The sequence below is a fragment of the Renibacterium salmoninarum ATCC 33209 genome (assembly GCF_000018885.1).
Classification (GTDB): Bacteria; Actinomycetota; Actinomycetes; order Actinomycetales; family Micrococcaceae; genus Renibacterium; species Renibacterium salmoninarum.
In genome coordinates, this window is sequence record NC_010168.1 from 2,789,310 (window position 1) to 2,846,564 (window position 57,255).

Below are 57,255 nucleotides of genomic sequence, written 5' to 3' on the forward strand. Positions count from 1 at the left end.
TGAGCAAACCGAACGCCATGTGGAACCGCGCCGGCTGGTCGCCGTCGGCCAGCGCTGGTATTTAGTGGCTTATGATCTAACCCGCCATGATTGGCTAAGCTTCCGCCTGGACCGGCTACGCGAGCCGAAAAATACTGCCGAACGGTTCCGCAGTAGAAAGATACCCGCGCTTAACGCCGCAGAATTCGTGCAAAACAGCCTAAGCGGCACGATCTCTGGCCCGAATAATTACCACATTTTGCTTCACGCCTCTGGTCGTGAAATTCGCGATCGATTAGGTGCATGGGCGCAACTCACCGAGGTGGCTCACGAGAGTTGCGAGCTCACCATCTCAAGCTATTCAGCTACCTGGGCTGTCTTTGCTGCACTGAGTGCCGAAGTTAAATTTGAGCTGATTGAGGGCATTGGCTTTGCTGAAATCCTCGAATCTTGGCGGCAACAAATTGAACAAAACCTGAAAGTTTCTGCAAAACCTTGACAATAAACTGCAAATAAAGTGAAACTGTCTTGCATAAGACCGCAAGCAGGGGGCGCGGCACGCAATACTCGCAGAAAAGTTTTATCTCTTCTCGAATTAGGAGCCCCAGTGCCAAATCTACGTACTCGAACGGTCGCCGTTGCAGTCGGCGGCCTCCTGATCGCCTCCGGCGCGATAGCTGGAACAGCAGCACAAGCCAACGCAGTATCCTCTTTAGCCCCAGCAATCACGGCAGTTTCGGCCGCAAGCACGGGCGACCTGTCCGCTCCGGCCAAAAAGGAAATCGCGATGCAACTTGTGTGCAGCGCAGAAAACTCCTCCCTAGATTGGAAAGCCCAGTACGGCTACATCGAAGACATCGATGACGACCGCGGCTACACCGGAGGCATAATCGGCTTCACCTCGGGCACCGGAGACATGCTCGAGCTGGTGCAAAACTATGCAAATACCAAGCCAGACAACAACGTCCTCAAGCCTTTCCTGCCGGTACTCCGCAAAGTCAACGGCACAAAATCTCACGAAGGACTGGGCCAGAAATACGTTGACGCTTGGCATCAGGCAGCTAAAGACTCCGTGTTCCTCAAGGAACAAGACAAATTGCGAGACAGTATGTATTTCAACCCCGCGGTCAGCCAAGGTAAGTCGGACGGATTGAGCAATCTGGGTCAATTCATGTATTACGACGCAATTTTCATGCACGGCCCCGGCGACTCATCCGACTCCTTCGGTGGCATCAGGAAATCGGCCATGAAGAACGCGAAGACACCGGCGCAGGGTGGCGACGAGAAGACCTATCTGCAAGCCTTCGCCACTGCGCGGAAGAAAATCATGAAGCAAGAAAATGCACATTCAGATACTTCACGCGTGGACGACGCGCAGCTAAAGTTCCTCAACGAAGGCAACTACGATCTGCACACACCATTGAAGTGGAAGGTCTACGGAGACCCGTACGAGATCAAGTAATTCCTCAGCGTGAGGGGCGTAGCCAATATTGGCTACGCCCCTCTATTGCGTTATGGCCTTATTGACTTTCAAAGATAAACACAGATAACGTCATTTAAACCAACATTGATGTGACTCGCATCACCGAGGATTCAGAGGACTAGCGTGTTTGCCCACGAAAGGCACGAACGGATCGCCGGATTGGCCGCAAGCGACGGTCGCGTCAGCGTTCAGGAACTTGCCGAGCTCTTCGACGTCACCCAGGAAACAGTTCGACGCGATCTTGACTTGCTAGAGTCCGCCGGGAAACTCCGTCGAGTTCATGGCGGCGCAATCGCCTTGGACCGGCTGAGTATGGTGGAGCCCAGCCTGAATGAGCGGCAAAGTCAAAACCAAGATGAAAAACGCCGAATTGCCAATGCTGCTTTGGATTTTCTGCCCGCCTCTAGCACTGCGTCAATTATTCTCGATGCGGGAACCGCCACCGAGATGTTTGCTGAGGGCCTAGCCAGTTGGGCGCCATCGGCCGCCGCACGAGAACTCCTTGTCATCACTAATGCAATCCCCATTGCGCATCGGCTAGTTAGTAACTCAGCACTCAATGTGGAAATCTTAGGCGGCCGGGTTCGCGGGCTGACTAGCTCAGCTGTAGGCGGATCGGTAACAAACCAGCTTGATGGATTGCGACCAGATATCGCCTTCATTGGCGCAAACGGCGTTGATAGTGAATTCGGCTTAAGCACGCCGGACTCATTAGAAGCAGCAGTCAAAGCAGCCATGGTCCACTCTGCGCACCTGGTGGTTGCGTTAGTGGACTCTTCGAAACTCGATCAACAAAGCCTGGTTAGATTTGCCGCGCTAGATGCGATAGATGTGCTGATCACCGATGCCGCACCCGAGCCAGAATTAGCAACTGCTCTAGCTCATGCCAGCGTGGATGTGCTGATCGCATGATCGTAACCCTCACACCGAATCCCAGTTTGGACCGGACTATTGAGCTCGGTATGCCCTTAGCTCGCGGCGAAGTGCAGCGCGCAGCGGCCGCGCAACAACAGCCAGGCGGCAAAGGAGTCAATATCGCTCGCGCCCTGACCGCGTCCGACGTCGATTGCTTGGCTCTTTTGCCCGGCTCAGCGGAGGATGCGGTACTTGTCGCATTGCGCAGTCAAGGCATTGCACATCTCGGATTGCCGATTAGCGCAGCGCTTCGTTCAAACGTCACGATTACTGAGCCCGACGGTACAACCACCAAGGTTAATGAGCCCGGGCCAACGCTCAATTTGCAGCAGCAAGCCGACTTGATTTCACTTACCGTGCAGCATGCCCGGGAAGCAGATTGGCTGGTTTTAGCTGGGTCGCTACCGCCCGGGGTGGCGAACGATTTTTACGCACAGCTGATACGCGTCGTGCGGCAGGAATTGGGCGCACAAGCGCCATTAATCGCCGTGGACTCTTCCGGCGCCCCTTTTGCTGAAGCGGTCAAGGCCCAGCCCGATTTGATCAAGCCGAACTCCGAAGAACTAGCCGAGCTGACGGGAGCCGATGCTTCACAGTTAGAAGCCAATCCAGAGTTGGCAGCCCAAATCGCCCAGGATTTAGTCGCTGCCGGAGTGGGTGCGGTGTTAGTAACCCTCGGCGCCAAAGGTGCGGTTTTAGCCTCGCCGCAGGGTGCCTGGTTTGCGCAAAGCCCGAAAGTTGTCGCCCGAAGCACCGTTGGTGCGGGTGATTCTGCGTTAGCTGGCTATTTGCTCGCCCAAGTTCAAAATGAGCCGGAACAACGTTGCGTACAACAAGCCGTGGCGCACGGCGCAGCGGCAGCCGCACTTCCAGGCTCCTCCGTTCCGGCGCTGGTCCAGACCCAACCGGACAGCATTACCGTCATCGCACTCACATCGAAAGAAAATTCATGAGCGAACTCATCAGCACCGCGTTGGTCAGCCTTGATACAGCTATTGGCAGTACACCGGAACAGGTGATTCGCTCCCTGGCAGAACGGATCTTTGCTGCCGGCCGGGCAAGCGATGGCGAGGGATTGTTTGCCGACGCTTGGACTCGCGAGCAAAAGACCAGCACCGGAGTGCCTGGCGGAATTGCCATCCCACATTGCCGCTCGGTAGCGGTTTTGGCACCCACATTAGCTATGGCTCGGCTTACTTAGGGCGTGGACTTTGGGGCGAAAGACGGTGCTGCAGATTTGATCTTCTTAATCGCGGCACCGTCCGGCGCAAATCAGACACATTTGAAACTACTCTCTGCCCTCGCTAGAGCGCTGGTGCGCAAGGATTTCACCGCGGCATTGCGCTCCGCCAGCACACCAGAAGAGATCGTGGCGCTTGTAAATCAAGCTATTTCGCCGGGCGCAGGTGAACCCGCTGCCAATACATCACAGCACCACGAAACGAATACGCCCAAGCTGGTAGCCGTCACAGCCTGCCCCACCGGCATCGCTCACACCTATATGGCCGCTGGTTCATTGCTCGCTGCGGCTAAAGAGGCCGGGGTCGATTTACAGGTTGAAACGCAGGGGTCCTCTGGAGCTAAGCCACTGGACCCGGCGGTCATCAAGGCCGCAGATACGGTGATCTTTGCGGTTGATGTAGATGTTCGGGACAAAGCTCGTTTCGCTGGCAAACCAGTGATCAACGTGCCGGTAAAACGCGGTATAGACGAGCCACAAGAACTTATTCAAGAAGCACGCAAAGCCGCCAAAAACCCAGGCGCAGCAAGAGTCACGGCAGGTAATAGCTCGGTTGAGAGCACCGACCAAAACGAGCACTTCGGCCAAAAGATTAAACGGGTCCTGCTGACCGGGGTGAGCTATATGATCCCGTTCGTTGCGGCAGGCGGGTTGCTGATTGCCCTGGGCTTTTTGCTTGGCGGTTACGAAATTGCTGGCGTGGCCAACAAAATCGCGCTGAACAACAGTCTTTGGAACCTTCCCGACGGCGGCTTAGGCACCTACCTTGGCGCGGTCGCCTTCGCCATTGGCGGCGCATCCATGAGCTTCTTAGTGCCCGCATTAGCCGGTTACATCGCTTATGGAATTGCCGACCGGCCCGGAATTGCGCCAGGCTTCGCCGCTGGCGCGGTGGCGGTGCTGATGGGCGCAGGCTTTATCGGCGGGCTAGCTGGCGGACTTTTAGCCGGCGTCATCGCGTGGTGGCTAGGCAGCTTCAATGCTCCCCGTTGGTTACGGGGCCTGATGCCGGTAGTCATCATTCCGCTCATCGCCTCAATTGGCGCCTCCGGCTTGATGTTCCTGGTACTTGGTTGGCCCATTGCCGCACTCACCAAAGCACTCAACGACTGGCTTTCCGGCATGACTGGCGTCTCTGCCGTGCTTCTCGGGATCATTTTGGGCTTGATGATGTGCTTCGACTTGGGCGGCCCTGTCAACAAAGTTGCCTACTCATTTGCCGTCGCTGGCCTGGGCGCTGGTTCAGCTGTGAACCAGGGTCCGTGGCTGATCATGGCCGCAGTAATGGCGGCCGGGATGGTACCGCCGCTTGCGATGGCTTTGGCTACCTTCATCGATCGGAAACGTTTCTCCGCAGTTGAGCGCGAAAACGGTAAGACCGCAGTCTTACCGGGGTTCTCCTTTATCTCTGAAGGAGCTATCCCGTTTGCAGCTGCTGATCCGCTCCGAGTCATTCCGGCGTCGATGCTGGGCGGAGCGCTCACTGGCGCATTAACCATGGCCTGGGGCGTTACATCGCAAGCTCCGCACGGCGGAATCTTCGTCTTCTTTGCCATCAATCCAGCGCTGCTATTCCTAGTTGCCGTTTTGATTGGCGCGGTAGTCAGCGCATTCGCAGTCTTGGCGCTGAAGCGCTTCGTGGCCAAAAAACCCGCAGCTGCTACCGTGGCTGCTTGAGGGGGTTTCAATGAGTACATTTACTGGCGTGGGCGTTAGTCCCGGTCGAATCGTTGGTCCGGTGAGGCAAATGCCGCCCGCAATTAGCGCACCTTCGGCCGGCGAAATTTTGGCTGAAGACGGCGGCAGCTGCGGTTCAGGCAGCTCTTCGCGAACGCGCCACAGCGGCAAGTGGAGATGGCAAGGCCGTTTTAGAGGCCACCGCTTTGATGGCTGCGGATCCAATGCTGATCAAGGCCGCAGCTAAAAAGATCGATGCGGGGCTGTCCGCTGAGCGTGCAGTTTGGGAAGCGGCTGAAGGCGTCGCGGCCATGCTGTTGCAACTGGGTGGCTACATGGCTGAGCGCGCGCACGACGTCTACGATGTGCGCGCTCGAATTGTCGCCGAGCTTCGCGGCATCACCGCGCCAGGAATTCCAGAGTCCGAAACCCCGTTCATCCTGGTTGCTGAGGACCTCGCGCCAGCTGACACGGCAACCCTCGATCCAGCAAAAGTATGGGCGCTGGTCACTGCCAACGGCGGGCCACAATCGCATACCGCAATCATCGCCCGAGCTTTGGGCTTACCCGCCGTCGTCGCCGCCTCAGGCGTGACTAGCGTGCTAGATGGCACCGAAGTGTATGTGGACGGCGCAGCCGGCGTACTCAGCACAGAAATTACCGAGGCGCAGAAGAAGGCAGCGGAAAACTGGGTATTGCAGGCATCACAAATAGCCACTTTCAGTGGCACTGGCACTTTAGCGGACGGAACAGCCGTACCGTTATTGGCCAATGTTGGCAATGCCGCGGATGCTGTTGCGGCTGCCGCAGCAGCGGCTGAAGGCATCGGACTTTTCCGCACTGAGTTCTTGTTCTTGGAACGAGACTCAGAACCTTCAGTCCAAGAACAAGCTGAAGCCTATAAAAACGTCTTTGCCGCCTTTCCTGGCAAAAAGGCAGTAGTCCGGACCCTAGACGCTGGCGCAGATAAACCGCTCCCCTTCCTGACGAACTCGGAAGAGCCTAATCCAGCGCTCGGCGTCCGCGGTTATCGGACCGAACACTATCCCGGCAAAGCCGCGCTCCCGGGCGTGCTGGAGCGCCAACTCTCTGCCATCGCGAGCGCTGCAGAGCAATCGACCGCCGAGGTCTGGGTGATGGCCCCAATGATCTCAGTGCCTTCAGAAGCGGCTCGTTTCGCCGAACTTTGCCTGGCTGCCGGCCTGAAAACTGCCGGTGTCATGATCGAGGTGCCCGCCGCTGCGCTCAATACCCGGCACATTATGGAATACGTAGATTTTGCCAGCCTAGGCACCAACGACCTCACCCAATACACCATGGCCGCCGACCGTCAGCTGGGCCCGCTCGCCGAACTAAACGATCCATGGTAGCCCGCCGTGCTATCACTGATCGCGACGACCACAAATGCCACCAGCAAAGCAGTGGGAGTTTGTGGCGAAGCAGCGGCGGATCCAGCACTCGCTGTGGTCCTCGTTGGGCTGGGCGTAGGCACCTTGTCGATGACGGCGCGCGCGATCCCTGCTGTTGCCGCGGTACTGAAAAATGTCAGCCAGGCGCTAGCGGCCGAAATTGCCGCTGACGCACTCAAACAAGAAAGCGCAGCGGCGGCAAAATCGGCTGCCCGTGCCCATTTGGCCATCCTTGAAGAACTTGGACTGTAGGAGAGATCATGACTGAACGTACCGCCACCATGGCCAGCCGAGTTGGCCTGCATGCCCGCCCCGCCGCGATTTTCGCGGAGGCCGCCGCCGATTTTCCGGTTGAAGTGACCATTGCCGCCGAGGGCACGCCCGCCGAGGATGCGCTGGATGCGGCCAGCATCTTGTCCTTGATGGGGCTCGGCGCTTCGCACGGCGATCGAGTGGTACTGCGGGCCGAGGGCGACGGCGCGGAGCAGGCCTTGGATGCCCTAGTCAGAATCCTAGAGACGGATCACGACGCCTAAAAGCCCGCCGGGATATCCCCCGCAGACGCTCGGCTCGGTGGGAAGAACTAGTTTTTCCCACCGAGCAGGGCCGCTCTGTGGGAAATACTCTTCGCTGCGATGCCTAGAAAAATGTCAAAGCGCGACGGCCTGAATCACTAGCTCTTTGCCGTCGCGATGCCGCGCTTTCTTCTCAAACGGTAAGCCAGCCTTGGCGGCTACTCGTTGCGATGGAATATTTTTGGCGTCGATATTGGCGGTCAATCGTCCATAACCCAAGCTGCGCGCTAGGTCCACACAGGCGATGGCCGCTTCAGTGGCGTAGCCGTTACCCTGCAGCTCGGCTCGAACCTGATAACCGACCTCCAAATCTCGGACGTCTTCAACGATCTGCCAAGTTAGCCCGCAGTCGCCCACAAATTCGCCGTCGAGTGTTTCTATGACCCAGAGCCCAAATCCATACTCAGCGTAATTTCGCTTGTTCCAATCGATCCAGCTTTGCGCTTCCGCGCGCGTTTTGGGTGCCGGGTAATAGGTCATCACCGCTGGGTCTCCAAGCAATGCTGCCATCGCGTCCAGGTCGCTGTCGGACATCTCTCGGAATCGAAGTCTTTCGGTATTTTTAGGTCGCATTTTGTCTAGTCTATGTGCCTCCTGTGCTGCCGAAAATACCCCAAACTGGACGTGAAAAGTAACGATACGGTAACGACCAATCTGAGTAGGCCAGCACTGCGATGCAGCGTGATCAATGTTGCCTCAGCGAGCCAAATTCCGCCTATTTCCAGGCAAGAAACGGCAAAAGGACTAAAATTGAAGGCCTGCCCGGGGGCAACCTGGTGCAGTACGGCAAAAAGTCGCAAGCAAATGACCTCCCCAGGAGACGCCCAAATGCCCACAGACAGCAGCACGATGACACCGCCCGAAGAGGCGAACCCTCGGGGAGGTGGCACCGGAGCGAACGCAGGAAAAAACGTCAAACAACGTCGCGTTCCGCGGCTCAAAAAGCGCCGCCTTGCCGTCGACGACGTCAATGTCGTCAATAAGCCGATGCTCAAAAGAGCCCTGGGTGGCACCGTGGTTGGAAACACCATGGAGTGGTACGACGTGGGTGTCTACGGATACCTAATCACTACTATGGGTCCGGCATTTTTGCCCGAAGCTGATACCTCAGTTCAAAGCTTGTTCCTCCTAGGAACCTTCGCTGCAACCTTCATCGCGCGACCTTATAGGTGGAATCTTCTTTGGTTGGCTCGGGGACAAAATTGGTAGGCAAAAAGTTCTCGCGGCGACTTTGATCATCATGGCCGCCTCCACCTTCGCCTTGGGCCTAGTTCCGGGTTACGCGACAGTTGGAATTTGGGGCTGCGTGATGTTGGTCTTTGTGAAGTTAGTCCAGGGATTCTCTACGGGTGGAGAATACGCAGGTGCCACAACTTTTGTGAGCGAATATGCCTCCGATAAACGTCGCGGATTCTTTGCAAGCTTCCTTGATATGGGTAGCTACTTTGGCTTCGCAATTGGAGCAATTCTGGTTTCGGTTTTGCAATTGACCTTGGGCCAGTCCGTTATGGAGGAGTGGGGTTGGAGGCTGCCGTTCTTGATCGCCGGCCCGCTCGGCTTGATTGCCATCTACTTCCGGCTCAAGATCGAAGAGTCTCCGCAATTCCAGGCAACTCTCGATGCTGCGGAAAACCAATCAAGACGCGCAAGCGCAAGATGCTGCAGCCAAAAGTCCTCTGAGCCTAGTGAAGGCCTATTGGCGCCAGATCATTCTGGCCATGATCTTGGTTGCCGCCGCTAATACGGTTGGCTATGCACTGACTACCTATATGCCAACGTATTTGACGCAGTCGAAGGGCTACGACGAATTACATGGAACAATTCTAACCATTCCGATCCTGCTCATTATGAGCGTCTGCAGTCCGCTCACTGGACGGCTATCTGACAAAATAGGACGCCGACCGGTTCTCTGGATTGGAGCTGGCTCGACTATCGTACTTTCGCTGCCAGCATTCATGTTGATCGGCGTTGGCTAGATCTGGTCGACCCTGCTGGGCCTAGCAATGATTGCTTTCCCAGTAACGTTTTACGTAGCGAACCTAGCCTCTTCATTACCCACGTTGTTCCCCACTTCAAGTCGCTATGGCGGAATGGGGATCGCTTACAATTTTTCGGTAGCTATCTTCGGCGGCACTGCCCCGTTTATTATTACGGGATTACTCAAGCTGACGAATAACGACTTGATGCCGGCGTTCTATCTCATGGCAACTTCGGCCCTTGGTGCAGTGGCGATCTTCTTCCTGCGCGAATCTGCCGGGCTTCCATTACCCGGCTCGATGCCCAGCGTAGACACCGCACAGGAAGCTCGCGAGCTGGTTGCCGGGCAAGATGAAAACCCGGATCTGGATCTTAACCAGATGCCCTTCGATGAAACCTTCGAACCGCCCACCCCAGCCGAAGGCGTACCCACGGTCAAGGCACCGAGCGTCTAACAGCCGATTCCATTCAACGCGAGACGATCAAGGGAGAACAATGTCAGTTCGATTCCGATCAACGAAGACCTCGAAGTTTCTTGGGGCTTGCTTGGCTAGCTTGCTCATTCTAGGGACAACCCTGGGGATAGCTGCACCCGCGCAGGCCGTGACAGAAAACCAGCAAGCAGTAGCGGCTGCACAGTGCGGATACCATCTCGAGGGACTGATCGCTTACTACAATAATTGCAGCGACAATGGCACTAATACCTGGGTTTCAATCACTTCAATTATCGACCCCGGATCACCTCCCGGCCTGGGCGGCGGCAAGACGCTCGTTTGCCTCTCCCCAGGCGACCATTACATAGGAAAGTTCGTTTGGGGAATCATTACCTACGCCGCTTCAGACGGCAAGCCGTGCGAAAACCCCAACGAGTAGATTAACCAAATACGATGACGGCGAGGTTCCAGAATGTGGGCGATCTCGCCGTCGTCGTCTGCTCCGACTAGCATCGGAACCATGCCTTCTGCGAAACAGACCTTGACCTTTGCTGACGGAAAACTCTTCCGAAATGGATCCGAACACCGACTCTTAGGCGGCGCGATCCATTATTTTCGGGTGCATCCTTCGCAGTGGGGTAACCGGCTAGACCGCTTGAAGGCGCTGGGTGCTAACACTCTGGACACCTATGTTGCCTGGAACTTTCATCAGCGTCGCGCAACTGACCAGGCCGATTTCAGTGATTGGCGCGATCTGGTGCGATTTATCGAAATGGCTGGTGAGCACGGTCTAGATGTGATGGTGCGCCCCGGCCCGTATATTTGCGCGGAATGGGATAACGGTGGTTTCCCGGCATGGCTCACCGGAAAGACCGGCCTTACATTGCGCAGTACCGATCCGGCCTATCAAGCTGCCGTGTCGCAATGGTTCGACACGTTACTACCTTTGTTAACACCGTTGCAGGCCAGCAACGGTGGACCAATCGTCGCTTTCCAAGCGGAAAACGAATATGGCAGCTACGGCGATGATCTCGAATACGTCGCTTGGACCAGGCAAGCATTAGCGGAGCGCGGTGTTACCGAGCTTATTTTTAGCGCTGACGGTGGCAACGATTTTTATTTGGACGGCGGCGCGCTGCCCACCGATGCCGCAGAACCGATGCTCGCCACCGGCACCCTGGGTAGTCGAGGTGCTGAGGCGATTGAAACTTGGCAGCACCGCAGACCGGGCGAGCATTTCATTGCCGCCGAATTCTGGAATGGCTGGTTTGACCATTGGGGCGAAGAGCACCATCGCCGCGATCCTGCCGAGGCTGCACTAGAGGTCAAACAAATCCTCGACGGCTGCGGATCAATCTGCTTATACATGGCGCACGGCTGCAGTAATTTCGGCCTCACTTCTGGCGCCAATTACGACGGCGTACTTCAACCCACCGTAACCAGCTACGACTCGGACGCGCCGATCGGCGAAGACGGTCGATTGACGCCGAAATTTCACGCTATTCGCGAGCTCTTTGGCCAATATGCCGAGCTACCCGAATTGGGCTCGCTGACGGAGCCAAACCGTGTGTTGCCCGCGCAGAATCTCTCTCTGACTCCGGGACTAGGACTCCTTGAAGCATTGCGCGAATTCTCAGCTAAACCCAGCAAGACGCCACTGAGCTTTGAAGAACTCGATTGCCCAGAGGGCCTTGTGCTGTACCGGGCGCAACCAATCCTGCCGCGCGGAGAGTTCAAGCTTCGTATCGCCGAGTTACATGACCGAGCCATCGTCTTTATTGACGGCGAGCGCGTCGGCGTCTTCGAGGCAACGGTTCACGAGCCGTTGGTTTTGACTGGAACCGGTGAGCGCGCCGTCGTCGAGATTCTGGTCGAAAACCAAGGTCGAATTAACTACGGCCACCTTTTGGGCCAAGGTAAAGGTATTTTGGGCGGTCTGCTGATCAATCAGCGGCTGACCTTTGGCTGGCAAAATACGCCGGTGCCACTTGTGGACGTCGAACTGCCAGACTTGCAGCGCTTCGCCAATCCAACGGATCGCCAGCCGGCAGGTCCTGGCTTCTTCTCCGCCACGCTCAATCTCGCGGAGCCGCTGGATACCCACCTCGCCTTACCGGGATTTGCAAAGGGCTTTGTCTGGGTAAATGGCTTTTTGCTTGGCCGCTACTGGGAACGCGGGCCGCAAAGCACGCTCTATGTACCAGCTGCGCTGCTTAGCGCCGGCAGCAATCAGATCACGGTGCTGGAATTGGACTGCGCCGGGACCCTCGTCGAGCTCCACGAAGCCACAAATCTCGGTTGAGTGTGTTGGCTTGTGCCCGTTGGCTCGTCCGGGTGCACCGGATTGGCCAGCTAGCGCTTGTTTCCTAGCCAACGATGCTTTGGCGGCATCGCTTAGTTTGGATTCAACCGACGCGGCAAAGCGAATTTCGGGTTGAGTCTGGTTAACCGGATTTTGGTCAGTTTTATGGTCTTCATAGGGGGCATTATTGTTCCTTCGCGAAAATTTGGAGGCTCGTTGAGGGGACGCCAAAAGCGTCTATTCAGTGAAGGTGCAGAACCGCATCGCTTGGAGGCAGAGCCTCAACAAGCCTGATCGGATCTGATTGGCAAGTGGGCCAGAATCAGCCGTAAATTAATGTTCCCATCAACCCAGAATACACAATTTCGCGCATATTTCTAGGCTAAATCCGCCGACTAGCGGCCGCGTTTACCGGCCAAAAGATTGAGCCTATCCGGCAAGATTTTGGTGAGAAAAACTACGACCTTGTATTTGACCGAAGTAATGCTCACCGATTTCCGCGCTAATGAATCGGCCAAACCTTCGCGGACCACTTGGTCTGCATTGAGCCACATGGACGTGGGGATTCCGCTTGTGGATGCGTTCATTCGTTGGTGAAATTCGGTATGCACAAACCCTGGACATACGGCGGTCACTGAGACTCCTCGGTCGCCGTAGTTCACGTTCGCCCAGCGGCTAAAACTAATCAGCCAAGCCTTGCACGCTCCGTAGGTAGCACGCGGCACAAAGCCCGCCACACTGGCAATATTGATGATCCTGCCGTGCTTTCGCGCCAACATACCCGGAAGCGCTGCATGCATCAGCGTCATCGGAGTTTTTACGTGCAGCTGAAGATGCGCAGATTCTTCTTCAATGGTGTTTTGATCAAAAGGCTTGGTTAGGCCAAAGCCGGCATTGTTGATCAGCAAACTCACTGGCTGCTCAGCATCTTCTAAACGTTCGACGACGGCGGCAATGCCCGGCTCGGTCAGCAGATCGGCCGAGATGGTCTCTACCTCAATGCCAAATTCCTGGCGCAGCCGAACGGCTTTGACCTCAAGTTGGGCGGCATCTCTGGCCACCAACACCAAGTTGACCTGGCTTTGTGCCAATTGTTGCGCAAATTCCGCACCAAGACCTGCTGTGGCGCCCGTAATCAATGCTCGTTCCGTCATAGGGCCATGCTACGCATCTATGCTGGGCTCAGGCGACGCTGCCAAGGAGGAATGCATGCCCCAGTCACACGACGACGTCGAAATTCACGAAGTAGATGCGTACGGCCAGATCACGGGCCGCAGCGTCGATCCAGCAACTGAGCCCGCAGACGCTCCGCGATACTCGTACAATCCTTGGCTCATAGTTGCCTGGATTCTCAGCGGACTCGCCATTGCGCTAGCAGTTCTCGGCGTAGTCGCCAATACGCTTGGTTCCGGATTTTCCTATCCGTCGACCCCTTATGGCTCGGCGCCTGAAGTGCCTTGGTTCATCATCTTTGGCCAATTCGGTTACACCTTTCTGACCGTCGCGCCGATCTTGCTCTTCGGCACCATAGCTTTGCACGCATTAGTTTGGGAACAACGACGAAGGGCCGCAAATAGTGTCTGAAAAAATTCATATTTCGGAAATCGATGACAGCGGAGTCGCCGTCGACTTTGAAGAACTGGCTGCGGAACTGCCGGCAGCCCGCCGCATCAATCCATGGCTAATTTCGCTCTGGGTGCTCTCTGGCATCTCCGCGATCTTCACCCTGCTTGGATTCATGGGCTCTGGCTACAGTTACATCGGCGCTTACAACGTTGTCCCGCCAGCAACCATCGATCAACGGCCTTGGTTCGCGGTGCTTTCGCCTTATATAGCGCTTTTCATGATCATGGCTTTTCTGGGCGCGCTCGGGACATTGGTACTACACGCAGTCTTTTGGGAACGCCGAGCTCGCTGATTGTGAGTTGCGGCATAAGACCCTGGTTGGAGGGCTTATCCGCCCGGGGCTGGATGTAAAAGCGGTGCCGCAAAAATAACGTTGAAGTATGAAAAAGACCATTACGTTCCTAGCCCTCGCCAGCGTAACTGCCGTCTCTCTGTCCGCCTGCACTATCGGCGCGAACGGCAACGAAAATGACAAACGTGAAACGAAGTCCTTCAGTACCTGCGCTGACGGGAAGAAGCAAAAGGTCCTTCCGAGCTGGATTCCTGACTCCGCAACCGATATCAAAGAAGTCATTCGAACCACCGGTTCTGAGCGAATTATCACCATGAAAAACGGAACCCCGCCGAGCAGCTGCACCACGATTCCAGCCGGAAAAACTGCACTGTGTGGGGACGATGCCGAAAGCTCACAGAAGGCCGAGGATTTTTCCGCGGACGCTCCGAGCCTGACCGCCGATTGGTGGCCAGTAGAGATCGAGAAGAACGCAACGGTCCTGTGCGGCAAATGGCTAGTCACTGTGGAGGGCAACAACACCTATGCTTTTTCACCCGAGATCAAAGCCGTCAAGAGTCTAATATCGGGCAACGCTAAGAAGTAGTCGAAGCTCAGCATAGATGTCCGATTTCCGCTAGCAGCTAGGGCGTTGTCCTGGCAGACTGAACAGATGGAAACCCAAACGTCGGATTGCCTCAGGGCACCAAAACGACACGCAGTTGTTGCCACCTCGCTTGGCGAGATCACGATTGTCGCTGAGGGGAGCGCCGTCGTCGGCCTTTACTTTCCAGGGCATTGGACCCTGCCCCGTAAGCCAGATTTCGGTCCGAGAATTGCCGCCGAAGACGACGATTTATTACACAGCGCACAATCTCAGCTGAACGAATATTTGCGCGGTGAACGCGTCGCTTTCGATGTACCAACCGCAACTGAGGGCAGCGAATTGGAGGAGCAAGTTTGGTCGCTATTGCGCGCTCTACTTTTCGGCAGCACCACAACGTACGGCGAGCTGGCGGAAAAGCTGGGCAATAAAAAGCTCGCCCAAGCGGTGGGCCGAGCAGTAGGCCATAATCCACTCTCGATCCTGGTGGGTTGCCATCGCGTACTCGGCAGCGATGGCAGCCTTACTGGCTTCGCCGGCGGCCTAGAGCGAAAGCGGGCGCTGCTTGAGTTGGAGAACCCGAACATCGCGGCGGCGAGGCTTTTCTAACCGAGATTCACTAAGAGATCCAAGTACTAATTTCCGTCAAACTCTTGCAAGTTCAAAAACAGCAGAGGTAGCATGAAACAATCTTTGCTATCTTGTATCATTACTGGCCGGTAACCCCGACCTTGACGATGTCGTCACGCCGTAAGGAGTACTTCATGAGCAGCACTGGAATCGAATCGAACGTACGCGAAGACATTGCGCGGAAGTTGCTGGAATCTTCCGCGCAATGTCTTATGACCCAGCCCAAGAGGTCGATTGGGATACCCTGTTAGATACGAATTATCACGGCGCTAGCCCCGAGTGGAGCACGCTTTATCGAACTGCCTACTGGGATGAGATGAGCGCGGATCAGCAGCGCGAACTTACCCGGCAGGAAGCGGCGTCAGTAGCAAGTACCGGCATCTGGTTCGAAATGATTCTGCAGCAGATGATTTTGCGAGACTTCTATGCCAAAGATCCAACTGATGCCGCCTTTCAATGGGCCCTGACTGAGATCGCAGATGAATGTCGGCATTCGATCATGTTTGCGCGCGGTGCCGAAAAGCTGAAGGCACCTGCCTACCGACCCCGCCGACTGATCGTGGAATTGGGTCGCGTTTTCCAGACAGTGGCTTTCGGCGAAGCTGCCTACGCCGCAATACTCGTGGCCGAAGAAGTCTTGGACGTCATGCAGCGCGACTGGATGCGTGATGACCGAGTGGTGCCCTTTATGCGCACTATCAACAACATTCACGTGGTCGAAGACTCGAGGCACATGAAGTTTGCTCGGGAGGAGACCTTAGAGCGCCTCGAAGGCTCCAGCTGGCTGAGGCGGCAAATCAATGCCGTGGTGATTTCAATAGCGTCCTACGCAATTGTGACCAGCATGGTGAATCATGGCGTGTACGCCAACGCCGGGCTAGATAAGAAGCGTGCCGTCCGCGAGGCAACTGCCAACGAGCATTACAAGTCGATGATGCGCTCAAGATGCTCTGGACTCATGGAGTTCCTCAGCTCCGCGGGGCTACTCACCAAAGCCTAAACCTTCGTTTACAAACGCGCAAATTTGATCTGAGCGCCCACGCCATTCGCGATCACGCAAAACTGCTGTAACGATGCCTCCTGCATCTCCGCTTGCCCAGTCAACTGCATTCATCCAACCCCGGACGAGCCAGACTTTGGCAGCACTGACATGCTCTACATTGACCCGAAGAGCTGCATTGACTTCGGCGCTTGCGTAGATGCTTGCCCAGTGGATGCGATCTTTCCAATAGAAAGCTTGCTCGCTGGGCCCAAAAAGGCCTACCCGAAGATCAATGCCGACTACTTCGATGCCAAGGCGGACCCGGCAGAGAACGTGGACCCGGCGCCAAATTTCCATACCTGGAATCCACCAGTGTTCAACCGGAGTATTCCAAGCGACTTTCCGGAACTGAATATTGCGGTGGTCGGGACCGGACCAGCTGGCATGTATGCGGTTGAAGATTTGCTCTTGCACACAAAAGCCAAAGTCACCTTGATTGATCGGCTACCCGCAGCAGGCGGTCTAATCCGCTACGGGGTGGCCCCCGATCATCCGGCGACGAAAAAGATTGCCGAATCTTTCGCACGCTTCTATACCCATCCTCGGTTGAAGATGCGTCTTGGGCTGCAGATTGGCAAAGACCTTACGGTGCAAGAACTCTCGGCTCAGCATCATGCCGTGATTTACGCCGTCGGAGCATCATCGGCGCGTTCCTTGGCAATTCCGGGTGAAAATCTTAGCGGAAGTATCGCGGCAACAGATGTGGTCGCTTGGTACAACGGGCATCCAGAGGCTACCGCAGACGTCGTTGATTTGTCCGCCGAGCGCATCGTCATTGTTGGCAACGGCAATGTTGCCCTTGATGTCGCTAGAGTCCTTTGCACTGATCCGCAGCGCTTAGCAGGCACGTCAATCTCACCGGTGGCGCTGGGCCGGCTTCGTGAAAGTAAAATTCGCGAAATCGTGATCCTCGGCCGCCGGGGGCCAGATGAAGCCGCCTACACCTCAACGGAACTGATCGCGCTCACCGAGCACGACGACGTCGAACTGGTCGTTGATGCGAATGATCCGCGCGTAGCCCAAGATATAGCAGACGCAACTGGGGGGAAGGCCGCACTGCTGAAAACAGTAAGACAAGAGCAAATCGACTGGTCCGCTCCGCCGGCAAAGGGCAAACGGCGCATTGTGCTCAAGTTCCACTCGGAACCACAAGAGATCCTTGGCAAGGATGCAGTTTCCGCGGTCGTCGTTTCGGAAAATTCCGAACCCCAAGAGATCAACACCGGTGCGCTGATCCGGGCAATCGGTTACCGTGGCGTACCGACGCCCGGGCTGCCATTCGATGAGCGTTCTGGCACCATTCCACATGACGCCGGGAGAGTAGCAGGCTTGCCCGGCAACTATGTGGTGGGCTGGATCAAACGCGGCCCCTCGGGCGGAATCGGTGCAAATAAGACGTGCGTACAAGAGACTGTAGCCGCGTTGATTAGTGATGTTGTTACTGGCGTTCTTCCAGTTCCGAGGCGCAAGCGGACTTTCGCATTGCGTGATCTGAAGCTGCCGAGCAAGGCCAATAGCGACCGCTAGGCATTCATCTGTTATGTTAGATATATGGATGAATCCTTCGACGGCGCCAAGATCTATCGCGTGCTCGCGAATGACACTCGACGTGAAATTCTGGAACTGCTCAGGGAGCCACTGAAGCATTTCGATAACGACAAATACCTCGGCTACGGGCTCGCCATCGAGGGCGGAATCTGCGTGCAGGATATTCAGCGCTCGCTGAATATCTCGCAGTCGGTAGCGTCGACGTACCTGAAGTCGATGCAAGACGCCGGCCTGCTACTTTCCTACCGCGCCGGTCGCTGGACATACTATCGCCGAGATGAAAAAGGCATCGGCGCCTTCTCCGACTGGGTACGCAAGACGCTCTGACCTAGCAAACGATCAATCATCGATAGCTGGCTCTGAACTAATACATCTATTTATCTAGATATTAGGATGCATGAAAAAGACGCTTGTCACCCAGATTATGCTTGCACTAGGCGTATTTGGCATCATCACCACTGAAATTGGCATTGTTGGCGTGCTGCCCGAGCTGGCTAAGCGCTCCGACATCTCGATCTCTCAGGCCGGGCTACTAGTGGGCGTGTTCGCCCTCGTGGTGGCGGTTAGCGGACCCTTCGGCGTGCTTATTGCTTCACGGTTCAACAGCAGAGCGGTACTGCTAATTACCATGGCGGCCTTCGCGCTCAGCAACGTCGTTTACGCGGTTTCGGACAATTTTCCGCTTTTAGTGGTGTTCCGCATCATTCCGGCGCTGCTTCACCCCATTTATTTTTCCGTAGCACTCGCGCTCGCAACGACGCTGGAACAACCAAATAGACCAGACAGCGGCGCCGCCAGAGTCTTCGCGGGGGTCACCGTCGGATTCGCCTTTGGGGTACCGGCGCTTAGCTTTTGCGCTAATCATTTCTCACTATCAGCAGCCTTTGCTGCGGTAACTTTGGTCAACATCATCGCTTTCATTGGTATCGCGATGTGGGTGCCTTCGATGCCTGCTGATAACAAAATGACCTACGGGCACCAGCTCAAAATACTCACTCGCCCCCGGGTTTGGGCCCAGGTAATCATCGTCGCACTGGTCTTCGCGGTCATGTTCTCGAGCTACAGCTACTTTGCTGATTACCTGACCGGAGTGAGCGGGATCCCGGCAACAATAGTTGGCGGTCTTTTGCTGGTGTTTGGGCTAATCATGATCGCTGGCAACTTCATCTTTGCTCGCTTGATCAGAGCCAGCCTAGCCGGCACACTCTTAGCATTTCTCGCGCTCTACCTGCTGCTGTACCTCATCATCGTCCTCGTTGCGCCCTCCGCATGGGCGGTTGCACTATTGGTGCTGCCGTGGAGTCTGATTGACTCCGGGGGCTTGATTTTGGGGCAATCCCTAATCGCCAAAGAAGCTACCGACGCTCCCACCTTCGGTAATAGCCTCTTCGTTTCGGCATCCAATATTGGCGTCACGCTAGGCTCCGTACTGGGCGCCGTCCAAATCGCGTGGACCGGCACCAGATCATTGATGCTGGTCGGAATAGCTCTCACTTTGCTGGCACTACTCGCCGTGACCTGGAGTCGCACACTTCGCCCCCGGGAAGCATCGACAGTCTCGGCACAGGAAGAACATCAGGACGCCGCGAGCTAAGCCGAGCGCGATTTCTGATTTATTCGGAGCTCGATGAGCTGGCACTCGAATTGGCTGCTTCAAGTTCATGCGCCAGTTCGGCAAGCTCTGCTCCGCCTGCCATTTGGCTAGTAAGTTCAGCCAAAGTCACATCTTTCTTGTCGTAGTAGCCGATCGATGAACCACGCTTAAGCAGCAAAAACCGGTCACCTACCGGGAAGGCGTGATGTGGGTTGTGTGTGATGAAAACCACACCCAATCCCCGGTCCCGCGCCTGCAAAATATAGCGCAGTACGACGCCGGGCTGCTTGACACCCAGCGCGGCCGTCGGTTCGTCAAGGATCAGCACTTTGGCACCGAAGCGAACTGCCCGGGCAATCGCGACGCATTGCCGCTCACCGCCGGAAAGTTGACCTATCGGTTGATCAACATTTCGCAGGTCGATGCCCATGGCAGCTAGCTCTTGCTGGGTAACTTCTTTCATCCGAGCCACGTCAAGCCGCCGGAATGGCCCGCGGCCGGTAGTTAATTCAGAGCCCAAGAAGAAATTCCGCCAGATCGACATCAGCGGCGCTACGGCAAGGTCTTGATAGACGGTGGCGATGCCGACGTCGAGCGCTTCTCTCGGTGAGGCGAGCTTACGTTCGGCACCCATGATCCGCAGGCTACCCTCGTCGTGGCTGTGTAATCCAGCAAGAATTTTGATCAGCGTCGATTTTCCCGCGCCATTATCACCCAGAACGCAGGTGACTCGGCCGTTGTCCACCGCCATCGTGATGTCCCGCAAAGCGATGATGTTGCCGTATCGCTTACCCACGCCGTCGAGCGCAATCAGATGCGCATCAGCATCGGTGAGTGGATCATTCAACTTAGTCGTCATATCCCTACCCCTATTTACGCTCAGCGCGACGTTTGACCGCCAGGTTCACCAGCGTGGCCAGCAATAACATGAGTCCTAAGAAGAACTTGAACCAGTCTGGATTCCACTGCGCATAGACGATGCCTTTGTTGGCCATGCCGAAGATAAAGGCCCCGATTGCGCCGCCGATCGCTGAACCATAACCGCCAGTAAGCAAACATCCACCAATTACCGCGGCAATGATGTACAGGAACTCATTGCCCACGCCCTCGCCAGATTGCACAGCGCCAAATGCGAAGAGGTTGTGCATACCCAAAAGCCAGCCGCAAAATCCCACACCCATGAAAAGCCCGATTTTTGTTTTGGCTACTGGCACACCAACCGCGCGAGCGGCGGCCGCGTCACCACCGACGGCAAAAATCCAGTTTCCCACTTTGGTTCGCAGTAAGATCCACGAGGCAATGGCGACCAAGGCAAGCCAAAAGAACACCGTGATCTGAATATCGACTCCGCCAATGTTCACAGTGGCTGCGAAAATCGATTTGGCCAGCGCGAACCCATCCATATCTGAAATCCCCGGCGAAGCGACTGAGCCACCAACCAGCCGGGTCAGGCCAAGATTCAGGCCAGTCAGCATCAAAAACGTCGCCAAAGTAACAATGAAACTAGGCAGTTTGGTTTTGGTGAGAATCCAGCCGTTCAGCATGCCAATTCCGAGCGAGACCACAAGCGCCAGGCCGACGCCGACCCAAATGTTGAGCACAAAGTACCAGCTGAATAATGACGCGGTCAGCGCCGAAGAAATCACCGCAACACCGGTCGATAAATCGAATTCGCCGCCAATCATCAAAAGCGAGACGCCTACCGCCATGATGCCGATGGTTGATGCGCCATAGAGCACGGTGGCAAAAGAAGCCGGCTGCAGAAACGCCGGTGCCACAATAGCGAAGAAGACCAGCACCACAATGGCACCAACAAGCGAGCCGATTTCCGGCCTAGCTAAGAAGGACTGCACTCGACCGTGCGGGCGGACTCGTTCATCCGCAATTGCCGCGCTCATCGAATTCCGTCTTTCGCAAATTTCAGTATTGAATCAACGTTGTTTTTGTCCACGATCGCCGGGCCGGTAAGCACCGGCTGCCCACCACCGATTTCAAAGCCACCACGCAGCTGCTGCCAGAAGTAATCGACGGCCAAGTAACCCTGCAGCCAAGGTTGCTGATCAACCGTGAACGCGATCTTGCCATCTTTGATTTGTTGCGCCAAGTCCGGATTGAGATCGAAGGAAGCTATTTTTGCTTTGGAGCCAGTTGCTTCAACAGCCTTGAGCGCAGTCAAAGTGAATGGCGCACCCAGGCCAATTACGACGTCGGCCGACGTCGTCGCCTGCAGTTTTGAGGTATTTGTCGAGGAAGCCTGAGTCATGTCAGAACCTTGCACATAAAGGATCTCGGTGCCGGGGACTTTAGCTTTCACCCCGGCGCATCGATCTTCCAAACCAGCGTTGCCTTGCTCGTGAATCACGCAGATGGGTTGTTTGAAACCTTCATCAAGTAACTTCTGACCTACGGCCTCGCCCGCGATCCGATCATCTGCACCAATGAAAAGCTTGGCACCAAGTTCCTTCGAAGCTGATTGGCCAGCATTGATGGCAATTACTGGAATGTTTTGCGCTTTAGCATTAACCAACACAGTTTTCATCGCGTCTGGCTTGGCGAGTGTGACGGCAATACCAGCCACCTTTTGACCAATCGCCTGTTGAACAAGTTGTGCTTGCCCAGCACCTTCCGGCTGCGCGGTATAGAGCAGGTTGATATTGTCCTTGGCGGCCGCTTCTTCAGCACCTCGACGGACAATATCCCAAAAGGTGTCGCCGGGGGCCGAGTGTGAAATCAACGCGATCGTGATCCGCGGCGTCGTGACCACCTGGCCGCCAGTTCCGCCCGCATTGGGCTGTGGCCGACCGCCGGCAGATGAACAACCCGCGAGCACTAAGGCTAGGACCACCGGAATTGCCGCTGCCGCCAGCATTTTGGATCTGCGTTTGGCGCTACCAAATCTTATTGCTCTTGCCTGCACGACTAGCTCCCTCGATTGTCGTCGGATGCTGCTCGACCTGCGGGGAAACTACGCTGAACGCCACCCCGGCCCGGATGTACTCTTCCGACCATAGTGGTGACAAAAGTAACAACTATCAATAGAATGTCCTGACATACTGACATTGTTTCTACTTTCAACATCGAGGTTGCAGCATGCGCATTGGCGTTATTGGCTTAGGCCGCATCGGTTTAATGCACGCCCAGAATCTCCTCAAGTCACCACGCAGCACCGAGGTGCTTTTTGCTGACGCAGTTCCGGAAGCTGCTCAGCAAGCGGCCGCTCAACTAGGCCAAGGGACCGCAGTGGAGCTCGATCAACTATTTTCGGCGCAACCCGAAGCCGTGATCATTTCGGCAGCAACTAGCGCACACCGAGAACTTATCGAACGCTCGGTTCTCGCCGGAATTCCGGTTTTCTGCGAGAAGCCAGTTGCACCAAGCTCGCAAGAGGCACAAGAGCTAGTTGACTTCGTCGCCGCCAATCACGGGATCGTCCAAATTGGGCATCAACGCCGATTCGATGCTGGCTATCTCCGAGCCAGAGCGGAGTTCTCCTCGGGCAAGCTCGGTCGGCTGCATTCGATCCGCGCCATTACCGCGGATGCCCGCCCGCCCGCGATCCGATTTCTAGCCAGCTCTGACGGCCTCTTCCGCGACTGCAGCGTGCACGATTTCGACATCATCCGCTGGCTCACCGGACAGGAAATCGTCGAGGGATACGCGAAGGGATCCAACCGTGGAGATCCTGAAATTGGACAGGTTGGCGACGTTGATACGGCCGTGGCAATGTTCACTCTGGCCGACGGAACACTCGCAACGGTGGTCGCCACGCGATACAACGGCGCCGGGCACGATGTGCGCTTGGAGCTTCAGGGTAGCGAAGGAACAGCTTGCGTTGGCTTGGACGAGCGCTCCGCACTGCATTCGGTTGAACGTGGAGTCACCTTCCCGCATAAGTCCGCGCATGAAACTTTTATGGAACGGTTCACTGACGAATATCAGAGCCAACTTGAACATTTTCTAGCGCTAGCACGCGGCGAGGCGGAGAACCCTTGCACCGTAGCCGAGTCTGCAGTGGCTTCCCGCATAGCCGATGCAGCTCAGGCTTCGCTCAGCGGCGGACGGCCAGTTCGGACCTAACCCCTGAACACAAAAGCGACGGCAGCTCAGCATCGACTGAATGCTGAACGGCCGTCGCTTTTCAGATTTACTACTTCTTGAGCAACTCAGTTCCATAAGCCGGGAAGTTCGGGCTTCCCCAGCCGGTGGCCTTGTCAAAGCCAGCAGTTACTGCGTAAGAGCTGGACTTGCCAACGATGCTATTGGTGCCGGAAGTGATGTCGTGAAACGCCGAAGGATTGGCGGCAGCGGCCTTGTAGATTGCCGGGTTGACGTTGCCGAAGCCTACGCTTCCACCACCCTGGTTGCTTACTAGGGCAAGGAATCCGGCATTCAGCGGTGCCGCAGCGCTGGTTCCTGCGGATGCGCTCCAACCTTCACCGAGGTCGTTTCCGTTTGAATCGTAGTTCTCCGAATAAATGGAGTACTGGAATTCCGCAGCAGCTGACGAAATATCCGGCACCTGACGTTTCTGCGAGGTGTTTACACCGGCGCCGGTCTGCCATGAGGGGCGGGCGAAGAAGGTCGAGACGCCACCACCAGTGGCGCCTCGCCAGGTGTCGCCGGACTTCACGTAGTCATTCCAAACTGCTTCACCGGCCCATGCGCCAGTGTTTGAATCGATCGAGAGTCTTGTTCCGCCAACGCCGGTGACGTTGGGATCCGAAGAAGGCGAATCAACAGTCAATTTGGCGTCGTTGTTGTTCGACCAGTCATCGGAAGCACCGTGATCGCCGGAGGCAGACAAAATGGTCTGACCCTGCGCAGTAGCCTGTTTGAAGATGTTCGATAGTGCCGTGATATGACTCTGAGTGGATTGGTTCTCCGCGTTGCCCCAGCTTGAGGAGACAATCGAGGCCTTGTTGTCGTTGATAATTGCGGTGTAGAGATCAATATCAGCGGCATCGGTATTCGGTGCTTGGTAGTTCAAAATCGAAGCCTTCGGAGCGACTGCGTGCAGTACCTGAATGTCCAGGCCCACTTCGCCTTGTCCTTCATCCGGGGTTCCCGGACCGCCGTCGACGTTCACATCTTGGAGCGTGGCTGCGGAGATGTTGTATTGCGTGTTGTAAGTGGTGACATGGCTTTGCTTGTGGCCAGAGAATTCAACCAAGGCGATGGTCTGCCCGGCGCCTTGCGCGGCACCTGAGATCGACGCGGTGTTGTAACCGCTGTTAAGTTCTTTCGGCGTAAAGCCACCTTTGACTCCGCTGCCCTTATCAGTTACGGCCTTAGCCTCCGTCTGAAGGGTAGCGGCGTCAACTGGCGCCTTATACGAAGCTGGCCGAAGGATTTTGCCCTCGTCGGTTAATCCAGAAACATCAGTGATCAGACCAGCCAAGCTCTGCGGAACCTTGACATCGCTGTCTGCGCCGGTGAAGTCTGTTCCGGTCTGCGAATCCCGGTACTGCGAAAGATTAGTTTTGAAAAGGTTCTGCAGTTGCGAGACATTTCCTGAAGCAGACACATAGTGATTGCCTGGGCCTACCGCATCGATCGACAATCCTTTTGCTTTCAAAACGGCAGCCACAGAATCAACTTCTGCCTGAGTCGGCGCGAAGCGTGCCGCATACTCTGCTGAAGTCAAGAAGTGGCGGTACTGCGGCGAAGCCGGATCATTGACGTTTGCCAGAAGAGCATCTAAAATGGCGACATTGTGTGGCGCAAGCGAGACCTTGATTGTACGTTGCTGCTGCGCGGGAGCCGCGTCCAGACGCTGGGAGTGCGAAACTCGAGGTGAGCTTGATCCCGCAATTCCCTGCACGACGTCGGGCGAGGGTGACGGGGTTGCGGCCACCGAAGTGCCGGCAAAGGCCAGGACGATGGCCGGAACGGCCAAGCCTGCAATAACCGAGCCGCGAGCGCGGACTCTATTCTTCTTCACGATGATTTAACTTTCAGACGAGCGAAAACTTGCTTTGACCTCCGAAAGCTTTCACTCGACTCTGAACGTTCGCTGAGAGTTTCACCCCAACCACTTGAGAACATCGCAAAAAGTCGACTATGTGTCTCTTTTCACGGCTCTTTACGTCAAAAGACTCGAATATCAGCCCGCGCGAAACCTGCCGCAATGATCGATCGTGCTCCGCTACCGAATTCGCCGATTAGACATTCCAGCGAATTTATAGGCAATTACTACTACCTTTTACCAAATTTTAAGGAGATACTTATGCCCATTGACCGCAGATAGTCCACAAGGAGTAGCATGCATTCCCTCGACACTATGGCCGTCCACGCCGGCCGCGACGGGCTCACCGAACAAGGTGTTCACACGGTACCGATCGACCTCTCAACAACCGCACCCTTGCCTTCGGTTCACGATGGCGGACTTGCCTACGAGCAGATGGCCACTGGCGATATGCATCAAGCGGGGCAGAGCACCGTTTATCAGCGACTTTGGAACCCCACCGTGGCTCGCTTCGAAGCAGGTGTTGCCACTTTGGAAGGCGCAGCGGAAGCTGTTGCTTTCGCAACCGGCATGGCCGCCCTCAGTGCGGCGTTGCTCGCCGTCGTCGCCACTGGGAAGAAGCACATCGTCGCCGTTCGCCCGCTGTACGGCGGCAGTGACCACATTTTGGCCGCTGGCCTACTGGGCACTGAGGTGACTTTTGTATCACCCGAGGAGGTGCCCGGCGCGCTGCGTGCGGATACTGGCCTAGTCGTGGTCGAGACTCCAGCCAATCCGAGTTTGGAACTGGTAAATATCGCGAATTTGGTGGCGGCAACGGATGGCGTTCCGGTGCTTGTCGACAACACCTTTGCCAGCCCTATTCTGCAACAACCGCTGATACACGGGGCCAGCATGGTGTTGCACAGTGCCACGAAGTTCTTGGGCGGCCACGGTGACGCGATGGGCGGCGTAATAGCGGCTGAACCAGTGTGGACGGAGCGACTTCGCCGGGTCCGCGCGGTTACCGGCGGCATTCTGACGCCGTGGACCGCTTACCTTTTGCACCGCGGCTTGGCTACCTTGCCAATTCGAATCCGTGCGCAACAAGAGACTGCCGGGAAAATTGCTTCTGCTCTGGTTGAGCATGAACTAATCAGCAAAGTCTTTTACCCCGGATTGCCGGAATGCGACCCGATGGGGCTCATTGGCACCCAAATGCTTGGCCCGGGATCATTGGTGGCATTTGAGCTACCCAGCGCCGAGCACGCTGAGCGAGTTCCCGGAGCTACTCGACTGATCACGCACGCGGTGTCGCTAGGCGGTATCGATACCCTCGTTCAACACCCGGCCGGCTTAACACACCGGCCGGTAGTAGCCGAGGCCAAACCGCATGCCAATCTGCTTCGGTTGTCGATCGGGCTAGAAGGCGCCGACGACGTTGCGGCCGATTTGCTGCAGGCCATAGAAAGCACTCGCTAAGCGATCTAAAAGCAAAGCGCCGGTTGCCTCTCGCGAGAAAACCGGCGCTTTCTAGCTATCTCAGGTTATTTGATGCCGACTGCCTTGATGGCGTTGGCTACCTGGGTGCAGTTTGCTGCGGTGGTTCCTGCAACGTTGTTAGAAACGTTTGCACTGCAAGCAGAGTTCAAAGCCTTACCCAAGCTCGAGTAAGTCGCATTTGCGGTCAACTGTCGCTGTGCGGCCCAGTAAAGCTGAGCGGCCTTAGCAATGCCAATTCCGGTCACGGTCTGGCCGTTGAAAGTCTGGCCGTCAGTGATCAAGAATGCGAGCTTGTTGCCCACACCGCTGTTGGAGTGAACTCCACCCTGGTCATTGTTGTCGTTCGGGTTGGTAGCGGTTGGCTTCCAGTTGGAGCCCTTATAGATCGCCGGTTCACCGTACTTTCCGGGATCTTTCATGCTCCGGATCACACCAAGGCTGCTGCCTTCGCCGATTGCCCAGCGGTTAGCTGCAGTGTCATCCGAGCTGCCGTTGCTCAAGTCGATGAACTCGCCGAATACATCGGACATCGATTCGTTGATTGCGCCAGATTCATTTGCATAGACCAAACCATTGGTCTTTTCGGTCACGCCGTGCGTCAGTTCGTGGCCGGTAATGTCGTCGGTGGTCACGCCTTGGCCGTAGGTCATCTGGCCGTTGTACCAGAAAGCATTAGCGAACGGGCACTGCTCGCCGTTCTGGCTGTCAGTCACGCAGATCCGGACCACGGCACGCATTGCCTTGCCCAAACCGTCGCCTTCATCGTTGCCAATAAGTGCGGTCAGATCATTGGCCTTAGTGTTTGCACCGTAAAACGACGCAGTGTCATTCAGAAAGTTGTAAACCGAGTTCACATCGGCCACTGACGATGCAGCTTGGCCTTCAATGCGCGTCGGCTTATTGGCCTGAGTCTTGCCACACTTCAACAGAGCATCTGCATTACTAGCTTCAAGATCGATGACCTTCGAGTTCGCATCGCAGACCACGCGGTTGATGTCCTTGCGATCGGTGCGGTCATTCAAGATAGCGCCGTCGTTGGCAGCTACCGTGAGCACCCGCGATTCTGCGAATCCAGTGGTGAAGCTGAACTGGTACGCCGGGACTGCAACGGAGCCTGTAGCTCCCTTGCCGATAAGAACGGCGTCGAACCAGATTGCTTTCTGGTCAACAAGCGAGATCGCGCTGGCGTCTTTGCCAGCTGAGGCGATCTTGGTTGCCGAAGCCAGGGCTGCTGCTTGGCCTGCGGCCAGATCAGCCGGGAAAGCACCCTTAGTAGCAGAGGTGACTGCACCAATTGCCGAGGTAACAGCGCCCTGACCATCAAGGACCTCAGTAATTGACGAGCCCAGCACCGGGATGCCTGCGATGTTCTGCGTGAACCGCTTGATGTAGTTGTTCGATGAATCATTCAGGCTGAAATCGCTACCTGGCGCGCTCACAAACAAGTTCTTAAGGCCGGGGATTATGGCGCTAGTCTGAGCCGATCGTGCCGAACTCATCGGCGCAGACTTGATGGCAGATTTGAAAGTGATCTGCTCTACATTTCCTTGCGCGGAGAACTCGGTAACGACGTTAGACGAGTCAAGGCTGCCCACCGAGGGGTCAGCGGCTTGAGTGGCGCCCGCGAGCTGCGTTGTACACAGCATGCCAACAGCCAAAGCTATGCCAGTTACGGCGTAGTACTTTTTCATAAACCTATTCCTAAGTTAGAGAAAGCTATCAGTAAACATCTTTGATTACTGAACAGGATTTCCACATAATTAAAACCGCAATATTCCTATTGCGGTTTTCAAAGACTGTGAAAAATCTATGTTTGAAGCTTGTATGAGCTGTCATTCCGCGTCGATACTAGGTAGTCAACTGCCAGAAAACTCCCAGGAATGAGCAATACCAGCTTTTCGGCAGCACTTTCAATCAATCGAGATCAGATTCCGGCACCAATTTATCCTGCAGATTTTAAGCTATTAGAAATCATTGTTTTTAATAATAGGAATCATTAGCAGATGGCTCCCTGGTGCTGGTCAAGATCTCGTTCGATTCATTGACTATTTCCCGCTGGAAAAACCGCATTGATGGGACAAGATGTTTTATCCCGCTGCAGCGTACTGCTCGGTGGGACATCGTTTCGGGGCTAAAACCAAAAGCTCCGGTTCAGAGTTCTGAACCGGAGCAGTGGTGGGCCCTGAGGGGCTCGAACCCTCGACCCACGGATTAAAAGTCCGATGCTCTACCATCTGAGCTAAAGGCCCCGACCAGTCCGCAACCAGGCTCTCCAGTGATCTGAAATGCCTGAAGCAAATGGACGTTAATACCTTACCCCACACCATGCCGTCGTCGAGAATCGAGTACCCAATTCGGCCAAAATCGGCCAATTTGCAACCTAAGTGTTCTCGACCGCACCTGTGCACAGGAGTATCGTCAAATCATGAGTGAGAATGCGCCCCGACCGCATAAACCGGTACCGATGGCCCCGATCGACTTCGAGCCGTTCGCCGGCGGTGCTGATCCGGCGCGCGTCTCCGAAGCTGCGCACCTGGCCGCCCATGCCTTGGTTCACCACGGCAGAGCCAGCGATGATCCCGAGATTACTGCCCGGCTTGTCACGCTGGCAGATCAGCAAGGTCTAGAAGTAATCGCCGAGCTGTGGGCAGAAAGCCCCGCCCGTTCACTTCCCGGTGCGCTCTGGCGGCTTTACGCCTTGCGAGCAGCAACTCAGCGGGACCCCGAACGGATTTCCGTCTACTTCAAAGAGGGCCGAGCCACAGCACAGGTCACAAACGTCGTCGCAGGAGTGGCCGAGCCGCCAGGCGCTGAAGAGTTGAAAACCATGACAGATGCAATCCTCTCTGGCGCTTTCGACGGCGAGTTCGACGTCGCGCTGGAACGCACCGCAGCCTTCTGCCGGGTAGTCGCTTTAGGCCAAACGCACGTTGCCGACGATCGCGAGTTCAGCAATGAAGATCACGCCAGCAAGCTCACCCGCAGCGCCCAACGCCTTGTGAAAACGGCAGAGGACTTGGAGTATGCAGCGTCCGCTTGGCGACGCGGAGAATTAGATTAGCGCCGGTTTCTCCACAACGTCGGGGCAGGCGCAGCTTTCCCCGACGTCCCGGCGAACAGGCAGTCTTTGGCATTTTCTACGCGCAAGCCGCCATCATTGTAGGAGGCGGCCTAGGCCTAGTTCTGTTTCGCAAAACGACACCAAATGAACGTTTCTAGGACTAGCGTCACGTTGACATCTGCATGCCAAGGCTAGACACTGAAGGTGGTGTCGAACCGTGGAACCCCCGGGCTCCATTTCTTAGCCGCTTCGAGCGGCCACACGCCGAGAGGCGCTCCCGGTTCGGCACCATTTACTTGCCCAAAGTGGCTTTCAAGCCTACCGATGTTGCAAGAATTTCACGCTCAAAGCGTAGCAGGTAAGATATCTCCAGTACGGGCCGTTTACTCCAGGTGCCCGGCATCGTGGCAGCTATGAAACGGCGAGGAACCTAGGTGAAGTTACGCCTCTTTCCGCAGGAACGTGCTGGGCTGAACATTCTTTCGCAGATGGCTCAGCAGCTGGTACTCGGCGTACATTCGCTCTCTGAAATTTTTGGTGCAAGTGTGCAAGCGTACCCGCCGCTAGCGGCTCAAATCCGCGAGCGCGAAGCTGAGTCGGCTGACTTGCACTACGCGTTGCTGACTCAGATGCGCACTAGCTTCATCCACCCGCTGCCTCGCGAAGATATGTATGCCCTTTCCAGGATTCTCAATGAAGCCATGGAAAAGCTTGATGCAGCTGCGGAATTGCTCATTCTGTACAAAATTGAACGGGTACCGCGCAGAGCTTCTGACCAGCTTGAAGTGATCGCTCGGCAATCCGAGCTTACGGTGAACGCGATGCGTTCACTCGACGATTTAGATGGTCTAGAAGATTACTGGATCGAGATGTTACGGCTTGCCAAACGGGCTGAGCGAACGCATCGCGTCTTTGTTGCAGAGCTATTGGCGGAAGCACCGTCGGTCAATTACATCAGGCAACGTGACTTCGCCGATCATCTTGTGGCGATCACTAAAGACTTTCGCTTGCTGGCAACCAGGGTAGGCAGCATCATCGTCAAGGAATCCTGACCGTGGCAGTCGTCACGGCTATCTTTTTTGCGCTTATTTGCTTGTTCGCAGCACTCTTCACCATGCTCAACGGCGTTCGAGATGTCGCTTCCACCATCGCCGTCGCAGTGCGGACCCGGGCACTTACGCCGGGCATCGCCGTCGTGCTGGCCGGCTTTTTTAATCTTTTGGGTGCCTTACTCAGCGGTGGACTCGCTTTGGCTCTGCACGACCAGCTGTTCGTGCTGAGGCCTGGCGCTGAAGGATTGTCGATCATTCTCGCTGCGCTCATCGCGGCTCTGATCTGGGGCATCCAGCAGTGGTGGATCGGTTACCCGTCGTCGTCAACGCACGCACTGCTGGGCGGAATCGGCGGCGCTGCCGGGGCAGCAATGCTTAAGGGCGCCCCGGGCCTAGCCGGTCTTGATTCAACGCTTATTTGGCTCGTGGTGCTGCCGCTGCTGGTCTCCCCCGTGATCGCCTTTGCCGCGTCCTATTTGCTCGTTTTCCCGATCGCCTGGTTTTCGCGCTATGCACAACCAAACAACATCAACCGGCGGTTCCGGCGCGCTCAAGCAGTCGCTGCAGGTTCAGTGGCCTTTGGGCACGGTCTACAGGATGGCTCGCGGATCACCACGTTGCTGCTCTTTGCGGTAGTGGCCGCCGGCTATGGCGACCTTGATGGCGCCATTTGGTGGCTAGCCTGCGCCGTAGGCATCTTCCTCACCCTGGGCACACTCGCAGGCGGCTGGCGGATTGGCTACACGCTGTCCAGCCGCTTGGTAAAGGTTGATCCGATGCGAGGCTTTGTGGCCCAATCTGTCAGCGCTGTAATGCTGTTGATCGGCAGTATCGGCTTACATCTACCTTTGGCGACAACTCAACTCACGACGGCGAGCATCATAGGTGCCGGCGTCAACCAGCGGTTTTCAGTAACTAACGGCAGGCTCGCGGGAAAAATCCTGCTTTCCTGGTTTGCCACCCCAGTAGTAAGTGCGGTAATCTCCGGGGTGCTTTACCTAGCGCTGTCGTCACTGATGTAGCTGAAAAGACGCTAGCTGGCCTCTGGAGTGGGGCGCAGTGGCCCCACTCCAGAGATCAGCCGAAGCGACCAGAAACGTAGTCTTCGGTAGCTTTGACTGAAGGGTTGTTGAAGATCGTGGTTGTTTCAGCGTATTCGATCAACTTGCCCGGATTGCCGGTACCGGCGATATTGAAGAACGCCGTCCGGTCCGAAACGCGGGCAGCCTGCTGCATATTGTGCGTCACGATCACCACGGTGAACGTCTCTTTCAACTCATTGATCAGATCTTCCACCGCAAGAGTGGAAATCGGGTCAAGCGCCGAGCAAGGCTCGTCCATCAGCAAAACTTCCGGCTCGACGGCGATAGCGCGCGCGATGCAGAGTCGCTGCTGCTGACCACCTGAAAGGCCCATACCAGGCTTTTCCAGCCGGTCTTTGACTTCATTCCAGAGGTTGGCATCCTTGAGTGACTTCTCCACCAAGTCCGTTGCCTCCGACTTGGAGATGCGCTTATTGTTCAGCCGCACCCCGGCCAGCACGTTTTCCCTAATGGACATGGTCGGGAACGGGTTGGGCCGTTGGAAGACCATGCCGATTTGCCGACGCACCGTTACCGGGTCAACGCCGGTGCCGTAGAGATCGTCGCCATCAACCAGTACTTGGCCTTTGACATGCGCACCCGGAATAACCTCATGCATCCGGTTCAGCGTGCGCAGGAAGGTTGACTTTCCGCAGCCGGACGGCCCGATGAATGCCGTTACCGAGCGGGGCGAGATATCCATCGAAACGTCTTCGACGGCGAGGAAGTCTCCGTAATAAACGTGGAGGTCTTTGACCGAAACACTTTTGGACATGATTTCCTTCCGCCGCTACCGGCTGGTTTTCGGAGCAAACAGCATCGCGATGAGGCGTGCCACAAGATTGAGGATGACCACCAAGATCACCAGGAGCAAAGCCGCACCCCAGCCTTGGTCTAGCGAAAGCTGCTGATCTGGGCCAGGGAATTTATAGCCTGTATATGCCGCAGTGGCCAAGCTAGACATCGGTCCGTCAACGGGGTTCGCATTGAAGTTATTGGTAAAGCTGGCTGCGATGAAGATCGGCGCCGTTTCGCCAATAACTCGCGCAATCGCCAAGGTGATGCCGGTGACAATGCCTGCGATCGCCGTCGGGATAACCACCTTGAGGATCGTGACAACCTTGGTCACGCCCAGCGCGTAGGAAGCCTCGCGGAGATCGTTAGGCACCAGGCACAGCATTTCCTCGCTGGACCGAACCACAATCGGGATCATCAGAACGGACAGTGCGACGGCGGCTGAAATACCGCTAAACGCTTTCGGGCCGAAGACGATGGTGAAAAGCGAGAAGGCGAACAGACCGGCCACAATCGACGGGATGCCAGTCATGACATCCACGAGGAAGGTGACGGTGCGGCGCAACCATTGGTTGGGCTGCGCGTATTCGACCAAATAGATCGAGGTCAGCAAACCGATCGGCACCGAAAACAAGGTAGCCAAGCCAGTGATCTCAAGAGTTCCGACCAGCGACTGCAGCACGCCAGCGGAGGTAACTAACTCCAGCGTGTCCGGATCGATGTGGCTGTCGCCGCCAGAAGTAGTGATGAAGTCCCAGTTGAAAACCTTGATGCCACTGGAAACCACGGTCCAGAGCGTCGAAACGAGCGGCGCCAGCGCGATCAGGAAGAAGACCACTATCAGGCCACGGATGAACCGGTCCATCGCTCTGCGGCGATTTTCCACCACAATTGACAGCACCGAGATCGCCACCAAATAGATAATCGCGGCAAAGACGATAAGGCCCACAATGTTGAACCCGATGAGGCCCAAAATTGCCGCAGCAACAACCAGCGAGCCAAGCACCGTGTAAATATCGATGAACCTTGGCAACTGGCCGCTAGTCAGCAGATTGCGCGTATTGCCCCGCGGCGTTTCAGTCAGCGTGCTCATTTGGCTGCCCCTTCGGTGCTAGCAGAGCCAGTGCTGCCGGGTCTTCGAGCGTGCACATGGCCGTGGTCGCCGTCGGGGTGAATAAGCGAGGCCGGCGAGACAGCGGCGTCGTCGGTTGAGTCAGGGGTCGCAGCTGACGTGGATTTGTCCGCTTTGCTGGACTTTGGTTTGCGATTCACGATGGAGCGCGCCAGCAGATTGACGGCAAAGGAAATCACAAACAGGATCAAGCCGGTGCCAATAAGAGCTGACCGGCCCAAGTCTTCAGCGATGGGGAAGTTGAGCGCAATATTCGACGCGACGGTTTGCGAATTTTGCCCTTCGGTCAGCACGAAGAAGGAAACAATCACCGAAGGCGAAAGGATCATCGCGATCGCCATGGTTTCACCTAAGGCACGGCCGAGTCCCAAGAGGATCGCACTCAACATACCCGAGCCAGCGTAGGGGAAGACGGCTAGTTTGATCATTTCCCAGCGAGTTGAACCCAGCGCCAGCGCAGCCTCTTCGCGCAATTTGGGCGTCTGTAAGAAAATCTCGCGCGAAATCGAGGTGATGATTGGTAACACCATTACCGCCAGCACAATGGCGGCAGTAAGGATCGACGAGCCAGTCTTAGTGACTTCGCAACCAAAGAATGGAATCCAGCCCAAGTATGTGTTGAGCCAATCTTGCAAAGGCAGCAGGAATGGCCGCATTACGAAGATACCCCAGAGACCAAAGACGACCGACGGCACCGCAGCCAGCAGGTCCACAACGTAGCCGAGCGCGTTAGCAAGTTTGCGCGGGCTGTAGTGCGAAATGAACAGCGCGATGCCAATAGCCACCGGAGCCGCCAAAATCAACGCAATCAAGGATGCCCAAACGGTACCGAAGGCTAGTGGGCCAACGTAAGCCCAAAAGCTTGAAAATCCGGCGGTAAAGTCTTTGTTCAGATCCGGGTTGGTGGGCCAATTCGCCATGATGGCAGGCAGGGCGCGCACAATCAAGAAGATCGCAACGCCGGCCAGAATCACCATGATGGAAACGGTGGCAATGGTGGAAAGAGATTTGAAGAACCGATCGGCGGGCCGGGCTTTCGCGGCCGCAGAACCCCCGGTGCTGGCTGCGGTTGACGTGCTCACATCATGCTTTCTTCGCGCTTTGACGTAACTCGAAAGGAATACTGTAGATCAGCGCCAAAGGCCGGTCACCTGTGACTGCTGGGGTGACCGGCCTTCAGCTAATGACTAGGAAACCGTCTTGAGGGTTTCCTGAATCTTGGCGGCAAGCTCGCTCGGCAACGGAGCGGCGCCAGCGTTCTTCGCAGCGATCTTCTGACCCTCTTCGCTTGCGATGTAGCCAATGTAACCCTTGGCCAATTCAGCCTGCTTGGCGTCCTTGAACTTGGTGCAGACGATGTCGTAAGAGATCAACGGGATCGGGTAAGCATCGCCGGAGGTCAGCTTGGTGTAATCGATCTTCTGGGACAGATCGCCCTTGACTTCGCTGGGCGCTGCGGTCACGCCAGTCTGGATAGCCTTGGTCACGCCGTCTGCACTGAAAGCAACGAACTTGTCGCCGGCTTTGACTGATGCCGACTTGAGCTCACCAATTGCGGAGTGGTCGGCGTAGCCGATGGTGCCGTCGCCAGCCTTGACGGTGTTGACTACGCCAGCGCCACCCTGCTGCGCGGACGAGCCTGCAACCGGCCATTTATTGGAAACCGGGTCAGTCCAGACCGACGGCGCAACCTGGCTCAAGTAGTTGGTGAAGTTCTGCGTGGTGCCAGATCCATCCGAACGGGTCACCGTGGTGATCGCGGTAGCCGGCAAAGTCGCGCCCGGGTTGTCAGCCTTGATTGCGGCGTCGTCCCAAGATTTGATTTGCTGCTTGAAGATCTTGGCGATGGTGTCAGCGGAAAGCTGAAGTTTGTCAACGCCCTTGACGTTGAAGACGATCGCTACGCCGTCAAGGTAAACCGGAAGGTTCACTGCGCCGCCAGCACCGCAAACGGTCTGTGCCTTCGTGGCCTGCTCGGCGCTCAAGTAAGCGTCCGAACCAGCGAAGTCATACGAACCAGCGGTGAAGTTAGTGACGCCACCGCCCGAACCCTGCGACTTGTCATAGTTGATGGTGACTCCGGAAGCCTTGGCCTTGAACCCAGCGGTCCACGCGGTCTGCGCGTTAGCCTGCGCGCTGGATCCACCAGCGGTAATGGTTCCGGAAAGTTTGGAGTCATCGACGCCGGCGCTCGAGGACGAGCCTGCGGCGGATGAGTTGTTGGTGACCGAGTTGCCACCGCAGGCGGTGAGCGCAATGGCTCCAACCGCAATGACAGCCGCAACACGACCGTAGCGAAGTACCTTCACTTGGATGCCCCTTCCAGGGTTCTAGCTGAACCGTCGCCCCCCATGAAGGCTGCGCGTCAACTGTTATCTATCGAATTCAGATGTTTTGCAGGAATCTACAACCTTAAACGTAGGCTGCTGAGGTAACGGGATACGCCAGCCAAGATGAACACAGAGTTAACAAGAATTGGACATTGGCGAAAGTAGGCTGTGTTTACGGCCACAATCGCGGTAAAAGCGGTCGTGAATAATTGGCCGCATAGACTGGAGACATGCCCGCACAGAGCTCGGTAAAGCGTTCCGGCGTCCCGCGACGCGCCTGGCCGGCGACCTCCCGATTTTTCCGCGACCGTAGCCGAATTGGTGCTCGTCGGAGTGCGCAGTCTGTAGTGCCAGCGATTCAAATGACAATTTGTGCCGTTGCTGCCTATTCATTCGCCGAATTCGTTTTAGGCCATAGCGGTCCAATCTTCGCCGCCACGTCCTCGCTGATCGCGTTGGGATTCTCGCGTGATCCCCGATTGCGCAGAGTTTTAGAGGTAGCCATCGGTTGCACGCTCGGGATCTTGATGGGCGAGGCCGTGCTCACCTGGGCCGGGGCTGGAATTTGGCAGGCCGCCGTCGTACTTTTTGCCTCGATCATGTTGGCGCGGTTTCTTGACGGCGGTGCGATTTTTGCCACCCAACTCGGTTTACAGTCCGTTTTGGTGATCTTGCTGCCGTTACCAAGCGGCGGCCCGCTCACGCGGAGTTTGGATGCGGTAGTCGGCGGCTGTTGTGCGCTTTTGGTCACGTTGCTCACCCCGCGGGATCCTCGAAAAGAACCCAAACAAGATATTCGCAAGCTGCTTGCCGAGCTAGCTGAGGTTTTGCGTGAATGCAGCCGAGCACTGAGCAGTAGCGATTCGGCCCTGGCCTGGCGTGCCTTGGTTCGCGCGCGGAATTGCCAACCACTTATAGACAGCATGCGGTCTTCGTTGCGATCTTCTGGCGAAGTTGCGACCATATCGCCGGCATACCGGCGCTACAAGGGCGAAATTAATTCGCTTGAGAGCTCGCTGGAATACATCGATTTCGCGCTCCGTAACTCCCGAGTTTTTGCCCGAAGGCTTACCAGTGCCATCAATAATGCGGCGCTCTCGGATGCCGCGGTAGAAAGCATCAGCGAGGTCATTTCGGACACCGCCGACGCCGTCGACCTACTCGCGCTGGGCCTTGCCGAACGCGATGCCAAAGCAAGCGCGATCAATATGCACAATGCGCGTGACGAGCTGACGGTCATTGCCAGCCGACTGCACCCAAAGCTGTTTGGCGTGCAACGGCTCGAAGGCGAAACTGCGGTGATGCTGCTGCGACCGTTGCTGGTGGATTTGATGGAAGCCTCCGGCGTAGAAACCGAAGAAGCGAAAAGCGTACTGCCGGACGTCTAGCTCCCTCCCACCAACCCCGCTCGGCGTTTCAGATAGCTAGACGGCTTTCGGATAGCAAGACAACCGGTCTTCTTGCTATCCGAAAGCCGTCTAGCTATCTGAAACGCCGAGCGGGGTTGGTGGGAGGGAGGACGACGGGCTGAATTTGATTGTCGGTGCTAGTAGGTAGGCTCGTTCCATGGCCAAAACCACTCGCACACCCCCTCCCGGCTTCAAATGCGCCGAATGTGGTTGGACCACCGCGAAGTGGGTCGGCCGTTGCGGCGAATGCCAAGCCTGGGGCACCGTTGAGGAAGTTGGCGCAGTAGTCGCCAAAACGACGGCGGCCAGCACGGTGGCGATTCCGGCAACAAAGATTGCCGAAGTTGATGCAACGACGGCCGCCTACTTAAGCACCGGAGTTGATGAATTAGACCGAGTGCTGGGCGGCGGCGTGGTGCCTGGCGCGGTGATTCTGTTAGCTGGTGAGCCAGGCGTCGGAAAGTCCACTTTGTTGCTCGACGTCGCAGCAAAGTTTGCCCGAGAAAACGGCGATGTGCTCTACCTGACCGGTGAAGAGTCTGCCGCTCAAGTGAAACTCCGCGCCGAGCGGATCGGCGCAATAGCTGAATCGCTCTACCTAGCGGCCGAGAACGACCTGGGCTCTGTTTTAGGGCAAGTGGAACAGCTCAAGCCAAAGCTACTTCTCATCGACTCGGTCCAAACCTTTTCCAGCTCAGTAGTTGACGGTTCAGCTGGCGGAGTCACTCAGGTACGCGAGGTAGCTGCTTCAATCATCGCGGCCGCAAAACGGCTCAATATGACCGCCGTGCTAGTTGGTCATGTCACCAAAGACGGGTCGATTGCTGGCCCGCGGCTGCTAGAACACTTGGTTGACGTGGTCTGCCAGTTCGACGGCGAGCGGCACTCGCGGTTGCGCCTGCTCCGCGCCGTGAAAAACCGCTATGGCCCCACCGACGAAGTGGGTTGCTTTGACCTGAGAGAGCAAGGGATTGAAGGCCTGGCGGATCCGAGCGGACTTTTCATCTCACGCACCAAAGAACCAGTATCCGGAACCTGTATTACGGTTGCGTTGGAAGGCAAACGGCCGTTGGTAGCCGAGGTGCAATCGCTGCTGGCTACTAGTTCGACGTCGCAGCCACGCCGAGCCACCAGTGGGCTCGACTCTGCCAGAGTCTCTATGCTGCTCGCGGTATTGCAGCAGCGTGCGGGCGCAAATCTCAGCAACGAGGATTCGTATGTGGCAACCGTCGGCGGCGTCCGACTCACCGAGCCTGCCACGGACCTGGCTATCGCCCTGGCCATCGCCTCGGCAAAATCCGGCATTGCGCTGCCGGCCAGGTTAATTGCCTTTGGCGAAGTTGGCCTGGCGGGCGAAGTACGACCAGTGCCCGGCATCGGTCAGCGAATCCAAGAAGCACATCGTTTAGGCTTCAGCCACGCCGTAGTTCCGGCAAGCCCAAACGGACCAGGGCCAATCCCGCCAGGATTCGCCGTACGCGAAGTTCACCAACTCAGCGATGCCCTAGAGCTGCTCTTCCCAGTTCCGGCGCAAAGCTGAGCTGGCCAACTGGCACTTGTGAATCCCAGGTTCAGCACTAAGAAGGATCCGCCGGCTGCCGCATCCCACTAGTATTGGCTTAGACGTTCTAGTATTTGCCGCACGGCCGATCAAGCCTGACAATCGGTCGGATTGAGCTATGTCAGTTCGGCGCCTGACCAAGGAGAGGAAGTGCCATGGTTCGCACCCCCGAGGAGTCGCTGCGCGCAACTCTGGCAAGAGTTGCGCCTGGTACCCAACTTCGAGACGGCCTGGAGCGGATTCTGCGTGGACGAACCGGCGCACTGATAGTGCTCGGTTTCGACAAAACCATTGAGTCGCTGTGCTCCGGTGGCTTCGAAATTGATATTGATTTTGCCTCCACCAGGTTGCGTGAACTAGCCAAAATGGACGGCGCTATTGTTTGCGATAAAGACGCCTCCAAAATCATCCGTGCGGCCGTTCAGCTACTGCCCGATCCAACGATCGAAACTCAAGAATCTGGCACTCGGCACCGCACCGCTGAACGAGTAGCGATTCAGACCGGAGTCCCGGTGATTTCGGTGAGCCAATCAATGCAGATCATCGCGCTTTACATCAATGGGCTCCGGCACGTTCTGGAAGGCTCGGAGAAAGTGCTTGCCCGCGCTAATCAAGCTCTGGCAACGCTTGAACGCTACCGTTCCCGACTTGATCAAGTGACCTCTGCGCTATCTGCGTTAGAGATCGAAGCCGTAGTGACAATCCGCGATGTTGCGGTAATTTTGCAGCGCCAGGAAATGGTGCGCCGGATCTCCGAAGAAATTGCGCAATACGTGCTTGAGCTTGGCGTCGATGGACGACTACTCTCACTCCAGCTTGAGGAACTCACCGTGGGCCTTGGCCCAGGTAGTGAAATGGTTATTCGAGATTACTCCGCTGCCGAAGCTGGACAAGAGGACATCGAAGCGGCAATCATCGGACTACAAGACATCAGCGCAACCGAGCTCATTGATTTGAATAAGATCGCGGGCATCGTTGGATTGATGGAGCCCGGGAATTCTCTCGACACCGTCATTCACCCGCGCGGCTACCGGCTGCTTTCCAGCTTCAAGGCCGTGCCAAGGGCAGTGGCTGATCGCTTAGTGGAGCAATTCGACGGTCTGCAGAACTTGATGGCGGCGACCATCGAAGATCTGATGGCGGTCGAAGGCATCGGCGAACAGCGCGCGCGTACCGTGCGCGAAGGACTTTCTAGAATTGCCGAGACTTCGCTGCTGGATCGTTTCCTCTAAAGCCAAAATGCCGACGGCGGGCTCAGGGCTTTGCTGGATCCAAAGTGAACACGGCTTTAGGACTAGTGAGCTTTCCCAAACTCACCGTCAAGGTGTAAACACCGGCACCCGGCTTAGCTGCAACGGCTTGGCAGCCTTCCGTGGTCCGGTTTCGCTGCCAAGGGAAATTGGCCTTCTCGGAACCACCAGGCGGAATCGACTTAGCTAAATCAGCGGTTGCGGATTGGCAGTCTTTTGACGAGAAAATCCGGTCCGCTCCGCTGAGGATCTCGAAGTCCATCTGGCTAGTGCCTACGTTGACGTCGCAGGCTACTGAGCCGCCGTTCGTCACCGTCAAAGTAAGCACCGGGTTTTGATCCGAGGCATAATTCTGCGCGTCCGTAGAGGCAGCTACCGTGACCTTGCTTTGGTCGCAGGTGGGGGTAGCGGGCGTCGAAGGGCTGGGTTCTGCGCTGCTGGAGGATGGACTACTGGCACCAGACGCCGAAGGGGTTTCTGAGCTGGCGGCAGAGCTCTTTCCGGAACCTCTTACTACCCCAACGATGATCGCAATGATCACCACAAGCACTACTACAGCACCAATTACTACGATAAGTCTGCGTCGACGGTAAACCGCAGGGGAAACCTGTTGTCTCCGACTGCTGTCATTTCCCGCCATGGTTCCAGCCTACGGAAGCTGACGCTGCCGCGAGAACTCCCACGCCGGGCTGTGCCGAATCGCACTGGAGCGACGATCAGTACTACGTTGGATGCTGTGCATTCTGCGAAAGATCTTCTCAGCATCAAAGCCCGCGTCGTCAACTGGTTTGACCAGTCTGCGCGCGAGCTGCCCTGGCGTGCGCCGGATTGCACACCTTGGGGAATTTTGGTCAGCGAAGTCATGTTGCAGCAAACCCCCGTGGTCAGGGTCCTGCCAGTTTGGCTGCAGTGGCAGCAACGATGGCGCACGCCTGCAGACTTAGATGCCGATTCCAGTGGCGAGGCAGTCCGAGCCTGGGGCCGTCTGGGTTACCCGCGGCGGGCGCTACGCTTGCACGCGGCCGCTGTCGAAATCGCTGAAAGGTTCGATGGAGTGGTGCCCGGCACGGTCGATGAGCTCAAGTCGCTACCCGGCATCGGCGACTACACCGCCGCGGCTGTTGCCGCTTTCGCCTTTGGCGCACGCGCCACGGTAGTCGATACCAATATCCGCCGAGTGCATGCCCGACTTTTCAGTGGTCGAGCCTTACCTGCCCCGAGTTTGAGCGCCGCAGAAATGCGGCTGGCCGAAGAGCTACTCCCCAAAGATCGATCCGACTCCGTTGCCTGGAATGCTGCCGCAATGGAATTAGGCGCTTTGATCTGCACAGCAAGATCGCCGCAATGCGTGATCTGCCCGGTTCGCGCGGATTGCGCTTGGATAGCGGCTGGTGAACCAGAGCCAGATTACCGGCCCAAAGGCCAAGCTTGGGCGGGCACGGACCGGCAATTACGTGGCGCTGTGATGGCGGTGCTCCGCGTTGCCGAGCAGCTAGTTCCTAGAGATTTGTTTTTTGCCCCGCCAATTCAGCTTGAAAGCTCCGCAGAGCCTGATGCTAAAAACGCCAGCGCTTTGGATCAGCCGATGAGGCACCTGCACAGTTTGGCAAGCGACCCCAGCCGGCTTGCGCGCATTCTCGAAGGGTTACTAGGCAATGGACTAGCCCAACAAAGCGCAGCCGGCCTGGCGCTGCCCGCGTAGACAAACGAGCAGCGTAAACAAGCGGGCAGCGTGCTTAGATCTCGCCGAATCCGCTTTCCACTTCGGTCCGGACCAGTTCGACAGCCCGCTGCGCATCTGGGCCGGATGCTTCAATGTGCAGGTTTGTCCCTTTTGCCGCACCAAGTGTCATCAGCATCATCACGGATTGCCCGTCAACGCCGTTAATTTCAATCTCCACATTCATCACGCCGAGGGCCGCTGCCAGGGTTGCTGCCGGCCGCGCGTGTAGGCCCATCGGATTGACCAATACCGCATCCGCTTGCACTAACCGACCACCAGAAGCTGCGAGCGCGGGCAGAGTCGTAGAAGCCTCAGGGCGCGAAATACCCAGTCCAGATGCGCCGGCAAGTGCGCCTTCGGCAGCAGCTTGCACCTCGGCAAGACTAGCTCCAGATTGGGCCGCCACCGCAGCAGCCACTAGTCCTTCAACCAATGGCGCATCCGCTAGCCGCACCTTTTCGGGACTCCCGGTCAATTCCAGTGCAGCTTCGGCGGTCATTACCACTGAACCCAGATCCGCCAGAATTAATACACCCGCTCCGGCGTCGGCCGCGAGGATAGCTTGTGAGATTTTCGTCAATGAGGTGCCCAGGCCACCGCCGTCCATTCCACCGGCTGGCAGAATTTTGACATCCGGGGCCATCTGACCGGCTAGCTCGACGACGCCCTCGGCAAGTTTGACGCTATGCGAGACCACAATAAGCGAGACAGTCATAGCGCGGTTCTTGCTGTATTGGCTGCATCTCGCAAGATCAGCGCGCTTGACTGGGCGCCCGGATCTCGATGCCCCACACTGCGCTCACCCAAGTAGCTTGCTCGGCCCTTTCGCGCCAGCAAGGACTCGGTGTCTCGACCGCCGTCTTCAGCTGCCGCGGCAGCAGCGGCCAGCACCTCGTCAGCTGCTAAGCCGTTTTCTACCGCAGCATCGGCCGCCTCAACGGCCGGTGTCCACGCGTCAATCATGGTTTTGTCACCGGGTTCTGCCTTACCTCTGGCCACAATGCCATCTCGCGCTGCCGTAAGAACTGCGCTAACTGTTTGGGCGTCTAAGACTTCGGCTTCGCCGGCCGCCGTGGCTGCCCGCAAAAAAGCAGTGCCGTAAAGCGGCCCAGCAGCGCCACCGACGACAGACATCAAGGTCATCGCAACCAACTTAAAGACAGCGCCCGGGTTCGCAAATTCGGCGTCTAGTTTCTGTAACACCGCACTGAATCCACGGTCCAAGTTCTCACCGTGATCGCCATCGCCAATGAGCCGATCAAGCTCAACTAGCTCCGCCCGGTTTTCCGCGATGGTGGCAGCGCTAGCTTTCATCCAGGCCACTGCCCATTGCGCATCTAGCATCTCTAAACCCCCCACCTCAGCGCCACAGTGTGCACTGGCGCATCCCAAAGTTCTGTCATTTCCTTGTCCAATCGAAGCACGGTGATTGAACAGCCTTGCATTTCAAGCGCGGTAATGTAATTCCCCACCAGCGACCGATCAATTTCTACGCCGCGCTCGGCCAACACCGCGGCAGCGCGGCGATAGACAATATAGAGCTCGCTCAAAGGCGTGCCACCCATACCGTTGACGAAAAGCAAGACTCGCTCGCCAGCATTCAGCTTGAGGTCCGCCAACACCGCGTCGAGTAAACGATCGGTAATGCCATCAGCAGGTTCCATCGCAATTCGATGCCGGCCGGGTTCGCCGTGAATACCAATACCGATTTCAATCTCGTCCTCGGCCAAATCAAAACTCGGCACCCCCGCGTGCGGAACGGTGCAAGCCGAAAGTGCTACACCCATGCTGCGCACATTGTTAATAGCGCGCTGCGCTATTTCAGTTACCGCGTCCAAATTATCGCCGCGTTCGGCAGCCGCGCCCGCGATTTTTTCCACCAAAACAGTGCCGGCTACCCCGCGTCTACCCGCGGTGTATAAGGAGTCCTCGACTGCGAAGTCGTCATTGACCAGCACGGAGCGAACTTCGATTCCTTGGGCTTGGGCCATTTCCGCAGCGGTTTCCAAATTGAGCACATCGCCGGTTTAATTTTTCACAATGTGCAGCACGCCGGCGCCGGAATCCGCAGCCAACGTCGCCGGGATGATGCCATCCGGAGTTGGTGATGTGAAGACTGGGCCGGGCACCGCTGCGTCAAGCATGCCTAATCCGATGAATCCAGCGTGCAACGGTTCATGGCCGGAGCCACCACCGGATACCAAAGCAACTTTTCGCGGCCTGTCCCCTACAGCAGGAGCGCGCGTAATAAACAGTGGATCATTGTGCACCGTCACTAAATCACGGTGCGCTAAGCCGAATCCCTCAACTGATTCGGCCACCACATTTTTGGGATCGTTAATGAGTTTTTTCATAGCTGCCTCCCGAGGCTTCCTTGCCGTGCGAGTGTGTTTCTCAGCCTAGCGCTTTGCCTCCATGCGGCGCGCCACCCCGTCCAGAATTAGGGCCAGGGCAAACTCAAAATGCTCGTGCTTGCTGGCTTCAGAATCATTATTGCTAAATTCACCGGCCCGAACCAATGGCTCCAGCTCTGGGAATTCGCCCCTTGGCAAGAGGGCAATCATCGCCTGCTCGAATTTTGCGCCGGTTTCGTCCGATCCCACCTGACCTCGACTCATATCGCGGGTGAGCCGGGCATTGGCCATGGATATTGAGCTCAGGGTCAATGCGGTGTGTAGCTTTTCATCTCCGCTGAGCGTGGTGTCAGCGAGCGCCTGTAAACAAGACTCCAGCCAACGCATTTGGTAGTAAGTCATCGGCGCTCCGCCGATCGGGATGTCGATCAACCAAGGACGCAGCAATACGACGCGGTAAACGCCGCGCGCCCAGGCAGAGCACTTTTCGCGCCAACATTCTGCGTTCTCAATGCTTTCCGGGACCGGGCCAAACCCGGCGTCGAGCATCAAAATGAGCAGGTCGTCCTTTGAATTCAGGTACCGGTATAGGCTCATTGCGGTAAATCCGAGCCGATCCGCAACACTCTTCATTGAGACTGCGGACAGTCCACCATCGTCGGCAACTTCAATGGCGGCCTCAACGATCTTCGGCACGCTCATCCCGGGTTTTGGCCCCCTGGAACCTGCCGGATTCAATCCCCAAGACAGTGCGACGCCGGGTGGCAGCATCTCGAGAAGCTCTGAGGTCGGCTCTCGCTGACCAGTAAATTCTTCGATCGTCATTCGATCCCCCGCCGTTTAATGATGCTGATTCACTTATCTTACAACTGTATATATAGTAAACATATATAGAAATGACGCTGCCGCTCTCAGAGGACCCGTCCGGTTCGGATTCGGACGCTAACATTCTGTTATGCCACAGAAACGATCAGTACGTGCTCAACAACCAAAGCAATCGGGACGAGTTTCTCGGCACCCACTGCTGTTCACCGTGTTGGGCGTTTTCCTGGCGTTTTTTGCGCTCTCCGTCTACGTACAGGCCAATAGCGGCATTACCGACATCGACTCGCTGGAGCAACCGCCCAACCCCGATGTTAAAGTGACGCTGGTCCTCAAAGCATTGAGCCAGACAAACAAACCGCGGTATTTTCCATGATCGTGGAGCCAGGAGCCTCCATATTGGCGGCTAATGGGGTCACCGTGAAAGAGCCATTGCTCGTGCAGGTTAGCAATGTGCAGGGCACCGGGAGCTACACGCTTAATCCCGGGCAGCTGCCGCAGACCGAGACCGTGCGGTTCCAAGCCGAGGGCAGCCTGGAGCGAAGTATCGAAACTTGGCCTTTTGATCGCTATACCGGAAATCTAACGGTTCAAGCCTTTCAAGGTTCTTTGGATAATCCGAAGCTGCTGAAGACCGAGGTAGCAATCGAAGGTAATGTGGTCGGCTGGAAAATGTCCGGTAAAGAGATCCCGGCTAGTGAAAAAATCAAAAAGTACGATCCGGAGATCACTGTCCTGGAGCTTGCCTTCACACACTCAGCGAGTATCTGGGTACTTGGCTTGCTCTTGGTGCTGGTTTTGATATCACTACCGGTGATGGAAATTTTCGTCGCGCTACGAGTTCATCATCACAAGCAAGCATTCTAAGGTGCGTTCACCGGCTGGTTCGCGGGCATGCTCTTTGCCGTGATCCCGATCCGAAACTTCTTACCAGGCAACCCGCCGCCAGGCTCCTGGATCAACCTCACCGTGACGGTCTGGGTAGTGATCGGTCTCACCGCAGCTCTGATGATCTATATCCGCGCCTGGGTGCTCCGAAAAAGCTTCGCAAAACAACCAGAGAAGTTAGCGCAACCCGAACCGGAAAAACCAAAAGTCTAGAGCGTTTTGATCATTCTAGTGTTGCCTAAGGTATTGGGTTTGACCCGAGCCAAATCGAGGAATTCGGCAACACCTTCATCGTGTGATCGGAGCAATTCGGAATAGACATCTGGGCTAACTGCGCTCTGATCCGGCATTACCGCAAAACCATGCCGGGTAAAGAACTCAACCTCAAAGGTCAGACAAAATACTCGGCTGACGCCCAGCTTCCTGGCCCGCTGCACAAGTTCCTCCACCATCACATGGCCTACACCCTTGCCCAGCCATTCTGGCGCGGCAGCGAGCGTGCGGATTTCGGCCAGGTCCTCCCACATAACGTGCAGGGCGCCGCAACCAATAACCTCGCCGTCGTCTGCTACAGCAAGCAGCATCTCTTGAATGCCTTCAAAGTAGGCCACAGTTTCCTTTGCCACCAAGACGCGCTCCTCAGCCAGAGGTGCCACAAGTTCTTTGATTGCAGGAACGTCCGTTGTGCGGGCCGGACGCAGCGAGAATGAAGCCGAATTATTCACTCACCAAGTCTAGTCACCTTCACCTTGCCGTTGAGGGGCCAACTGATGCGACCCCTCAACGGCACCGGTTAGCGGCCCAGTTCTTTAACCACCGGCAAGCTTTCGCCAAGGACATTTTCAGCAAGGAAAGACTCCACAACCGAGTACCACACTCGCGCGTGTTGCGGCTTCAGAATCCAGTGATTCTCATCCGGGAAGTACAGGAATCGATGCGCTGTCTTGCCATCGGCATCCACTGCGTGACCCGATTTAGACAGCAGCTCGTACCAAAGCCGTAAACCCTCACCGATCGGCACGCGATAATCCTTGTCACCGTGAATCACAAGCATCGGTGTAACGATCTTTTCCACCGATGAGTGCGGAGAATTCTCCGCGCTCATCTGCTCGCTCATTTCGCGCTTCCAATACGAAGCAACATCGGTGGGATTACTAAAACCACCCAACTCCCACAAACTGGCATGGGTCACAATTGCCTTGAATCGATCCGTATGACCCGCGATCCAGTTGGCCATATAGCCGCCAAAAGAGCCACCCATTGCGGCAGTTCGATCCTGATCAATATCGTCCCGGGCCACTACGGCATCAGTAATCGCCATGAGGTCCGTAAAGGGCTCCGACCCCCAGCGACCCCAACCACGTTGGATGAAATCTTGGCCATATCCGGTCGACAAAGCCGGATCCGGCAAAAGCACCGCATAGCCGCGGGCCGTCGCCTTCAGTTGGCAACACTAACCAGGCTCGAACCGTGGAGCCGTCCTGCGCAGTTGCGCTAACCTCCTCGATTCGGCCCGGCAGCTCCGGGCGGGCAACCGGCGAACGCAGTGCAGTAGTCTCACCGCTTGCTATCTCGATGCGCACAGGTGCGGAGGGGAAGGCGTAGGAGCTTCGTAGTGCAAAAAGTGCTGAGCCGTCTGGGCCGACCAGAACGTTGGTATAGGCCGCGTCGTCTTGGCTGAGTTGGCGGACCGCCCCAGACTCGACGTCGATCAGAAATATTGGCGAGCGACCATTCTGATCAGCGGTAACCACCACAGTACGACCGTCTGGAAGCCAAGCTTGCGGTGAACCCCAGCGATCCCAATCGCTAGCCAACGGCGTCATCTCTTTGCTGGCAAGATCAATCAGCCACATCGTCATAACTACTGCCTGCTCCGGCGTACTACGACTCTCTTTGACTAAACACTGCGCGCGTGCCATCTGGGCTGACCGGACCTGGATAGATATTTCCGTCCGCCGCTTCCAGCAACACGTCACGAGTGCCGTCGATCAGCGAGATTCGCTCGACGTGCTCGCTCAAGTCAGCCTCGGCACCCGGCCGGAAAACAGTGGTCAACGCGAAAGAACCATCTGGGCTGAGCACACTGTGCGCCTCAAAAAGCCCCACGCCAATGCCGTCTGTGACTGGTCGTAGGCTCGAAGCAGAGCTGGCGGTAGCAGCTGAGGACTCCGCCGAGGCGGCGGAGTCGAGCACGAAAAGCCTGGGTTCAGCCGGCCCAAGATCGTGATCCCAGAAGCGAACCGGATAGCCATCGTGCAAAATCGCAGCTACTTTGCGGTCTTTTCTGGCCTTGCGCAACTCTTGATCGGAATCCTCATCATGAGCACCGGGTAATACGCCAGCGTTGACGACCACGACGTCGGAGCTAATGTTCGAGAGGAACCCATCAATCCCACCCAACCGGGAATGCGCTAATCGAGCTTCACCGCCACCGGCAGGCAGTTCCCAAAGCGCGTTGTTAGCCTCGCCGTCGTCCTCAGCATCCGGATCTGGTAGAGCCGAGGTGAAGAGCAAACGGCCATCCGCAGTAAAGCTTGCAGAGCTTTCGCCCTTAGCGCTGCGCGTTAGCCGACGAGCGGGTGCGTCGCCCAAAGCGTCGATCGCCCAAAGCGCATTGCGGTATCCGGTCTTTTTGGGATCGATAGTGGCAACGGTGGTCACCAACTGGCTCCCGTCCGGGCTCAAGGTCAAGCCTGATAAGCGCGGAATTTCAATGTATCGATCTAGATCGTGAAAAGGAGTTTTGGGCGTGACGGCGTCCTCGCCGTGTTCGGAAGTCATAGCTCCGGTTTATCACACCCCGGGACGGTCCACCACAGCTTTTGCCGCCTCATCTTCAGCTTGCAACCTCAGCGTCTCCGCACGAACAAAACGACGTTTCGAGAAGGAGCCAAAGATAAACGAAACCGGGCTGATCAGTATCCAGAAATACATTGCGGCGACTGGGTTGATGAACGCAACTGGAATTGAAAACAAGAAGACAATTGCTACCGGCAGAGTGGAGCTTAGGGTATAGCGGTACAAGGCTTCTGAGACACCTGGATCGAGCAGACCAGCCCGCTTGGCATAATGCCAAAGCCAACCCAGGATAAAATATATTGCCCACGTCGTGAAGGCATAAATCACAATCGGCCAGGGCGAAAGTCCCAGTTGCTCGAACAACATGCTAGTGGGAACCGGCAGGAAAACCACCATCATCAACAAGGCCAAGTTGATGAACTGCAACCTGGAATCGTATGAGGTAATACCTCTAAATCGTCGGTGATGAGTTAGCCAAGTATTGCCTACTAAGAAAAACGAGAGCACAAAACCAATAAAGCCCGGAATCTTTGCAACGAGCACTTCATTAATGGCCTCGGTGCTTGCATGCTCCGGGAAGACTACTCTCAAGTCCAATGCCAAGAAGGTCATCGCGATGGCAAAGACCGCATCAGAAAAGAAGATGGTTCGCTCAGTGTTCGGCCCATGCCGCAAAAGATTGGCCGACCCTTCGATTCGCTCGGACATGTCCGGTTTGCTCGATTCACTCACGGCATGAGTTTACTGCCGCATCGGCTACTAGTCAGGACAAAACTCGCCGTGGTCCTTGACATCCAAATTAACCAAAAAGATACTCAGTATCTATATACCAAGTATTTGGGAGTAATATATGTAGAAGTTTTTCTCAACTGGCGTTGTTGCCCTCGCCGTCATGGGTATTTTGAGTGGTAACGGAAGCATCCTTAACCACAGGGCCTCGCTGCAACCACACTCAGCGCACACCGTACTGCTGCATCAGCCAGTCAATGTTGTTCATTAACCCTGGCTTCCAAACCGACCAGCTATGCCCGCCCGGCAGTAGCTGGAATGACGCTTGCACTCCAGCAGTCTTGAGCGCCCGAAACACTTCTTCATTCTGGGGCCGATAAGTGCCATCATTGCCACCCACAATGACCAGTGCTTTGCTATTGGAAAGCTTGGACGATTTGAGCACGTCTAGGGGATTCACTTTGGCAAACGCAGCAGCATCCCCACCGAAGTAGGTCTTGACGATCGCCGCATCTCCGCCGGTCATAAAGGGCGCCCTTTCGCCAGAAATATCAATGAAAGTGTGGTAATGAGCGGGAAAAACGGTTCCCATCTGCAAAGCACAGGTGCCGCCAAATGAAAAACCACCGATGGCAAATTGCTGGCTGGAGCCAAGACCTAGCCTGTACGTAGAGCGGACATAATTTGGCACGTCAACTGCCAGAAATGTTCCACCCTTGCTCAAATTCGAATCCATGCACAGAGGCCAATTGGGTGAGCTGTAATTGGCAGAAACATCTGGCATCACTACTAGCGGTGCGATCCCTTTGTTGGCTGCCGCGTAAGCATCCATTTCCTGAGCCAGTTGACCGCTCTGCAACCAGTCAATGGATCCGCCAGGATTGCCGTGAATTAGCACAAGTACCGGCACGTTAGCCGGGTTCTCGACTTGATACGCCGGTGGAATGTAAATGTAGTTATCGCCGGAAATCACGCCAGAAACAGTTCCCGGGATGGCAACTCTGACCACCTTGCCCTTAGCCGGCATATCTGCTGGCGGAACCCAATCGGCAAGCTTCACCGTTGGGGTTTGCGCGGTCAGCACCAGACTTTGATCTGGCGGCGGCGTACTCTGAACCTCGATCTTGACGCCGTTATCACCCCAGATACTTCCTAGGGTCGGGTAACCGCCAAACACTTGATTGATCTGGCCGGCAACCGCTACGACGACCAAAATTAGCGCAATCGGTGCAATGATCTTGATAAACCATCTTTTCGATCCGAACATTCGCGGCACTAAAAGCGCCAAAGCTGCCACACCGATGCCAACGAAAAGGTAGATCCGCCAATCCAACGGAGCGCCCCACGGGTTGATGAGGTCATCGATAAGGAACTTGGCACCGAATCCTACGACCGCACCAATAACCAACGCACTCGGCACCGCGAGCCTGAGGTGCTTAACCGGGCCAATCAACAACCAGGCCAGGCCGATCACGCCGAGAACTGGCAGAAGAATCGTCAAAAACCCGGTTGTAAGACCAATCCCCGCCATTACTGCCTTTCATAACTAACGATGAAAAAACGCGCCCCCGACTGAGAAGGTACATAGTCATTTGTACCTTCTACAGCTGAGGACGCGTTGTGAACAGTGCTACAAACCCATAAAGACTAGGCTACGGGTGCAATTTCAGGCACTCGAGGCTTGGCGGTTCCGGCAAAAGTGAACTTCGCCTCGTCACCATCACCTTCAACATCCACGACCACAATCTCGCCAGCTTTAAGCTCGCCAAACAGGATCTTTTCGGACAACTGGTCCTCGATCTCGCGCTGAATGGTACGGCGCAGGGGCCGCGCACCCATTGCCGGATCGTAACCTCGGGTAGCCAACAAAGCCTTGGCAGCCGCCGTCAGCTCAATGCCCATGTCCTTCTCTTTGAGCCGCAGCTCCAAGCGAGCCACGAACATATCGACGATCTCCACGATCTCGTCCTGCGTGAGCTGCGGGAAGACCACGACGTCGTCAACACGGTTCAGGAACTCGGGACGGAAGTGCTGCTTGAGTTCCTCAGTAACCCGAGCACGCATCCGGTTATAGCCGGTCTGCGTGTCCGTGCCGGATTGGAACCCGGTGGCAACGCTCTTAGAGATATCTCTGGTGCCCAAGTTGGTCGTCATGATGATCACGGTGTTCTTGAAGTCGACAACCCGACCTTGGCTATCGGTCAAGCGTCCGTCTTCGAGGATCTGCAAAAGCGAGTTGAACAGATCAGCGTGCGCCTTTTCAACTTCGTCGAAAAGCACTACCGAGAATGGCCTGCGGCGAACCTTTTCGGTGAGCTGGCCGCCCTCTTCATAACCAACATATCCAGGAGGCGCACCGAAGAGTCTGGACACGGTGTGCTTCTCTGAGTACTCAGACATATCCAACGTAATCAACGCGTCTTCTTCCCCGAACAAGAACTCGGCAAGTGCCTTTGCTAGCTCAGTCTTACCAACACCGGTTGGCCCGGCGAAGATGAATGAGCCGCCAGGACGCTTCGGGTCTTTCAACCCAGCGCGAGTGCGTCGAATAGCTTGCGAAAGCGACTTGATGGCCTCATCTTGGCCAACAACGCGCTTATGCAGCTCGTCTTCCATTTTGAGCAAGCGACCGGATTCTTCCTCGGTCAGCTTGAACACTGGAATACCAGTTGAATTAGCCAGTACCTCGGCGATGAGCTCTTCATCGACTTCGGTAACGCTGTCTATGCCGCCAGTGCGCCAAGCCCGATCTTTATCTGCACGTTCGGTGATCAACTTCTGCTCGGTGTCGCGCAAAGCAGCAGCACCTTCGAAGTCCTGCGCGTCGATTGCGGCTTCTTTCTGCGCCTTAACCGAAGCGATCTCGCCGTCCATCTCTTTGAGCTCCGGCGGTGCGGTCATCCGACGAATGCGCAACCGGGCGCCGGCCTCATCGATCAGATCGATGGCCTTGTCCGGCAAGAAGCGATCAGAAATATACCGCTCGGCCAGCGTCGCAGCCGAGGTCAGTGCACCATCGGTAATCGAAACCCGGTGATGGGCTTCGTAGCGGTCGCGCAAGCCCTTGAGGATCTCAATGGCGTGCGAAACCGAGGGCTCCTTGACTTGGATGGGCTGGAATCGCCGTTCAAGAGCCGCATCCTTTTCAATGTGCTTACGGTACTCATCCAGAGTCGTGGCACCGATCGTCTGCAATTCACCACGAGCCAATTTGGGCTTGAGGATCGAAGCAGCATCGATTGCGCCTTCTGCGGCACCGGCACCGACGAGGGTGTGAATCTCGTCAATGAACAAGATGATGTCGCCGCGAGTCTGGATTTCTTTGAGCACCTTCTTCAGGCGTTCTTCAAAATCTCCGCGGTATCGCGAGCCAGCGACCAACGATCCTAGATCAAGGGTATAAAGCTGCTTATCTTTGATGGTGTCCGGTACGTCACCCCGTGCTATTGCCTGAGCCAAACCTTCGACGACGGCAGTCTTACCAACGCCTGGCTCACCAATAAGCACCGGGTTATTTTTGGTGCGGCGAGAGAGGATCTGCATGACGCGTTCCATCTCATGCTCGCGACCAATGACCGGATCAAGTTTGTTATCGCGAGCGTCCTGCGTCAGGTTACGACCGAACTGGTCAAGTACCACTGAACCAGCCGGAGTGCCCTCTTGCTGGCCTTGGCCAACTCCTGCACTCGCGGTTTCTTTGCCTTGGTACCCGGACAGCAGCTGAATTACCTGCTGACGAACGCGGCTAAGATCCGCGCCGAGCTTAACCAGCACCTGGGCAGCAACGCCTTCGCCCTCGCGGATCAATCCGAGCAAAATGTGCTCGGTACCGATGTAATTATGGCCGAGCTGCAAAGCCTCACGCAGCGAGAGTTCGAGTACCTTCTTGGCGCGCGGAGTAAAGGGGATGTGTCCACTAGGAGCCTGCTGCCCCTGGCCGATGATCTCCTGCACTTGTTCACGTACCGCATCGAGGGAAATACTCAGCGATTCCAGTGCCTTTGCGGCAATGCCCTCGCCCTCGTGAATGAGGCCGAGCAAGATGTGCTCGGTACCGATGTAGTTGTGGTTGAGCATGCGGGCCTCTTCTTGGGCCAACACGACCACCCGACGGGCTCTGTCTGTAAATCTTTCGAACATTGCGCCACACTCCTAGCTACTGCGTACTTTGATGCTACGCATGTTCCAAGGAGCGCGGGACGATGTTCGCCACAGGGGAAAATTCGGGTGCTTGCCGCACCCGAATTTTCCCCTGATTATTTAGCGTCTAACCTTTAGCTTTACGGTAAGCGTCAACGATATCGGCTTGAATTCGGCCCCGCTCGCTGACGGTGTAACCATTTTCACGCGCCCATTGACGAATTTGAGCTACGTCATTGTTACGGTTTGGCGTACCCGGCTTGCCAGCACGCGGACCACAGCTTGCGCTTTTACGCGCAACTGCGACAAACGGCTCGAGTGCGCTACGAAGATCTTTCGCATGCGCTGAAGAGAGATCGCTTTCGTAATTCGACCCGTCCAGTCCGAACCGGACAGTTTCCTCGGCATTGCCCCCGTCGAGGTCGTCGACCAAAACGATGTTTACTCGCTGTGCCATAGAAGGCCCCCTGATGAAATGCAAAACTTTGATGATTGAAACGCTTGACCACTAAATTATGCAGCGCAACTTGGTAACGAGCAAAACTAACTGCTGACTATTTCCTGTGAATTCGGTAAGTATTAATGCAATTTTACGGCTATATCTTTTCCTGAATTCTTGTCGCGGAGTTCATTTTCAGCTCGCGCCAATGCTTCTCGTTCAGATCGATCAGCGTTGAAAATTGCTTTCATAGTGAAGAAAAATATCACTCCAACTCCAAGAGAAGGAACAATTACTGCTACATATTCCATTGAAATCAGCTTCTTTGCGTATCTGGTTTGAGCAAAGGAAAAAGAATCGACTCGCGGATACCAACACCGGTGAAAAGCATCACCAATCGGTCGATGCCCAAGCCGATTCCACCCATCGGTGGCGCCCCATACTCGAGGGCTCGAAGGAAGTCTTCATCCAGCTGCATTGCTTCTGGATCACCGCTGGCGGCACGCAACGATTGCTCTGTGAGTCGTTCGCGCTGGATGACCGGATCAATCAACTCTGAAAAGGCGGTGCCACGTTCCATACCGCCGATAATCAGATCCCAAGCTTCAATCAAACCAGGTTCACTGCGATGCGGACGAGCCAGTGGCTGCGCCGATGGCGGGTAATCATAGACAAAAGTCGGTTGCAATAGCTTTGGCTCAACTAGTTCGCAAAAGAGCTCCACAACAAGCTTTTCGGCATCCCAGGCCGGGTCAATTTTGATTTCATGCTCCACCGCCAACGCTTGTAATGTCTCGGCTTTTGTCTCCGGAGTAATCTTCTGCCCAACCACCTCAGAAAGCCCAGGGTATACACCGAGCCATTGCCATTCGCCGTCGAGATCAATGACTCCGGCTGGCGTTTCGATTTGCCGGCTACCAATCAGATCCGCGGCATTCAGGATGATTTGTCTCATTCGCTCTGCCATCACAAATTGGTCAGCATAAGCTTCATAGCATTCAAGCATCGTGAATTCTGGACTATGCGTTGAATCAACGCCCTCGTTGCGGAAAATTCGACCCATTTCATACACCCGATCGATTCCGCCAACCACAGCGCGTTTCAGATAGAGCTCGAGCGCTATGCGCAGAGTCATTTTCTGGTCAAATGCATTGATATGGGTTTCAAACGGACGCGCAGAAGCTCCACCATGGATCAGTTGTAGAACTGGACCTTCTACTTCAACATAGTCCAGTGAATTCAAGGTTTCTCGGACGGAACGAGTTATTGCGGCACGCGTGCGCACCATCTGCCGCGCCTCGTCACGGACCATGAGATCGACATAACGTTGCCGAACGCGATTTTCCTCATTCAAATCTGCGTGTAGAACCGGCAACGGGCGCAATGCTTTAGAAACCATCTGCCAAGAATCAGCAAAAACGGATAGCTCTCCGCGCTTGGAAGAAATAACCTCACCATGCAAGAAAACATGATCGCCTAGATCGACAAGAGCCTTCCAATCAGCAAGCGATTGTTCGCCCACATTAGCCAGGCTAAGCATCCCTTGGAGTCGAGTACCGCTTCCTTCTTGGAGTGTTACGAAGCACAGCTTGCCGGTGTTGCGAATAAAAACCACTCGTCCGGACACGCCAACAATTTCGCCACTAGTTTCATCAGCTTGTAGATGATCGAACTTCTGCCGAACTTCAATCAGGCTGTGCGTGCGCGGAACACCCACCGGGTACGGTTCCAACCCGCGCGCCAGAAGGCTGGCACGTTTGTCCAACCGAATCTGCATCTGCTCGGAAACTTCAGTACTCTGCGGGGTTTTTTCGTCGGTCACGAATAGTTATTTTACCGGTTACATCCGCAAGCGACGACCGTAGCCTCCAATGAACCCGCACAAGGTAAGTTCGAATCATGCGCGAACGAACTATTCAGACTCCCGACGGCGACCATCTAGCTCTGTATAGCTACGGCACCGAAGACGCTCCGAGCAGCAACCGTTTGCTGGTCGTTGGCGGTGCTTTTTTAACCGCACTCATCTACCGTCCCTTCTCAATTGCTTTCGCAAAGGCGCTCGGTGAGGGGTGGGCCGTGGACGTGTACGACCGTCGTGGCCGGGGTAACTCGAGTGCACAACCAGCGGACTATTCCATGCGCACCGAAATTGCCGACGTCGAGCTTTTGCTTCGAGAAACTGGTGGCAACAAACTTCTGGGGCACAGCTTAGGCGGTTCGGTGGCGCTCAACGCCGCTCAAGAATTTGTCGGCGGCGAGCTAGAGCCAGATCGGTTAGCCCTCTACGATCCAGCGATCAACATTGATAACAGCATTGACCATGGGCTGGTTTGAGGCGTTTGAAAATGATGTTACTGCGGGGCGCTATGCACACGCCTGGGCAAGATTCAAACGTGGGTTCAATGCGGTCGGACCTTTGGCCAAAGTGCCGGAACCGATTTTGGCAGGACTACTAGGTCTCATTGCGCCAACTAGGACGGCAAAGGCAGCCAAAACTCTGCTGCCAACAGCCGTTGGCGAGTTGAAAGCCGGAATGCTCGAGGCCGAAAAGGCACAGGACTTCAGCCAGTTGCCCGCCACAACCCAATTCATGGTTGGCGCAAAAAGCCCAGAATACTTCCAAGAAACCGCACGCCGACTACACAATGCGGTGCCAGGCAGCTCGTTTGTCATCTCACCAAAAGGCGTACATGGCTCAGTGCCAGCGGCGGCAAAAGAACTCCTGAACGAGCTTGCAAAGTACTTCACCACGGAACGGCCCAGCTCCGAACACTAGCCGCCGGTGGAATCACGCACGATGAGTTCACTCGGCAAACTGATCTGAGTTTGTGCTAACTCTTGGCCTTCCATCAGGGCTTTTAGCTGAGATCCGGCGCTAACACCAAGCTGTGCGGCCGGTAATCGCACAGTCGTCAGGCTGGGATGACTCGAAG

General features: G+C 56.1%; 52 protein-coding genes, 1 tRNA gene and 6 pseudogenes (2 of these 59 running past the window's edge). 33 read left to right on the forward strand and 26 right to left on the reverse strand.

The genetic code is table 11. The features are described 5' to 3' along the window. The 7 genes and pseudogenes from RSAL33209_RS13795 to RSAL33209_RS13825 all read left to right on the forward strand — a co-directional run. A protein-coding gene (locus RSAL33209_RS13795) for a helix-turn-helix transcriptional regulator (protein ID WP_233494215.1) crosses the window boundary here: on the forward strand, positions 1–478 show its 3' portion. It extends 419 nt beyond the left edge of the window; the window shows 478 of its 897 coding nt (coding positions 420–897); its start codon lies off the left edge, out of view; its stop codon occupies positions 476–478. Between the two features lie 108 nt (positions 479–586). Continuing rightward, on the forward strand, positions 587–1,441 hold the full coding sequence (locus RSAL33209_RS13800) for a chitosanase (RefSeq protein WP_041684833.1): 855 nt from the start codon (positions 587–589) through the stop codon (positions 1,439–1,441). A gap of 144 nt (positions 1,442–1,585) precedes the next feature. Further along, on the forward strand, positions 1,586–2,374 hold the full coding sequence (locus RSAL33209_RS13805) for a DeoR/GlpR family DNA-binding transcription regulator (protein WP_012246500.1): 789 nt from the start codon (positions 1,586–1,588) through the stop codon (positions 2,372–2,374). After that, positions 2,371–3,330 (forward strand): 1-phosphofructokinase family hexose kinase, encoded by a 960-nt coding sequence (locus RSAL33209_RS13810; protein ID WP_012246501.1) that lies wholly within the window; start codon positions 2,371–2,373, stop codon positions 3,328–3,330. The genes RSAL33209_RS13805 and RSAL33209_RS13810 overlap by 4 nt, the downstream gene beginning before the upstream one ends. After that, positions 3,327–5,294: pseudogene (locus RSAL33209_RS13815) on the forward strand (PTS fructose transporter subunit IIABC). The gene RSAL33209_RS13810 and the pseudogene RSAL33209_RS13815 overlap by 4 nt, the downstream one beginning before the upstream one ends. 10 nt (positions 5,295–5,304) lie before the next feature. Continuing rightward, positions 5,305–6,955 (forward strand): annotated as a pseudogene (locus RSAL33209_RS13820) (phosphoenolpyruvate--protein phosphotransferase). Between the two features lie 8 nt (positions 6,956–6,963). Continuing rightward, positions 6,964–7,239: an HPr family phosphocarrier protein gene (locus tag RSAL33209_RS13825; RefSeq protein ID WP_012246506.1), complete on the forward strand. Its 276-nt coding sequence runs from the start codon at positions 6,964–6,966 to the stop codon at positions 7,237–7,239. Positions 7,240–7,353: 114 nt separating this feature from the next. Here the strand turns inward: RSAL33209_RS13825 and RSAL33209_RS13830 are convergent, their stop codons facing one another. Next, a complete protein-coding gene (locus tag RSAL33209_RS13830; protein ID WP_012246507.1) occupies positions 7,354–7,851 on the reverse strand; it encodes a GNAT family N-acetyltransferase in 498 nt (165 codons plus the stop codon). Positions 7,852–8,106: 255 nt separating this feature from the next. Between RSAL33209_RS13830 and RSAL33209_RS18970 the strand changes: the two genes are divergently transcribed. The 5 genes and pseudogenes from RSAL33209_RS18970 to RSAL33209_RS13845 all read left to right on the forward strand — a co-directional run bounded on the left by RSAL33209_RS18970 (position 8,107) and on the right by RSAL33209_RS13845 (position 11,991). Further along, the gene (locus tag RSAL33209_RS18970; RefSeq protein ID WP_233494217.1) at positions 8,107–8,487 is read left to right on the forward strand and encodes a hypothetical protein; all 381 of its coding nucleotides are present in this window, start codon (positions 8,107–8,109) and stop codon (positions 8,485–8,487) included. After that, positions 8,480–9,254, forward strand: a pseudogene (locus RSAL33209_RS18975) (MFS transporter). The gene RSAL33209_RS18970 and the pseudogene RSAL33209_RS18975 overlap by 8 nt, the downstream one beginning before the upstream one ends. A gap of 114 nt (positions 9,255–9,368) precedes the next feature. Continuing rightward, on the forward strand, positions 9,369–9,710 hold the full coding sequence (locus RSAL33209_RS18980) for a hypothetical protein (protein ID WP_233496563.1): 342 nt from the start codon (positions 9,369–9,371) through the stop codon (positions 9,708–9,710). A 40-nt stretch (positions 9,711–9,750) separates the two neighbouring features. Further along, a complete protein-coding gene (locus RSAL33209_RS13840; RefSeq protein ID WP_041684834.1) occupies positions 9,751–10,128 on the forward strand; it encodes a DUF6355 family natural product biosynthesis protein in 378 nt (125 codons plus the stop codon). 81 nt (positions 10,129–10,209) lie between these two features. After that, positions 10,210–11,991 carry a glycoside hydrolase family 35 protein gene (locus RSAL33209_RS13845; RefSeq protein WP_041684835.1) on the forward strand — a complete coding sequence of 594 codons (1,782 nt, stop codon included), beginning with the start codon at positions 10,210–10,212 and terminating at the stop codon, positions 11,989–11,991. Between the two features lie 395 nt (positions 11,992–12,386). On the opposite strand, the gene RSAL33209_RS13850 is transcribed toward RSAL33209_RS13845, so the two are convergent. Then, positions 12,387–13,145, reverse strand: a complete 759-nt coding sequence (locus RSAL33209_RS13850; RefSeq protein ID WP_012246512.1) for an SDR family NAD(P)-dependent oxidoreductase — start codon at positions 13,143–13,145, stop codon at positions 12,387–12,389. A gap of 55 nt (positions 13,146–13,200) precedes the next feature. Between RSAL33209_RS13850 and RSAL33209_RS13855 the strand changes: the two genes are divergently transcribed. The 8 genes from RSAL33209_RS13855 to RSAL33209_RS13890 all read left to right on the forward strand — a co-directional run bounded on the left by RSAL33209_RS13855 (position 13,201) and on the right by RSAL33209_RS13890 (position 19,306). Then, positions 13,201–13,575, forward strand: a complete 375-nt coding sequence (locus tag RSAL33209_RS13855) for a hypothetical protein (RefSeq protein ID WP_012246513.1) — start codon at positions 13,201–13,203, stop codon at positions 13,573–13,575. Next, the gene (locus RSAL33209_RS13860; RefSeq protein WP_012246514.1) at positions 13,568–13,909 is read left to right on the forward strand and encodes a hypothetical protein; all 342 of its coding nucleotides are present in this window, start codon (positions 13,568–13,570) and stop codon (positions 13,907–13,909) included. Before RSAL33209_RS13855 ends, RSAL33209_RS13860 begins: the two co-directional genes overlap by 8 nt. Before the next feature lie 88 nt (positions 13,910–13,997). Continuing rightward, positions 13,998–14,495, forward strand: coding sequence for a hypothetical protein (locus RSAL33209_RS13865; RefSeq protein ID WP_012246515.1), 498 nt, complete (start codon positions 13,998–14,000; stop codon positions 14,493–14,495). Between the two features lie 66 nt (positions 14,496–14,561). Then, on the forward strand, positions 14,562–15,101 hold the full coding sequence (locus tag RSAL33209_RS13870; RefSeq protein WP_041684837.1) for a methylated-DNA--[protein]-cysteine S-methyltransferase: 540 nt from the start codon (positions 14,562–14,564) through the stop codon (positions 15,099–15,101). Positions 15,102–15,327: 226 nt separating this feature from the next. Further along, a complete protein-coding gene (locus RSAL33209_RS13875; RefSeq protein ID WP_012246517.1) occupies positions 15,328–16,122 on the forward strand; it encodes an AurF N-oxygenase family protein in 795 nt (264 codons plus the stop codon). Positions 16,123–16,206: 84 nt separating this feature from the next. Continuing rightward, complete coding sequence (locus RSAL33209_RS13880; RefSeq protein WP_233494343.1) at positions 16,207–17,691, forward strand: FAD-dependent oxidoreductase; 1,485 nt, start codon at positions 16,207–16,209, stop codon at positions 17,689–17,691. A 24-nt stretch (positions 17,692–17,715) separates the two neighbouring features. Further along, positions 17,716–18,039: an ArsR/SmtB family transcription factor gene (locus tag RSAL33209_RS13885; RefSeq protein WP_012246520.1), complete on the forward strand. Its 324-nt coding sequence runs from the start codon at positions 17,716–17,718 to the stop codon at positions 18,037–18,039. Between the two features lie 70 nt (positions 18,040–18,109). Continuing rightward, positions 18,110–19,306 carry an MFS transporter gene (locus tag RSAL33209_RS13890; protein WP_012246521.1) on the forward strand — a complete coding sequence of 399 codons (1,197 nt, stop codon included), beginning with the start codon at positions 18,110–18,112 and terminating at the stop codon, positions 19,304–19,306. A 19-nt stretch (positions 19,307–19,325) separates the two neighbouring features. Here RSAL33209_RS13890 and RSAL33209_RS13895 read toward each other — a convergent pair whose 3' ends face one another. The 3 genes from RSAL33209_RS13895 to RSAL33209_RS13905 are packed head-to-tail and all read right to left on the reverse strand — an operon-like array spanning position 19,326 to position 22,175. Then, the gene (locus tag RSAL33209_RS13895; protein ID WP_012246522.1) at positions 19,326–20,165 is read right to left on the reverse strand and encodes an ATP-binding cassette domain-containing protein; all 840 of its coding nucleotides are present in this window, start codon (positions 20,163–20,165) and stop codon (positions 19,326–19,328) included. A gap of 10 nt (positions 20,166–20,175) precedes the next feature. Then, positions 20,176–21,204 (reverse strand): ABC transporter permease, encoded by a 1,029-nt coding sequence (locus RSAL33209_RS13900; protein WP_012246523.1) that lies wholly within the window; start codon positions 21,202–21,204, stop codon positions 20,176–20,178. Next, positions 21,201–22,175: a substrate-binding domain-containing protein gene (locus RSAL33209_RS13905; RefSeq protein ID WP_012246524.1), complete on the reverse strand. Its 975-nt coding sequence runs from the start codon at positions 22,173–22,175 to the stop codon at positions 21,201–21,203. The genes RSAL33209_RS13900 and RSAL33209_RS13905 overlap by 4 nt, the downstream gene beginning before the upstream one ends. A 221-nt stretch (positions 22,176–22,396) precedes the next feature. On the opposite strand from RSAL33209_RS13905, the gene RSAL33209_RS13910 reads away from it, so the two are divergent. After that, on the forward strand, positions 22,397–23,383 hold the full coding sequence (locus RSAL33209_RS13910) for a Gfo/Idh/MocA family protein (protein WP_012246525.1): 987 nt from the start codon (positions 22,397–22,399) through the stop codon (positions 23,381–23,383). A gap of 70 nt (positions 23,384–23,453) precedes the next feature. Here the strand turns inward: RSAL33209_RS13910 and RSAL33209_RS13915 are convergent, their stop codons facing one another. After that, complete coding sequence (locus tag RSAL33209_RS13915; RefSeq protein WP_012246526.1) at positions 23,454–25,247, reverse strand: S53 family peptidase; 1,794 nt, start codon at positions 25,245–25,247, stop codon at positions 23,454–23,456. Between the two features lie 321 nt (positions 25,248–25,568). Here RSAL33209_RS13915 and RSAL33209_RS13920 point away from each other — a divergent pair, with 321 nt between their 5' ends. Then, entirely contained in the window at positions 25,569–26,732 is a 1,164-nt protein-coding gene (locus RSAL33209_RS13920) for a trans-sulfuration enzyme family protein (RefSeq protein WP_012246527.1), read from the forward strand. Positions 26,733–26,797: 65 nt separating this feature from the next. On the opposite strand, the gene RSAL33209_RS13925 is transcribed toward RSAL33209_RS13920, so the two are convergent. After that, positions 26,798–28,444, reverse strand: a complete 1,647-nt coding sequence (locus tag RSAL33209_RS13925) for a M4 family metallopeptidase (RefSeq protein WP_012246528.1) — start codon at positions 28,442–28,444, stop codon at positions 26,798–26,800. 482 nt (positions 28,445–28,926) lie between these two features. Next, positions 28,927–29,002 (reverse strand) — tRNA-Lys (locus RSAL33209_RS13930). Positions 29,003–29,178: 176 nt separating this feature from the next. Here RSAL33209_RS13930 and RSAL33209_RS13935 point away from each other — a divergent pair. The 3 genes from RSAL33209_RS13935 to RSAL33209_RS13945 all read left to right on the forward strand — a co-directional run bounded on the left by RSAL33209_RS13935 (position 29,179) and on the right by RSAL33209_RS13945 (position 31,888). Further along, complete coding sequence (locus RSAL33209_RS13935) at positions 29,179–29,814, forward strand: hypothetical protein (protein WP_012246529.1); 636 nt, start codon at positions 29,179–29,181, stop codon at positions 29,812–29,814. A gap of 434 nt (positions 29,815–30,248) precedes the next feature. Continuing rightward, positions 30,249–30,866, forward strand: a complete 618-nt coding sequence (locus RSAL33209_RS13940; protein WP_012246530.1) for a DUF47 domain-containing protein — start codon at positions 30,249–30,251, stop codon at positions 30,864–30,866. A 2-nt stretch (positions 30,867–30,868) separates the two neighbouring features. After that, positions 30,869–31,888, forward strand: a complete 1,020-nt coding sequence (locus RSAL33209_RS13945) for an inorganic phosphate transporter (RefSeq protein ID WP_012246531.1) — start codon at positions 30,869–30,871, stop codon at positions 31,886–31,888. A gap of 55 nt (positions 31,889–31,943) precedes the next feature. Here RSAL33209_RS13945 and pstB read toward each other — a convergent pair whose 3' ends face one another. From pstB to pstS, 4 genes are all read right to left on the reverse strand, one after another. Continuing rightward, on the reverse strand, positions 31,944–32,723 hold the full coding sequence (pstB, locus tag RSAL33209_RS13950) for a phosphate ABC transporter ATP-binding protein PstB (protein ID WP_012246532.1): 780 nt from the start codon (positions 32,721–32,723) through the stop codon (positions 31,944–31,946). 15 nt (positions 32,724–32,738) lie between these two features. Then, positions 32,739–33,836, reverse strand: coding sequence for a phosphate ABC transporter permease PstA (gene pstA, locus RSAL33209_RS13955; protein ID WP_012246533.1), 1,098 nt, complete (start codon positions 33,834–33,836; stop codon positions 32,739–32,741). Next, positions 33,833–34,957, reverse strand: a complete 1,125-nt coding sequence (gene pstC, locus RSAL33209_RS13960; RefSeq protein WP_012246534.1) for a phosphate ABC transporter permease subunit PstC — start codon at positions 34,955–34,957, stop codon at positions 33,833–33,835. The genes pstA and pstC overlap by 4 nt, the downstream gene beginning before the upstream one ends. A 105-nt stretch (positions 34,958–35,062) precedes the next feature. After that, complete coding sequence (gene pstS / locus RSAL33209_RS13965) at positions 35,063–36,184, reverse strand: phosphate ABC transporter substrate-binding protein PstS (RefSeq protein WP_012246535.1); 1,122 nt, start codon at positions 36,182–36,184, stop codon at positions 35,063–35,065. 251 nt (positions 36,185–36,435) lie between these two features. Here pstS and RSAL33209_RS13970 point away from each other — a divergent pair, with 251 nt between their 5' ends. The 3 genes from RSAL33209_RS13970 (at position 36,436) to disA (ending at position 40,407) form a co-directional block, all read left to right on the forward strand. Continuing rightward, positions 36,436–37,593, forward strand: coding sequence for an FUSC family protein (locus RSAL33209_RS13970; RefSeq protein ID WP_012246536.1), 1,158 nt, complete (start codon positions 36,436–36,438; stop codon positions 37,591–37,593). Positions 37,594–37,771: 178 nt separating this feature from the next. Next, positions 37,772–39,154 carry a DNA repair protein RadA gene (gene radA / locus RSAL33209_RS13975; protein ID WP_012246537.1) on the forward strand — a complete coding sequence of 461 codons (1,383 nt, stop codon included), beginning with the start codon at positions 37,772–37,774 and terminating at the stop codon, positions 39,152–39,154. A 176-nt stretch (positions 39,155–39,330) separates the two neighbouring features. Continuing rightward, a complete protein-coding gene (gene disA / locus RSAL33209_RS13980) occupies positions 39,331–40,407 on the forward strand; it encodes a DNA integrity scanning diadenylate cyclase DisA (RefSeq protein WP_012246538.1) in 1,077 nt (358 codons plus the stop codon). Between the two features lie 22 nt (positions 40,408–40,429). Here the strand turns inward: disA and RSAL33209_RS13985 are convergent, their stop codons facing one another. Further along, positions 40,430–41,065, reverse strand: coding sequence for a hypothetical protein (locus tag RSAL33209_RS13985; RefSeq protein ID WP_012246539.1), 636 nt, complete (start codon positions 41,063–41,065; stop codon positions 40,430–40,432). 51 nt (positions 41,066–41,116) lie between these two features. Here RSAL33209_RS13985 and RSAL33209_RS13990 point away from each other — a divergent pair, with 51 nt between their 5' ends. Next, entirely contained in the window at positions 41,117–42,127 is a 1,011-nt protein-coding gene (locus tag RSAL33209_RS13990; protein ID WP_411740978.1) for an HhH-GPD family protein, read from the forward strand. A gap of 34 nt (positions 42,128–42,161) precedes the next feature. Here the strand turns inward: RSAL33209_RS13990 and dhaM are convergent, their stop codons facing one another. The 4 genes and pseudogenes from dhaM to RSAL33209_RS14010 form a co-directional block, all read right to left on the reverse strand. Next, positions 42,162–42,863: a dihydroxyacetone kinase phosphoryl donor subunit DhaM gene (dhaM, locus tag RSAL33209_RS13995; RefSeq protein WP_012246541.1), complete on the reverse strand. Its 702-nt coding sequence runs from the start codon at positions 42,861–42,863 to the stop codon at positions 42,162–42,164. Beyond that, positions 42,860–43,492: a dihydroxyacetone kinase subunit DhaL gene (gene dhaL / locus RSAL33209_RS14000; RefSeq protein ID WP_012246542.1), complete on the reverse strand. Its 633-nt coding sequence runs from the start codon at positions 43,490–43,492 to the stop codon at positions 42,860–42,862. The genes dhaM and dhaL overlap by 4 nt, the downstream gene beginning before the upstream one ends. 2 nt (positions 43,493–43,494) lie before the next feature. Next, positions 43,495–44,502, reverse strand: a pseudogene (dhaK, locus tag RSAL33209_RS14005) (dihydroxyacetone kinase subunit DhaK). A gap of 45 nt (positions 44,503–44,547) precedes the next feature. Beyond that, positions 44,548–45,327, reverse strand: a complete 780-nt coding sequence (locus RSAL33209_RS14010) for a TetR/AcrR family transcriptional regulator (protein WP_012246545.1) — start codon at positions 45,325–45,327, stop codon at positions 44,548–44,550. Between the two features lie 130 nt (positions 45,328–45,457). On the opposite strand from RSAL33209_RS14010, the gene RSAL33209_RS14015 reads away from it, so the two are divergent. Beyond that, positions 45,458–45,700: a hypothetical protein gene (locus tag RSAL33209_RS14015; protein ID WP_041684839.1), complete on the forward strand. Its 243-nt coding sequence runs from the start codon at positions 45,458–45,460 to the stop codon at positions 45,698–45,700. Further along, positions 45,697–46,425: pseudogene (locus RSAL33209_RS16595) on the forward strand (DUF4436 family protein). Before RSAL33209_RS14015 ends, RSAL33209_RS16595 begins: the two are co-directional and overlap by 4 nt. Here the strand turns inward: RSAL33209_RS16595 and RSAL33209_RS14025 are convergent. The 8 genes and pseudogenes from RSAL33209_RS14025 to lysS all read right to left on the reverse strand — a co-directional run bounded on the left by RSAL33209_RS14025 (position 46,422) and on the right by lysS (position 56,099). After that, positions 46,422–46,937, reverse strand: coding sequence for an amino-acid N-acetyltransferase (locus RSAL33209_RS14025; RefSeq protein ID WP_012246548.1), 516 nt, complete (start codon positions 46,935–46,937; stop codon positions 46,422–46,424). The pseudogene RSAL33209_RS16595 and the gene RSAL33209_RS14025 overlap by 4 nt on opposite strands. 68 nt (positions 46,938–47,005) lie before the next feature. After that, positions 47,006–48,996, reverse strand: a pseudogene (locus RSAL33209_RS20125) (prolyl oligopeptidase family serine peptidase). A 12-nt stretch (positions 48,997–49,008) separates the two neighbouring features. Beyond that, entirely contained in the window at positions 49,009–49,746 is a 738-nt protein-coding gene (locus RSAL33209_RS14035; protein ID WP_012246552.1) for a TMEM175 family protein, read from the reverse strand. Positions 49,747–49,966: 220 nt separating this feature from the next. Then, positions 49,967–51,274 (reverse strand): alpha/beta hydrolase, encoded by a 1,308-nt coding sequence (locus RSAL33209_RS14040; RefSeq protein WP_012246553.1) that lies wholly within the window; start codon positions 51,272–51,274, stop codon positions 49,967–49,969. A 116-nt stretch (positions 51,275–51,390) separates the two neighbouring features. Next, positions 51,391–53,883: an ATP-dependent Clp protease ATP-binding subunit gene (locus RSAL33209_RS14045; protein ID WP_012246554.1), complete on the reverse strand. Its 2,493-nt coding sequence runs from the start codon at positions 53,881–53,883 to the stop codon at positions 51,391–51,393. A gap of 127 nt (positions 53,884–54,010) precedes the next feature. After that, positions 54,011–54,340 (reverse strand): histone-like nucleoid-structuring protein Lsr2, encoded by a 330-nt coding sequence (locus RSAL33209_RS14050; RefSeq protein ID WP_041684840.1) that lies wholly within the window; start codon positions 54,338–54,340, stop codon positions 54,011–54,013. 122 nt (positions 54,341–54,462) lie between these two features. Continuing rightward, complete coding sequence (locus RSAL33209_RS17820; RefSeq protein ID WP_012246556.1) at positions 54,463–54,633, reverse strand: hypothetical protein; 171 nt, start codon at positions 54,631–54,633, stop codon at positions 54,463–54,465. 5 nt (positions 54,634–54,638) lie between these two features. Continuing rightward, entirely contained in the window at positions 54,639–56,099 is a 1,461-nt protein-coding gene (lysS, locus tag RSAL33209_RS14055) for a lysine--tRNA ligase (protein ID WP_080503887.1), read from the reverse strand. 122 nt (positions 56,100–56,221) lie between these two features. Between lysS and RSAL33209_RS19840 the strand changes: the two genes are divergently transcribed. Both RSAL33209_RS19840 and RSAL33209_RS19845 read left to right on the forward strand, forming a co-directional pair. Further along, positions 56,222–56,656, forward strand: a complete 435-nt coding sequence (locus tag RSAL33209_RS19840) for an alpha/beta fold hydrolase (protein ID WP_012246558.1) — start codon at positions 56,222–56,224, stop codon at positions 56,654–56,656. Continuing rightward, positions 56,643–57,098, forward strand: coding sequence for a hypothetical protein (locus RSAL33209_RS19845; protein WP_325050069.1), 456 nt, complete (start codon positions 56,643–56,645; stop codon positions 57,096–57,098). The genes RSAL33209_RS19840 and RSAL33209_RS19845 overlap by 14 nt, the downstream gene beginning before the upstream one ends. On the opposite strand, the gene RSAL33209_RS14065 is transcribed toward RSAL33209_RS19845, so the two are convergent. Next, positions 57,095–57,255, reverse strand: partial view of a LacI family DNA-binding transcriptional regulator gene (locus RSAL33209_RS14065; protein WP_012246560.1) — the final stretch only. 859 nt of this gene lie beyond the right edge of the window; only the last 161 of its 1,020 coding nucleotides appear in the window; the start codon falls outside the window, past its right edge; its stop codon occupies positions 57,095–57,097. The genes RSAL33209_RS19845 and RSAL33209_RS14065 overlap by 4 nt on opposite strands.

Bases quoted from the DNA above. Each gene is read 5' to 3' on its own strand.
- RSAL33209_RS13810 (WP_012246501.1), top strand. From the start codon at position 2,371: ATGATCGTAACCCTCACACCGAATCCCAGTTTGGACCGGACTATTGAG.
- RSAL33209_RS13825 (WP_012246506.1), top strand. From the start codon at position 6,964: ATGACTGAACGTACCGCCACCATGGCCAGCCGAGTTGGCCTGCATGCC.
- RSAL33209_RS13830 (WP_012246507.1), bottom strand. From the start codon at position 7,851: ATGCGACCTAAAAATACCGAAAGACTTCGATTCCGAGAGATGTCCGAC.
- RSAL33209_RS18970 (WP_233494217.1), top strand. From the start codon at position 8,107: ATGCCCACAGACAGCAGCACGATGACACCGCCCGAAGAGGCGAACCCT.
- RSAL33209_RS18980 (WP_233496563.1), top strand. From the start codon at position 9,369: ATGGGGATCGCTTACAATTTTTCGGTAGCTATCTTCGGCGGCACTGCC.
- RSAL33209_RS13840 (WP_041684834.1), top strand. From the start codon at position 9,751: ATGTCAGTTCGATTCCGATCAACGAAGACCTCGAAGTTTCTTGGGGCT.
- RSAL33209_RS13845 (WP_041684835.1), top strand. From the start codon at position 10,210: ATGCCTTCTGCGAAACAGACCTTGACCTTTGCTGACGGAAAACTCTTC.
- RSAL33209_RS13850 (WP_012246512.1), bottom strand. From the start codon at position 13,145: ATGACGGAACGAGCATTGATTACGGGCGCCACAGCAGGTCTTGGTGCG.
- RSAL33209_RS13855 (WP_012246513.1), top strand. From the start codon at position 13,201: ATGCCCCAGTCACACGACGACGTCGAAATTCACGAAGTAGATGCGTAC.
- RSAL33209_RS13865 (WP_012246515.1), top strand. From the start codon at position 13,998: ATGAAAAAGACCATTACGTTCCTAGCCCTCGCCAGCGTAACTGCCGTC.
- RSAL33209_RS13870 (WP_041684837.1), top strand. From the start codon at position 14,562: ATGGAAACCCAAACGTCGGATTGCCTCAGGGCACCAAAACGACACGCA.
- RSAL33209_RS13875 (WP_012246517.1), top strand. From the start codon at position 15,328: ATGTCTTATGACCCAGCCCAAGAGGTCGATTGGGATACCCTGTTAGAT.
- RSAL33209_RS13885 (WP_012246520.1), top strand. From the start codon at position 17,716: ATGGATGAATCCTTCGACGGCGCCAAGATCTATCGCGTGCTCGCGAAT.
- RSAL33209_RS13890 (WP_012246521.1), top strand. From the start codon at position 18,110: ATGAAAAAGACGCTTGTCACCCAGATTATGCTTGCACTAGGCGTATTT.
- RSAL33209_RS13895 (WP_012246522.1), bottom strand. From the start codon at position 20,165: ATGACGACTAAGTTGAATGATCCACTCACCGATGCTGATGCGCATCTG.
- RSAL33209_RS13900 (WP_012246523.1), bottom strand. From the start codon at position 21,204: ATGAGCGCGGCAATTGCGGATGAACGAGTCCGCCCGCACGGTCGAGTG.
- RSAL33209_RS13905 (WP_012246524.1), bottom strand. From the start codon at position 22,175: ATGCTGGCGGCAGCGGCAATTCCGGTGGTCCTAGCCTTAGTGCTCGCG.
- RSAL33209_RS13910 (WP_012246525.1), top strand. From the start codon at position 22,397: ATGCGCATTGGCGTTATTGGCTTAGGCCGCATCGGTTTAATGCACGCC.
- RSAL33209_RS13920 (WP_012246527.1), top strand. From the start codon at position 25,569: ATGCATTCCCTCGACACTATGGCCGTCCACGCCGGCCGCGACGGGCTC.
- RSAL33209_RS13925 (WP_012246528.1), bottom strand. From the start codon at position 28,444: ATGAAAAAGTACTACGCCGTAACTGGCATAGCTTTGGCTGTTGGCATG.
- RSAL33209_RS13935 (WP_012246529.1), top strand. From the start codon at position 29,179: ATGAGTGAGAATGCGCCCCGACCGCATAAACCGGTACCGATGGCCCCG.
- pstB (WP_012246532.1), bottom strand. From the start codon at position 32,723: ATGTCCAAAAGTGTTTCGGTCAAAGACCTCCACGTTTATTACGGAGAC.
- pstA (WP_012246533.1), bottom strand. From the start codon at position 33,836: ATGAGCACGCTGACTGAAACGCCGCGGGGCAATACGCGCAATCTGCTG.
- RSAL33209_RS13970 (WP_012246536.1), top strand. From the start codon at position 36,436: ATGCCCGCACAGAGCTCGGTAAAGCGTTCCGGCGTCCCGCGACGCGCC.
- radA (WP_012246537.1), top strand. From the start codon at position 37,772: ATGGCCAAAACCACTCGCACACCCCCTCCCGGCTTCAAATGCGCCGAA.
- disA (WP_012246538.1), top strand. From the start codon at position 39,331: ATGGTTCGCACCCCCGAGGAGTCGCTGCGCGCAACTCTGGCAAGAGTT.
- RSAL33209_RS13985 (WP_012246539.1), bottom strand. From the start codon at position 41,065: ATGGCGGGAAATGACAGCAGTCGGAGACAACAGGTTTCCCCTGCGGTT.
- dhaM (WP_012246541.1), bottom strand. From the start codon at position 42,863: ATGACTGTCTCGCTTATTGTGGTCTCGCATAGCGTCAAACTTGCCGAG.
- dhaL (WP_012246542.1), bottom strand. From the start codon at position 43,492: ATGCTAGATGCGCAATGGGCAGTGGCCTGGATGAAAGCTAGCGCTGCC.
- RSAL33209_RS14010 (WP_012246545.1), bottom strand. From the start codon at position 45,327: ATGACGATCGAAGAATTTACTGGTCAGCGAGAGCCGACCTCAGAGCTT.
- RSAL33209_RS14015 (WP_041684839.1), top strand. From the start codon at position 45,458: ATGCCACAGAAACGATCAGTACGTGCTCAACAACCAAAGCAATCGGGA.
- RSAL33209_RS14040 (WP_012246553.1), bottom strand. From the start codon at position 51,274: ATGGCGGGGATTGGTCTTACAACCGGGTTTTTGACGATTCTTCTGCCA.
- RSAL33209_RS14045 (WP_012246554.1), bottom strand. From the start codon at position 53,883: ATGTTCGAAAGATTTACAGACAGAGCCCGTCGGGTGGTCGTGTTGGCC.
- RSAL33209_RS14050 (WP_041684840.1), bottom strand. From the start codon at position 54,340: ATGGCACAGCGAGTAAACATCGTTTTGGTCGACGACCTCGACGGGGGC.
- RSAL33209_RS17820 (WP_012246556.1), bottom strand. From the start codon at position 54,633: ATGGAATATGTAGCAGTAATTGTTCCTTCTCTTGGAGTTGGAGTGATA.
- lysS (WP_080503887.1), bottom strand. From the start codon at position 56,099: ATGCAGATTCGGTTGGACAAACGTGCCAGCCTTCTGGCGCGCGGGTTG.
- RSAL33209_RS19840 (WP_012246558.1), top strand. From the start codon at position 56,222: ATGCGCGAACGAACTATTCAGACTCCCGACGGCGACCATCTAGCTCTG.
- RSAL33209_RS19845 (WP_325050069.1), top strand. From the start codon at position 56,643: ATGGGCTGGTTTGAGGCGTTTGAAAATGATGTTACTGCGGGGCGCTAT.